Annotated in this window: 42 protein-coding genes and 1 tRNA gene; 27 read left to right on the top strand and 16 right to left on the bottom strand. The window is 69.9% G+C overall.

All coding sequences use genetic code 11. The annotated features are described in order from the left end of the window. The 3 genes from AB0J52_RS00730 to AB0J52_RS00720 form a co-directional block, all read left to right on the top strand. Positions 1–534: sensor histidine kinase (locus tag AB0J52_RS00730; RefSeq protein ID WP_500179439.1), on the top strand; the 534-nt coding region annotated here is incomplete at its 5' end. After that, positions 534–1,142, top strand: coding sequence for a response regulator (locus AB0J52_RS00725; protein ID WP_500179443.1), 609 nt, complete (start codon positions 534–536; stop codon positions 1,140–1,142). The genes AB0J52_RS00730 and AB0J52_RS00725, both read left to right, overlap by 1 nt. A gap of 419 nt (positions 1,143–1,561) precedes the next feature. Continuing rightward, on the top strand, positions 1,562–2,812 hold the full coding sequence (locus tag AB0J52_RS00720) for an NBR1-Ig-like domain-containing protein (protein ID WP_500179442.1): 1,251 nt from the start codon (positions 1,562–1,564) through the stop codon (positions 2,810–2,812). Between the two features lie 133 nt (positions 2,813–2,945). Here AB0J52_RS00720 and AB0J52_RS00715 read toward each other — a convergent pair whose 3' ends face one another. From AB0J52_RS00715 to AB0J52_RS00705, 3 genes are all read right to left on the bottom strand, one after another. Beyond that, a complete protein-coding gene (locus AB0J52_RS00715) occupies positions 2,946–3,890 on the bottom strand; it encodes a SpoIID/LytB domain-containing protein (protein WP_500179438.1) in 945 nt (314 codons plus the stop codon). A 34-nt stretch (positions 3,891–3,924) separates the two neighbouring features. Next, the gene (locus AB0J52_RS00710; RefSeq protein WP_500179437.1) at positions 3,925–4,815 is read right to left on the bottom strand and encodes a peptidase inhibitor family I36 protein; all 891 of its coding nucleotides are present in this window, start codon (positions 4,813–4,815) and stop codon (positions 3,925–3,927) included. A 75-nt stretch (positions 4,816–4,890) separates the two neighbouring features. Further along, positions 4,891–5,769 (bottom strand): peptidoglycan-binding domain-containing protein, encoded by an 879-nt coding sequence (locus AB0J52_RS00705; RefSeq protein ID WP_500179436.1) that lies wholly within the window; start codon positions 5,767–5,769, stop codon positions 4,891–4,893. Between the two features lie 775 nt (positions 5,770–6,544). Between AB0J52_RS00705 and AB0J52_RS00700 the strand changes: the two genes are divergently transcribed. Continuing rightward, complete coding sequence (locus AB0J52_RS00700) at positions 6,545–7,363, top strand: S1 family peptidase (RefSeq protein WP_500179435.1); 819 nt, start codon at positions 6,545–6,547, stop codon at positions 7,361–7,363. A gap of 186 nt (positions 7,364–7,549) precedes the next feature. Here the strand turns inward: AB0J52_RS00700 and AB0J52_RS00695 are convergent, their stop codons facing one another. Both AB0J52_RS00695 and AB0J52_RS00690 read right to left on the bottom strand, forming a co-directional pair. Next, positions 7,550–7,828 carry a hypothetical protein gene (locus AB0J52_RS00695; RefSeq protein ID WP_500179434.1) on the bottom strand — a complete coding sequence of 93 codons (279 nt, stop codon included), beginning with the start codon at positions 7,826–7,828 and terminating at the stop codon, positions 7,550–7,552. A gap of 927 nt (positions 7,829–8,755) precedes the next feature. Next, positions 8,756–8,956: a hypothetical protein gene (locus AB0J52_RS00690; RefSeq protein ID WP_500179433.1), complete on the bottom strand. Its 201-nt coding sequence runs from the start codon at positions 8,954–8,956 to the stop codon at positions 8,756–8,758. Between the two features lie 538 nt (positions 8,957–9,494). On the opposite strand from AB0J52_RS00690, the gene AB0J52_RS00685 reads away from it, so the two are divergent. Continuing rightward, entirely contained in the window at positions 9,495–9,713 is a 219-nt protein-coding gene (locus AB0J52_RS00685) for a hypothetical protein (RefSeq protein WP_500179432.1), read from the top strand. A 4-nt stretch (positions 9,714–9,717) separates the two neighbouring features. Here the strand turns inward: AB0J52_RS00685 and AB0J52_RS00680 are convergent, their stop codons facing one another. Further along, positions 9,718–10,794, bottom strand: coding sequence for a helix-turn-helix domain-containing protein (locus tag AB0J52_RS00680; RefSeq protein ID WP_500179431.1), 1,077 nt, complete (start codon positions 10,792–10,794; stop codon positions 9,718–9,720). A gap of 342 nt (positions 10,795–11,136) precedes the next feature. Here AB0J52_RS00680 and AB0J52_RS00675 point away from each other — a divergent pair, with 342 nt between their 5' ends. The 13 genes from AB0J52_RS00675 to AB0J52_RS00615 all read left to right on the top strand — a co-directional run bounded on the left by AB0J52_RS00675 (position 11,137) and on the right by AB0J52_RS00615 (position 20,721). Further along, positions 11,137–11,547: a hypothetical protein gene (locus AB0J52_RS00675; protein WP_500179430.1), complete on the top strand. Its 411-nt coding sequence runs from the start codon at positions 11,137–11,139 to the stop codon at positions 11,545–11,547. A gap of 447 nt (positions 11,548–11,994) precedes the next feature. Then, positions 11,995–12,453 (top strand): hypothetical protein, encoded by a 459-nt coding sequence (locus AB0J52_RS00670; RefSeq protein WP_500179429.1) that lies wholly within the window; start codon positions 11,995–11,997, stop codon positions 12,451–12,453. Continuing rightward, positions 12,446–13,339, top strand: a complete 894-nt coding sequence (locus tag AB0J52_RS00665) for an endonuclease/exonuclease/phosphatase family protein (protein WP_500179428.1) — start codon at positions 12,446–12,448, stop codon at positions 13,337–13,339. The genes AB0J52_RS00670 and AB0J52_RS00665 overlap by 8 nt, the downstream gene beginning before the upstream one ends. 118 nt (positions 13,340–13,457) lie before the next feature. Next, a complete protein-coding gene (locus tag AB0J52_RS00660; protein WP_500179427.1) occupies positions 13,458–14,183 on the top strand; it encodes a GntR family transcriptional regulator in 726 nt (241 codons plus the stop codon). Between the two features lie 120 nt (positions 14,184–14,303). After that, the gene (locus tag AB0J52_RS00655) at positions 14,304–14,723 is read left to right on the top strand and encodes a plasmid replication, integration and excision activator (RefSeq protein WP_500179426.1); all 420 of its coding nucleotides are present in this window, start codon (positions 14,304–14,306) and stop codon (positions 14,721–14,723) included. A 20-nt stretch (positions 14,724–14,743) separates the two neighbouring features. Continuing rightward, entirely contained in the window at positions 14,744–15,010 is a 267-nt protein-coding gene (locus AB0J52_RS00650) for a hypothetical protein (protein ID WP_500179425.1), read from the top strand. Further along, positions 15,010–15,321 (top strand): hypothetical protein, encoded by a 312-nt coding sequence (locus tag AB0J52_RS00645; RefSeq protein WP_500179424.1) that lies wholly within the window; start codon positions 15,010–15,012, stop codon positions 15,319–15,321. Before AB0J52_RS00650 ends, AB0J52_RS00645 begins: the two co-directional genes overlap by 1 nt. Beyond that, positions 15,318–15,596 (top strand): hypothetical protein, encoded by a 279-nt coding sequence (locus AB0J52_RS00640; RefSeq protein WP_500179423.1) that lies wholly within the window; start codon positions 15,318–15,320, stop codon positions 15,594–15,596. Before AB0J52_RS00645 ends, AB0J52_RS00640 begins: the two co-directional genes overlap by 4 nt. 35 nt (positions 15,597–15,631) lie before the next feature. Continuing rightward, positions 15,632–17,221 carry an FtsK/SpoIIIE domain-containing protein gene (locus AB0J52_RS00635; protein ID WP_500179422.1) on the top strand — a complete coding sequence of 530 codons (1,590 nt, stop codon included), beginning with the start codon at positions 15,632–15,634 and terminating at the stop codon, positions 17,219–17,221. Further along, positions 17,218–17,430: a hypothetical protein gene (locus tag AB0J52_RS00630; protein ID WP_500179421.1), complete on the top strand. Its 213-nt coding sequence runs from the start codon at positions 17,218–17,220 to the stop codon at positions 17,428–17,430. The genes AB0J52_RS00635 and AB0J52_RS00630 overlap by 4 nt, the downstream gene beginning before the upstream one ends. Then, a complete protein-coding gene (locus AB0J52_RS00625; protein ID WP_500179420.1) occupies positions 17,427–19,115 on the top strand; it encodes a replication initiator in 1,689 nt (562 codons plus the stop codon). The genes AB0J52_RS00630 and AB0J52_RS00625 overlap by 4 nt, the downstream gene beginning before the upstream one ends. Further along, positions 19,112–19,363 (top strand): excisionase family DNA-binding protein, encoded by a 252-nt coding sequence (locus AB0J52_RS00620; protein WP_500179419.1) that lies wholly within the window; start codon positions 19,112–19,114, stop codon positions 19,361–19,363. Before AB0J52_RS00625 ends, AB0J52_RS00620 begins: the two co-directional genes overlap by 4 nt. Further along, a complete protein-coding gene (locus tag AB0J52_RS00615; RefSeq protein ID WP_500179418.1) occupies positions 19,363–20,721 on the top strand; it encodes a tyrosine-type recombinase/integrase in 1,359 nt (452 codons plus the stop codon). Before AB0J52_RS00620 ends, AB0J52_RS00615 begins: the two co-directional genes overlap by 1 nt. 59 nt (positions 20,722–20,780) lie before the next feature. Here the strand turns inward: AB0J52_RS00615 and AB0J52_RS00610 are convergent. Continuing rightward, positions 20,781–20,853: transfer RNA gene (locus tag AB0J52_RS00610), tRNA-Ala, on the bottom strand. Between the two features lie 145 nt (positions 20,854–20,998). Then, entirely contained in the window at positions 20,999–21,118 is a 120-nt protein-coding gene (locus AB0J52_RS00605; RefSeq protein WP_211245696.1) for a DLW-39 family protein, read from the bottom strand. Positions 21,119–21,348: 230 nt separating this feature from the next. On the opposite strand from AB0J52_RS00605, the gene AB0J52_RS00600 reads away from it, so the two are divergent. Then, positions 21,349–21,564 (top strand): hypothetical protein, encoded by a 216-nt coding sequence (locus AB0J52_RS00600; protein WP_500179417.1) that lies wholly within the window; start codon positions 21,349–21,351, stop codon positions 21,562–21,564. A gap of 815 nt (positions 21,565–22,379) precedes the next feature. On the opposite strand, the gene AB0J52_RS00595 is transcribed toward AB0J52_RS00600, so the two are convergent. Then, positions 22,380–25,199 carry a transcriptional regulator gene (locus AB0J52_RS00595; protein ID WP_500179416.1) on the bottom strand — a complete coding sequence of 940 codons (2,820 nt, stop codon included), beginning with the start codon at positions 25,197–25,199 and terminating at the stop codon, positions 22,380–22,382. Positions 25,200–25,371: 172 nt separating this feature from the next. Then, positions 25,372–25,854 (bottom strand): adenylyltransferase/cytidyltransferase family protein, encoded by a 483-nt coding sequence (locus tag AB0J52_RS00590; RefSeq protein ID WP_500179415.1) that lies wholly within the window; start codon positions 25,852–25,854, stop codon positions 25,372–25,374. Positions 25,855–26,032: 178 nt separating this feature from the next. Between AB0J52_RS00590 and AB0J52_RS00585 the strand changes: the two genes are divergently transcribed. Both AB0J52_RS00585 and AB0J52_RS00580 read left to right on the top strand, forming a co-directional pair. Then, the gene (locus tag AB0J52_RS00585; RefSeq protein WP_500179441.1) at positions 26,033–27,007 is read left to right on the top strand and encodes an AurF N-oxygenase family protein; all 975 of its coding nucleotides are present in this window, start codon (positions 26,033–26,035) and stop codon (positions 27,005–27,007) included. Positions 27,008–27,350: 343 nt separating this feature from the next. Next, positions 27,351–27,947 carry a TetR/AcrR family transcriptional regulator gene (locus AB0J52_RS00580; protein WP_500179414.1) on the top strand — a complete coding sequence of 199 codons (597 nt, stop codon included), beginning with the start codon at positions 27,351–27,353 and terminating at the stop codon, positions 27,945–27,947. 298 nt (positions 27,948–28,245) lie between these two features. Here AB0J52_RS00580 and AB0J52_RS00575 read toward each other — a convergent pair whose 3' ends face one another. The 4 genes from AB0J52_RS00575 to AB0J52_RS00560 all read right to left on the bottom strand — a co-directional run bounded on the left by AB0J52_RS00575 (position 28,246) and on the right by AB0J52_RS00560 (position 30,909). After that, complete coding sequence (locus AB0J52_RS00575; protein WP_500179413.1) at positions 28,246–28,941, bottom strand: hypothetical protein; 696 nt, start codon at positions 28,939–28,941, stop codon at positions 28,246–28,248. Positions 28,942–29,075: 134 nt separating this feature from the next. Beyond that, positions 29,076–29,384 (bottom strand): winged helix-turn-helix domain-containing protein, encoded by a 309-nt coding sequence (locus tag AB0J52_RS00570; RefSeq protein WP_500179412.1) that lies wholly within the window; start codon positions 29,382–29,384, stop codon positions 29,076–29,078. Beyond that, positions 29,381–29,842: a hypothetical protein gene (locus AB0J52_RS00565; RefSeq protein ID WP_500179411.1), complete on the bottom strand. Its 462-nt coding sequence runs from the start codon at positions 29,840–29,842 to the stop codon at positions 29,381–29,383. The genes AB0J52_RS00570 and AB0J52_RS00565 overlap by 4 nt, the downstream gene beginning before the upstream one ends. A 425-nt stretch (positions 29,843–30,267) precedes the next feature. Next, complete coding sequence (locus tag AB0J52_RS00560) at positions 30,268–30,909, bottom strand: transglycosylase SLT domain-containing protein (RefSeq protein ID WP_500179410.1); 642 nt, start codon at positions 30,907–30,909, stop codon at positions 30,268–30,270. Positions 30,910–31,108: 199 nt separating this feature from the next. Between AB0J52_RS00560 and AB0J52_RS00555 the strand changes: the two genes are divergently transcribed. The 5 genes from AB0J52_RS00555 (at position 31,109) to AB0J52_RS00535 (ending at position 37,606) form a co-directional block, all read left to right on the top strand. Beyond that, positions 31,109–31,888, top strand: coding sequence for a hypothetical protein (locus tag AB0J52_RS00555; RefSeq protein WP_500179409.1), 780 nt, complete (start codon positions 31,109–31,111; stop codon positions 31,886–31,888). A gap of 139 nt (positions 31,889–32,027) precedes the next feature. Next, complete coding sequence (locus AB0J52_RS00550; RefSeq protein ID WP_500179408.1) at positions 32,028–33,341, top strand: 3-hydroxybutyrate oligomer hydrolase family protein; 1,314 nt, start codon at positions 32,028–32,030, stop codon at positions 33,339–33,341. A 79-nt stretch (positions 33,342–33,420) separates the two neighbouring features. Further along, positions 33,421–34,191, top strand: coding sequence for a 3-hydroxybutyrate dehydrogenase (locus AB0J52_RS00545; RefSeq protein ID WP_500179407.1), 771 nt, complete (start codon positions 33,421–33,423; stop codon positions 34,189–34,191). A gap of 114 nt (positions 34,192–34,305) precedes the next feature. Next, positions 34,306–35,649 (top strand): MFS transporter, encoded by a 1,344-nt coding sequence (locus tag AB0J52_RS00540; RefSeq protein ID WP_500179406.1) that lies wholly within the window; start codon positions 34,306–34,308, stop codon positions 35,647–35,649. Between the two features lie 73 nt (positions 35,650–35,722). Then, a complete protein-coding gene (locus tag AB0J52_RS00535) occupies positions 35,723–37,606 on the top strand; it encodes a helix-turn-helix domain-containing protein (protein WP_500179405.1) in 1,884 nt (627 codons plus the stop codon). Here the strand turns inward: AB0J52_RS00535 and AB0J52_RS00530 are convergent. Beyond that, complete coding sequence (locus AB0J52_RS00530; protein ID WP_500179404.1) at positions 37,588–38,040, bottom strand: ribonuclease domain-containing protein; 453 nt, start codon at positions 38,038–38,040, stop codon at positions 37,588–37,590. The two genes, AB0J52_RS00535 and AB0J52_RS00530, sit on opposite strands and share 19 nt — an antisense overlap. A 236-nt stretch (positions 38,041–38,276) precedes the next feature. On the opposite strand from AB0J52_RS00530, the gene AB0J52_RS00525 reads away from it, so the two are divergent. After that, positions 38,277–39,746: a beta-N-acetylhexosaminidase gene (locus AB0J52_RS00525; RefSeq protein WP_500179440.1), complete on the top strand. Its 1,470-nt coding sequence runs from the start codon at positions 38,277–38,279 to the stop codon at positions 39,744–39,746. On the opposite strand, the gene AB0J52_RS00520 is transcribed toward AB0J52_RS00525, so the two are convergent. Then, positions 39,743–41,092 carry a carboxypeptidase-like regulatory domain-containing protein gene (locus AB0J52_RS00520; RefSeq protein WP_500179402.1) on the bottom strand — a complete coding sequence of 450 codons (1,350 nt, stop codon included), beginning with the start codon at positions 41,090–41,092 and terminating at the stop codon, positions 39,743–39,745. The genes AB0J52_RS00525 and AB0J52_RS00520 overlap by 4 nt on opposite strands. Positions 41,093–41,497 lie beyond the last annotated feature (405 nt).

Below are 41,497 nucleotides of genomic sequence, written 5' to 3'. Positions count from 1 at the left end.
CTGGCCCTGCTCGACCTGCCGCCCGGACCCGCCGCCGACCACGTCGCGCGCGCCCACCGCGAGTCCCGCAAGGCGCTGACCGAACTGCGCGAGCTGATCCACGGCATCCACCCGCAGGTCCTGACCCAGCACGGGCTGGGCGCGGCCGTCCAGGACGCGGCCGACCGCTGTCCCGTTCCCGTCGACCTCACCTGGGACATCCCCGGCCGGCTGCCCGCCGCCCTGGAGGCCACCGGCTACTTCGTCGTCTGCGAGGCGCTGGCCAACATCGCCCGGCACAGCGGCGCGGAGCGCGCGTGGATCACCGGCGCGCACCACGGCGACGCCCTGGTGCTGGAGATCGGCGATGATGGCGCGGGCGGCGCCGACCCGGCCGCCGGCAGCGGCCTGACCGGGCTGTCCGACCGGCTCGCGGTCGTCGGCGGCGCCCTCGCGCTGACCAGCCCGTCCGGAGGCCCGACCCTGCTGAGAGTGGAGATGCCGTGTCCGAAGCCCGTTCCCTCCGCGTCGTCCTCGCCGAGGACGGGGCCCTGATGCGGGACGGCCTGACCGCCGTCCTCACCCGGTTCGGACACGAGGTCGTCGGGGCCGTCGCGGACGCGCCGTCCCTCACCGCCGCGGTCGAGGCGCACCGGCCGGACCTCGTCGTCACCGACGTCCGGATGCCGCCGACCCTGACCGACGACGGCCTGCGCGCCGCCATCGACCTGCGCGAACGCGACCCCGGACTGCCCGTGCTCGTCCTCAGCCAGTACATCGAGACGGCCTCGGCGGGCGCGCTGCTCGACTCCACCGAGGCCCGCGCGGTCGGCTACCTGCTGAAGGACCGGATCATCGACGTCACCGACTTCGCCGACGCCGTGCGCCAGGTCGCGGACGGCGGCACGGTCATCGACCCCGAGGTGGTCCGGCACCTGCTGGCCCGCCGCCGCGACCCCCTGGAGCGCCTCACCCCCCGTGAGCGCGAGGTGCTGGCCCTCATGGCGCAGGGCCGCTCCAACGCCGCGATCGCGCAGGCGCTCACGGTCTCGGCCGCCGCCGTCGGCAAGCACATCAACGGCATGCTGGCCAAGCTCGACCTGCCCCCGGACGCCGACGACCACCGCCGTGTCCTGGCCGTCCTCACCTACCTCCGCTCCTGACACCGCCTGAACACGGCACGCGGGGCCCCGCCGAACGGTGGCGGCCCGGCATGGTCGGGCGCGTGCGACGCCCATCACTCTCAGTGATGTTCGCTACGACACAAAAGGCGAGGACGAGGGCTGTCCGTTAGGCACTCCGGCTCTTCAACCGTGCCACTCCGGGACGGCGGCGGCACCGCCGTTCCGGCCACCCCGACGCGGGCCATCGCGAAGTCGAACCGCGCTGATCAGCGCATATCCGATCACCTTCGCGCCGCTGCCGCGGACCGGCCGTCCGCCGACCGGGCCGGGGTGGTGACGGCGCGAACCCGGCAGGGGACGTAGCGTCTAGGACACTTGTGTTTTGACGGGTCGTCCGCAACACGGGTTACGCCTTGAGTGATTACCAAGAGCGCTGCTAACTTCGGCCGGTGGACGAGATGCGTGCACGCGCGGAGGCGATCGAGGGCTTCGCGGAGGTCCTGCGGGAACTCCGAACCTCGGTCGGCAATCCGTCATTCCGGGAGATGTCCGGACGGTCGGGGGCGATCTCGCACACCACGCTTCACGAGGCTACGAAGGGCAACCGCCTCCCGAGCTGGGGCACCACCGCCGAATTCGTCAAGGCCTGCGGCGGGGACCCGGAGGCGTACCGCGAGCGCTGGGAACAGGCGAACCTCGTGGTCAGGGGCGCGAGCACCCCGCCCCCGCGTCCGGCCGACGAGGTCGGCGCTCCGGTCGGCGGCGCTCCGGTCGGCGACACCTCGGAAGCGCAGTCGTTCCCGGTGACCGTCGGGTCGTCCGGCGGAGATCCTGCGGCGTCCGCAACCGCGCCGCCGAGGCCGCCCGGTACCGCCTCGCCCCAGACGTCCGCGCCCGGACAGCCGCCTGCCGACGCGTCGGCGTCCATCCCTGCCGTGCCGCAGCCGTCGCATCCGGCCACGGCATCCGCGCCCGTCCCTGCGCAGTCGCCCGGCACTCCGTCGGGGACCATGCCTTCGGGAACGATGGCTCCGCTACCGCTACCGCATCCGCCTGGCGGCGGTCCGCCTCAGCAACCGCTGCCGCCGCACCCGCACGCCGGGTTCGAGGGCGGCATCCAGCAGGTCGGCGCTCCATCGCGACCGCGCAAGCGGATCCGGCCGATCCACCTGGCCGCGGCGGTCATCGCCGCCGCCGGTGTGGGAGCGGTCGTCTACGTGATGACCATGGGCGACGGCGATCCCAAGTCCCATGCTCCGGTTCAAAGCCCGTCCGACCGTTCGTCCTCGGCGGCCGTCGCGGCCGGCTGCCCGGTGAAGCCCAGCCAGCCGGCGTGGGCGCCGCCGCTGCACAAGGGAGACGCGGCGGCGTTCGTCGACGACGTCACGCTCCGCGACTGCACCGTGGTGGGCCCCGGCCAGACCGTCATCAAGGTGTGGCGCATCCGGAACACCGGCGCGCTGTACTGGCGCGGGTACTCGCTGCGCCGCCTCGACCTCCCGCAGACGGCCGACGACTGCCGCACCAAGAACCGCGTGCCCATCAAGTACACGCGCCCCGGCGACACCGTCGACATCCGGGTCGAGGTCACCACACCCAAGAAACCTGCCTTCTGCTACGTGCGCTTCAAGATGCTGGACAGTGACGGACGGGTCGCCTTCACCGGCAACCGACCGGTCAACTTCCAGCTCGTCGTCCGCGAGCACTGACCGCCCGGGCACCGAACACCGCGGGCACGTCCTTTTCTGCTCGGCGTCCGAGCCCACCGACCAACGACCAACGACCAATGGTTCCCCGCCGTGGGAGCACGGCGGGGAACCAGAGGTCAGACCATCTCCCCGACTAGGCGATGGCGATTCCGCGGTAGTAGTACTTCAGGATCCGCGTGTAGCTCCAGCCGGCGTTCGCCTTGTCACGGGAGCCGTACTGCGACATCCAGTCGCCGGTCTTCCAGGCGCCGCAGGCGGTCGTCGTGGAGCAGTACTGCGCCATGAAGATCTTGCCGCTGCGGGTCATCCGGTGACCCCACGTCGCGTCCACCGCGGCGTTGGTGCGCGCCGTGGCGGAGCCCGGGACGTACACCTGGCTGTTGGTGTTGTCGTAGACGTCGAAGCAGTGGCCGTTGATCTTGCGCGTCGAGTGCAGCGCCCACCACCAGGCGTAGCTCTTGACGGCCATGGCCCCGGCCTTGAGCGACTCCGACTTCCAGCTCGGCATCCACTCCTTGGGCAGGACGTTCTTCACGTAGTACTTGAAGTTGACCCGCTCCACCCGGCCCGTCCGCGTGCGGTACACGAGGATGGTCGAGGGCTCCTTGGTGTTCGTCCCGTCGGTCTTGCAGCCGGTGGGCGGCGGCGTGCTGGACGGGCCGATCTTGTGCGACGCGTTCTGGTTCTTCAGGCTGGAGTTCAGGTTGCCCTTGGTCCCGGCCTTGAAGTCCTGGTACTTGCCGCCGTAGTTGCTGTTGAAGTAGACCCGCACGGTCTTGCCCGTGCGGTTCCACACCGAGGCCGCGTGGTTCTTGACGCAGACGCCCTTGCCGGCGCCGGCGCTCTTGAAGTCGTAGCAGCCCGGCTGCTTCGCGCCGTAGTCGGCCACCGACCCGGTGAAGTCCGACAGCGAGCCCTTCTGGCCGCTGTTGTAGTAGAGGCAGAACTCGCCGGTGTCGCACTTGCCGTTACGGCCGGCGGCCTCCGCCACACCCGTGGTCGTCGCGAGCACCGTCCCGCCGAGCGTCATCGCCGCGGTCGCCGCGGTGACCCGCGCCACCATCTTCCGTTTGGTCACGATCGTCCTTATCGTCCGTCAGCCGTCGCGGCGATCAGCGGTAGTTGTAGCCCTGGGAGACCCAGAACGAGACCGGGTTCGGGTTGTCCAGGCGGGGGTCGCTGACGCTCTTGGCGGCCAGCTTCTGGTAGCCGAGGCGCATCTCGACGTGGGTGTGCGCACCGCCGGAGGAGGACACGCCGTGCCACGCCTCGGTCGCGATGTACTGGCCCTTGGAGATCGTCTGGCCGACGCGCAGCGAGGACGACGGGGCGGAGTGCAGGTAGATGACCGTCTTCTTCGTCGAGGCGTTGTAGACGGAGATCGTGGACAGGCCGGACCGGCCGTTGTAGCCGCGGGCGATGTAGATGACCTTGCCCGGGGTCAGCGCGTAGACCTTGGAGCCGATGCGGCGCGCGATGTCGGTGCCCTCGTGGCGTCCGGGCGTGGTGGTGTACTTGTCGAAGCCGCAGGTGATGCGGCCGCCGCTGGTCTTGTACAGCGCGTACGACATGTTCACGCGGTTGCTCGGCGAGAACTGGTGCGAGGCGTTCTGGTTCTTCAGGGTGGAGTTCAGGTTGCCCTTCGCCCCCGCCTTGAAGTCCTGGTACCGGCCGCCGTAGTTGCTGTTGAAGTAGACCCGCACGGTCTTGCTGCTGCGGTTCCAGACGGAGGCGGTGGCGTTCTTGACGCACTTGCCCTTGCCCGCGCCGGCGCTCTTGAAGTCGTAGCAGCCCGGCTGCTTCGCACCGTAGTCGGCGACCGAGCCGGTGAAGTCCGACAGGGAGCCCTTCTGGTTGCTGTTGTAATAGAGGCAGAACTCGCCGGTCTCGCACTTCCCGTTGCGCCCCGCCGCGTCAGCGGAAGAAGCAGTGGTGGCGACAACCGCACCGCCGATCGCAGCAGCGGCGGTCGCCGTCGTGAGGACCTTGGTGAGCATTCTCATGGACTGTTCTCCTTGATACTGGCGGGGGCTTGGGATGCGGACGGGTCAGCGAAGGCCGAGGGCATTCCTCCGGGGTCAGCGAGTCCGGAGGTACTCCTCCCACGTGCGGATGGTCACCTTCGGACCGTCGTCCTTGCCACGGTTGGCGAGCCCGTTCTGACCGAGGTAGTAGTCACCGATCTGGTGCTGGGCCTGAACGGAAAGGTCGGTGTCGTTAATGGCGGTCGCGTGAATGTGCCACGGCCAGTTGCCCTGGCTCGGGCTGCGGACCCAGGCGGCGAATCCGACCTGGCGCAGCGCCTTGGCGACGGCGGTGCGGGTGGCGGCGTTCATGCCCTTGACGTTGATGTCGACGACCCCGCCGCCGTCGTGGGTCCCGACGGACGTCGGGTCGCCGCCCGGGTTGTAGGAACCCTGGTCAAGGACGAGCTTGCGGTGCAGCGTCTTCTGCGCCTGCAGCAGCATCTTCTGCGTGCGGGTGTTCACGTAGTACTTGGTGCCGAACTTCACCTTCGGACCCGGCACGATGACGTGGTTCACGGTGAACCGGCCGGCGCCGAGCTTGGCGAGCGAGGACTTGCCCGGCAGGCCGTTGGCGCTGAGCCCCTTGTATCCGAGGGACTTCTGGAACTTGGTGTAGGCCGCGGTCGTCGTCGTGCCGAAGTAGCCGTCCACCCACTTCTTGTCGAGCAGGTGCTTGTCGGCGAGGGCCTTCTCGACCAGCAGCACGCTGGCCTTGGCGCCCGGGGTCAGCTTGTTGTCGGCCCGGCGCGGGTCGATCTGCGCGGCCTTGACGAGCGCTTCCATGTTCACGCCGGGGAGGGCCGAGGCGTTGGACTCCGGAGCGGCCCGGTGCGCGGTGTTCCCCTGCGCGGCCGACACCGCGGTCACCCCTGCCAGCGAGGTGAGCACGACGGCCGCCGTGGCGGCAGCGGCGTATTTAGGCAGCTTCATCGGTTCTCCTGGGGTCTGCGGCGGGGGGCGTGCTCAAGTGGTGCCAACACTTCCGGGGATGATCACGTGTCCGCAAGACGGGGGTGTTGTCAGCCTGTTCGACACGCTTCGCGGACACGCGTACGCCCTGCCTGACAGGCAGTTTCATGAACAAAAGCGACAAAACGGACTGGGGCGTGCGGGGCCGTCGTGACGGGGCCGCATCGCCGCCCGTCCACCCCTGGAGCACCAGGTCACCGGCCGCCGACCGCCCGTCCCTGCCGGACGCGTCAAGCCGTCGCCGCGGCGGTCGGCGCAGCCGTGTTCGATGGCCGCGAACGGCTGTCCCGCATCCGCCGATTCCGGTTGCGGACACCGGGAGCGGCCGTTAGGAGGCGGTTCGCGGCATTCGCCTACTCGACCCGTCCGCCCGTCGAAAGCGCCCCCGAATCAGCGACCTTTTCGCGAACGCGACCTCATGGCCAATCCGAATCCCCGGCCTTGCAACCCACACAGCAGAAATCCCGCTCCGCGGTATCGGCGGGGATCAACAAACCATCCAGCCGAAGACCCATTTCCATGATCCACTGGACGTACTCGGGACAACTGCCGCCCCGCCCCGAAAGTTCCCGCTCCGCTCGGATCCGCTCATTGTCCTTCGATATCTGCCGTCATCACGCGCGCCGCGTCTGGGGGCTGGCTACACCATGCGAACGCCTGCTGCCCGGATGTCCCGGCGCCTCTCCGACGACCAGGCTGGAGGTGTCCGGAAATCCGACCAGAAAAGGAACCTCCTGTGTTCGCTCCCCAATCCGCGCGCCGCCACGCGAAGCGCGCCGCCGTCCTCGTCCTGGCCGCCGGCGCGGCCGGTCTGACCGTGACGGCCGGCAGCGCCAACGCGATCATCAACGGCAAGGACGCCACGGAGCCGTACCCGTTCATGGCGTCGATCCCGGTGGCGGCCGACGAGATCCAGTTCAAGGGAGTCTGCGGGGGTTCCCTGATCGACCGCCAGTGGGTGCTCACCGCCGCGCACTGCGTCGTGGAGACGCGAGCGGACGGCACCGTCCGGATCGGCAGCCAGCGGTACAAGTCCGGAGGCACCGTCCGCACCATCACTCGCACGATCGTCCACCCGGGCTACAAGAGCGGTGACCCCGAGCAGAACCGACCCAACTCCAACGACGTCGCGCTGCTCCGCCTGGACCGTCCCGTCAGCGAGAAGCCCATCCGCATCGCCAACCAGCCCGGACCTCCCGGCACCCCCACCCGGCTGCTCGGCTTCGGCACGGTCGTGGAGAGCCCCGACCCCGCCAAGTGGGTCTTCGCCGAGCGGCTGCAGCAGCTCGACGCCCGCCGGGGATCGGCCGCCGAGTGCGCCCCGGGCTACGCCGACCAGACCAGGCTCTGCACGGTCAGCCGGGTGCCCCACGCCATGGCCTGCAACGGAGACTCCGGCGGCCCGCAGATCCAGCGGGCCCGGAACGGCCGCTGGGAACTCATCGGCGTGACCTCGGGCCCCGGTGCCCCGGGCCTCTCCTGCTCGCAGGGCCCGGGCCTCTACAGCAGCGCCCCCGCCTTCGCCAAGTGGATCAAGAAGACCATGCACGCCTGATCCCGTCTCACCGCGCCGCGCCGGCCAACCATCCCGTCGGCCGCCGCAGCGCCCCGCTCCCTCGCGAGACCGCCCCCGCCCGACGCCTCCGGCCGGGGGCGCTCTCCCTTCGTCACCCGGACCCGCTGCCATCCTCGACGGCTCGCGATCCTCTGGGGAGCCCGCACGTCCAGCCGAGGCACGCGACTACAGGTCTGTGGCGTACCCCTCGATGAAGTAGGACCTGTCAGGTTCGAAAGGTGGGCAGCCCAGTATCCCGACGAGGTGCGGCCAGTGTTCGGGCGTGACCGGATACGAGTACGTGAACCACTCGTCGTCGCCGTAGTCGAAGAGGCCGCGCACCCTGATGAACTGCTCCCGGCTGATGGGGCAGGTAGTGCAGCCCTGCTCGTCGCCGGTACTGAAGGAAATGAGCTGCCATCCCATGTTCTGGCCATCGGCGTAACGAGCGGGGTCTCCGGGCATGGCGAGATTCTGGCAGTGGCGCGGGCGGCGGCACGACCCCGTGGCGGCCTGTTGGCGACGGACCGGCGGACGGCGCATGATGCGCGGCCCGGCACAGGCGAGCGGGCGGCCCGAGCTACCTCCATGCGACGGATGGGCGGCACCGGGAGATCACAGACACGTTGAGCGAGATGGCCAACGCCGACCGCAAGGGCGAGAGGCGCTTCGGGCGCGCAGCGGGCACGGGCGCGCAAGAAGCGGCCCTGAAAAACGAGAGCCCAGGTCAGGAAAACAATCCTGACCTGGGCTTTCTTAGGCGTGGAGCCTAGGGGATTCGAACCCCTGACACCCGGCTTGCAAATCTGCGTGATTAACCCACATCAGCCCTCTGACCTGGGCGACCCATGGTCCACAACTGCCCTCCACTGCCCCCTGTTCACCCCTCCTAATTGCACGCTAATTGCACGCCCCTCGCCGTGCTGGCCTGCGACAACGCGGGGCCCTCGTGCAACCCAGTGCACGCCTCCGCGCCTGCCCAAGCTTCTCGCCTCGCTGCCTTGTCTGCCCGCCCCCGGCGCTGCTGGTCTAGATCACGGTGCCAAGGCTCCTTTGCCCGTTGCAGCTCCTTCCACATGCCGAACAACTTCCCTTCACCATCGCCAACCTTCGCCATCGCACCGTAATTAGTGCCCTGAACTGGCAGGACGCGTAACGTCCGTGAGGGCCTGGCCCTCGTCGCCAAACCGGCAACTCGTCGTCACAGACGCAGCGACCGGCCCAGAGTGCTCATTCGCGCGAACGGCGAGAACCCCGTGCCAGACAGAAGCGCGCGAATGAGTGCTCTGGTTCGCGGGGGTCCAGGGGGCGGCGCAGCCCCCTGGTTCGAACTCGCCCAACCCGTTCCCGGTGGCCGGAACCGCCACGACCACGGCGGCCCCGGCCGGTTCCTCACCCGGTGAGGCTGGCCCAGTAGTCCAGCACCTTCACGCGCTCGGCCTCCTCGGGGATGCGCGCTACCAGCTCGGTGACCACCTCGACCATCAGGGCGTCGTCGGTGTCACGGGAGAACTCGCGCTGCGCGGGAGGCAGCGACAGTTCGTAGACGGCCAAGGCGGCGGTGTGCGCTTCGGGGCTGAGGTTGAGGTACATGGTGGGGCTCCCTTCCGGTCCGTCGTCTGCGCCCGCAGGGCAACCGGGCGGGGAGGACGCCGGTCCAGATGGAGCGCCCCACGGACGAACGATCTGGACCGGCGTCCTCCCCGCCTGGTAGGGCTACGTCCCGCTGACGACGGACCGGAAGGGAGCCCCACCTACCCGCGACCGCCTCCAGGACGCCCCCGGCGTACGTCTACGAACTGTCGCTGCCTCCCGCACCCGGCCGTCTCCGGCGACAATGCGGGATGGGCGGCGGCGCGCCCCGGTGACTGCCGCTCGCCGGGCGGTAGGGCGCGGGCGTCGCCGATGCGCGGCCGGGCGCGCGGGGCCGGTGACCGGCGCCCACGCCGCACGCTCCGGCCGCGCTGGCGGCGGGCCGCGCCAACGGCGCGAGCGCCGCCGCCCTTGATCTCAAACGGCTAAATTCGGCAAGCCCCTGCGGGCAACTCATCACCGCGAACGCGCGCACTCGGTGTGTGGGTGGGCGTCGGTAGGCTGCGATGGCACAGGCCCGCTAGCTGTTTGGAGCATCGTGGAGAAGTGGAAGCTGTCGTACTGGGATGGCGGCACGGATGCCATGTTGGGGATGGATACCCGGCCTGATCCGTCCTTCGAGGTCGAGCTTCCGACCGATGGTCTTGCCCGGACTGGTGAGGACGAACAGAAGATCCTTGAGTTGATGCGCGAGGCGGTGCGTGAGCACGCGGGCGAACACGCCATCCTGACCGACGCGGCCATCGTCGGCGACTGAAGGTCTAGATACGGCTTCGGGCGTCCTGGTAGCGGTCCGAGTAATACGCGTGATCGCGTGGAAAGCCTTCTAGATCGCCAAGGCTCGCTGCGTACAGGGCGGCTGCATCGCTCCAGTCCCGGACCGCATAGGCCATGTCCGCCCGTTGGAGTTGGGCGCGCACTGGGTCAAGCCAGTACAACCAGCCGGGCCGTTCTCCGGGGTCGGGGACGCGTAGCGCGAGCTGGTACGCCTCATCGCTCAGTCGTCGTGCCCGGTCACGTTCGCCTGCTGCGGCGGCGGCCATTCCCTCGGTGTGCGCCGCGATTGCCTCCGCTGCGGGTGACAGCCCTCGGCCCGGTGGAGCCACGCGAGCGCCTTCCGCGATGCGGAGTGCTCGAAGGGGGTCCTTGTGGGTCAGCACGTAGTGCGATCGGACTCGGGTAACCCACGAGGTGAGGTCGTAGGCTCCTGCTTCGCTCGCCCACCCTTGCGCTAGGTCGAGCCAGCTCAAGGCAACTCCTGGCCGATTCTCTTGGGCAGCGACCCAAGAGAGCCAGTGTGCGTGTTCGGCTGCGAGCGATAGAAGCTTGTCGGCGGTTGCCCCCGAAGCATCCGGGATGAGGCGAGTCACGCTGTCGAGCTGGCTCCGCACCACCGGCCAGAGTTCGCGGCCGCCTACCTGGTCCTCGGCGCGACGGTGGCTGGCGAGAACCTCACCAATCCAATCTGCCACACGCACGTCTGCGCGGCCGGTCGAATGTGCGTGCGCGATCCGCTCGCGCAGCTCGGGCGGCGGCAACCAGTCCGAGAGATCCTGTTCCCGCGCGGGAACGCCTCCCAACTCTTCCGGCACGTTCAACCCCCGGGTTATCCGGTCGATCACCTCAGCCGAGGTGATCTTTTTGATCCCGCGCTCGACCTTGGAAATGTACGGCTGATCCATGCCAACGAGTGGTTCCAGCTCTCGCTGGCTGATCCCTGCTACTCGCCGGTACTCGCAGAAGATCGCGGCCCAATCCTGTCGAGCCCACGCGGCGCGTAGACGCGGATTGGTCCAGGGTTGGCGATCACTCACACGCCGACGATATCCCGGAGGCATGTCCCCAGGACATCGGATCTGAGGAGTCGGCCCTTCACGATGGGTCACCACATCACACGGTGATCAAACCAGCGTGGAGGCTGAGCGTTCATGACGGACAGGGTGCGCGAGTGCGCCGAGTGCCATGGGCGGGGATGGAAGTTGGTTTCCGTGCGTCGCCTGGTCCTGATCCGGAACTCGGTCCGAGGTGTAGGCCCGAAGCCTGAACGGCGGCCTTGCTCCTGGTGCTCGCCTGAGTCCTCGTCTCGGGCGGCCTGATGAGCTGCGGGGCCGGTGGCGTTGTGCGCTGGGCACACAGGGAGCGTCACCGGTCCCGCTTCCAACGGTGGAAGGGGGTAGGCGGTGGGTGAGCGTCCTTTGACTGAGGATGAGGCGTCGGTGTGGGCTCCGGCGGCGCGTGCGCTGGTGGTGGAGTTGGCGGCGCGGGGCCTGGTCGCGAAGGTGCGTGGTCATGGTGCGGTCTTCGCGCGGAACCCTGCTGGTGAGCCTGCTCCTGACGACCTGGTCGGCGCGGCTGTTTCGCCGGGCCTGAACCAAGAGGTGTGGTGTCGTCCGAACGGGCCGGACCGCGAGTTGTGGTGGTGGTGGGCCTGGTCGCTCCCGCGTCCTGTCGGTGGCGACACGGACGGCTCGGCCTTGGTGGCTCCCTCGGTGGAGCTGGAGGCGTTGTGTCCGGTGGCTGAACCGGTGCGGGCGGCTGAGGCTATCGCGCGGGTGTTGGCGGTGCCGTTCACCGATGCGTCGGTGTCGTGATGCCGGGCGAGTCCGCCCGTGAGTTCCCCCGCGATGTGCTTCGGGACTCCTGCGGCCGGGTGCTGGGTGGGGTCGCTGGTGCCCTTGGGGGGCGTGCTCCTGGTCGCGAGGCTTCGGGGGGTGAAGCCGCGGGACGACCGACCGGTTCCGGCGCTGGTCGGGTGCAGCTTCCGGAGGGCCTGGACGCCGAACCGCTCACGCGGTCGATTCGGGAGGAGTTCGGCGGGCGGGTGGAGGCGGCTTGGTATGGCACGGCGACGCGAACGTGGTGGGCGTTGGTCCGTGTGGGTGGCGGGCTTCGGCTGGTGGAAGCGATGAGTCCTCGGGAGTTGCGTGATGCGATTGTTCAGGCGGACGGCTGGCCTTGGCCGCGCAAGGGCCCACGGGCTGCGCAAGCGCAAGACACCGGAGCGCGAAGGGCTGTCCGGCGCTCGGGTTGAGGTCCAGGTGGACGAGACGACCAGCACTCGCGAGGCGTCTGCGAACGGGTCAAGTACTGCGACGTTGGCGCTGGCCGAAACGCTGGCCGAAACTATGGCGCTGCTGCGCGCGGCGCTGTCGGTGCCGCTGTCGCTGGAGGAGACCGGGGACCTGTTGGAGTGGCTGTTTGACGCCATGGACCAACTGTTGGCGGTGCTCGGGGCCGTGGGTGATGGGCTGCATTCCACCTATCAGGCCACCGTCGCGACGGGTGACCTGTGGGACGACCAGGGCGCGGGCCGGGTCCGCGCGAGGGTGTACGCCCTGGATCAGGCCATGGTGAACCTGGCCTCATGCGGCGACACCATCGGGGGCGCTCACATGCTCCTCGGCCACGCCAAAGACGCTTTGGCCCAGATTCCGCCAGACAGCGCAGTCAGCGCCCTAACCGCCCCTTCGGCCGGGAAGGGCACGCCTGATGAGTGATCCGGTGACCTTGCGCGTCAGCACCTGGAACCTGAACAACGGCGGCATTGATGGCGGCACCGACACCGGCGCTGGGGACGACTCGCGCCTTCGCGGCATCCTTGCCAAGCTCACCGCGACCGGTCCGCATGACGTGGTGTTCCTCCAGGAATGCAAGTGGGGCCGGTGGGGCTCCAAGCGGCTCCACCAGGTCGCGCGGCACCTGGACATGCCCGGCGGCCGGTACCTGGTGCCCGCGCTCCGCTACGGCTGTGACCTGGCGGTGCTGGTCCGTGAGTCCCCGAAGCTGCGCGTGGTGCAAGAGCGGCACGAAACCGGGGTCGGGCCGTGGTTTCACGCGCTGCTGCGAGTGGAGGCCGACCTGGGCGCGGGCATCGGCACACCACGCCGGGTGGACCTGTGCGGGGTGCACCTCGCCCCGTCCAGCCCCCGCGCTCGCGCGCTGGAAGCTGAGATGTTCAACCTGATGGGGAAGGTCCCGGTGATCGCGGCCGGGGACTACAACGCCCGTGCCCTGGCTGAACGGGACCTGCCGAACGTCGATGACGTCACCAGCGGACGAGTTGAACGCAAACTCGACGCCACGCCCGCTCAGATCATCGCCGATGCCGGGTTCACCGACCTGGGCGAGTTGGCCGGGGACCTGACCCCCACCGTCGGCTACAGCCTCAAACCGACCGTGGCTCACCGCGCCGACCGTATCCACACCAACATCAACGCCGTCGAAGTCCTCGAACACACCGTGATCACCGCCACCGACGGCACCCGCCGCCTGTCCGACCACGACGGGGTTACCGCCCTCATCCGCATCCCCCTCGAAGACGTACCGCTGTCAGGCATCCAGCGCGGCACGGGGCGACTGAGGCGACAGCCGCACCGACCGTGAGGAAGTGGGCGCGTTGGCTACCTCGGCGTGTTGGTGGGCGTGACCTGCGCTTGGCCTGTGGATAAGCTGCCGGTAGAGCGGTCGATCGCTCAAGTGGCAGAACCGTCAGGTGGTCAACATGTCGAGTTTGGAATTCGAGCCTCCGAAGTATGCGCGCGTGGTGCTGGAGCTGCGCCGTCGTATCGAAGATGGCGAGTACACGCCGGGGGCGGCTCTGCCGTCTGAGTCTCAGTTGGTGCGTGAGTTCGCGGTCGGCCGTACCACGGTGGTCCGGGCGCTGGAGCTGCTGAAGAAAGACGGTTGGATCACCCGTGAGCACGGGCGGGGCTCGTTCGTGCGCGGCCGTCCGGTCACACGGGAAGAATCCAGCCGTCCCGGCCTGGCGGTGCTGGAGCAGCCGGAGACGGCGCGTCCGGTCGTCGTCGGCCTGGCCGAAGTTTCACCTGGTGTGGCTGCGCTGATGGGCGTGGACCGGAGTGAGCAGATGATCCGGCGGCGCTGGGTCAACGTGGTGGATGGCATTCCCTCAGAGCTGGTGACGTGCTGGTTCCCGCCTGCGCTCACCTACGGGACGGACCTGGACTCTGACCAGCCGATCGCGGCGGGCATCCGGGAGCATCTGCGCACGGTCAAGGGCCTGCGCATTGATCACATCGTGGAACAGCTCACCGCGCGTCTTCCTCGACCTGATGAGGCCGAGTTGCTCGACCTCAAGCCCAACGATGCGGTGCTCGCACTGACTGCCTCTGTGCGAGACGCGGCCGACGCCTCCCGGTTCGGGGTTGAGGTGCTGCTACCTGGCCATCTTCACGATCTGGAGGACCGCTACAGCGTGCCGGACTAGCCCGTCCAGCGAATGTGACTCACGTCACATGCTTATTCACTTGTCCGGACGAGTGAACGGCGTATTCTCTAGGTATCAGCTTGACCGGACAAGAGGTCAAGCGGACAAGGGAGATGGCGCATGGCGGTTCTGGGACGGATCCCGGTGAACTTCGGAGAGGTGTTCCCCCACGGGGTGTTCGCCACGGCGGCGGCTGAGCCGCTGGAGAACTTCGAGACCAAGCGGCAGGAGATCGACAAGGAGAACGGTCTGCGGGTCTGGGTGGTGGACGTGTACGACGCCGACCCCGAGGCCAACCACAGGAACAGCGCGATCAGGGTGAAGATTTCCGCCGAGGTCTGCCCGGTGGTGCCCGAGCCGGTGATGGGCCCGTTCCGTCCGTGTGAGTTCGAGGGGCTGACGGTCACGCCGTATGTGGACGACTCGGGGAAGCGTCCTCGGATCGCCTACTCGTGGCGGGCGCGTGGGGTGCGGGCTCCGGCCGGTGCGCCCGGTGGCGTGAAGTCCCGTCCGGCGGCGGCGACCAAGGACGCGGCCTGATGGGGGCGGGCAAGGGGCGCATGAGCGCCATGACGCTCCCGGTGGACGCCGGGGCCACCAGTGAGTTCCGGACCTTCCGGGCCCGTACCCCGCTGTTCTCGATCATCGCGGGCCGAGTCCTGGTGACGCTCACGCTCCCGGAGCGGCTGCGGCCGGAAGACGTCGAGTTCGCCCGGACCCTGGCCGAGCAGGCACACGCCTACGCGACCGAAGTCGAGCGGGCCTACAAGGCCAGCGGGCGGAACTCCCTCACGGCGCGATCGGCGCGGAAGGGGCGGGCGGCCTGATGGGCGAGTCCTCCTACACCACGATCACGATGAAGCCGGGCAAGGCTCCCGACATCGGGATCACCCTGTACGGCGGTGAAACGCTGACGGTGCTGGACTGCACCTCGCGCGCCGCTCAGGTCTCCCTGTCGATGGAGTCGGCCCACGTCACGATCTGCCCGCCCTCGCAAGAGGCGGTCACTGACGCCGACGTGGCCACGGCGCGGGAGTTGGCCGAGGCGTTCACCGCCTACGCGGCCAAGGTCGAACAGCTCCACGCCCAGCACACCGCCGACCGGTCCGGCGCGGATGGTTCGGAGCGTGCGGCGTGAGCGGCCTGGTCCTGCTGGGCCTGGTGCTGATGGCGCTGGGCGTGATGGGTGGGTTGGCGCTGCTGGGTGAGTGGCTGGAGACGCGGCGGGCGGTGCGGTGGTGTCACAGCATGGGCCGTCACTGCGGCCGGGTCTCCTGCGAGCCGTGTGCGCTGGCTGCTCAGTCGGCCGAGTCCGCCGAGTTGGCCGCGAAGGTCGATGCCCGTCCGGTGCTGGTGGTGCCGGTGCTGCTGCGGTGGCCGTCGATCCCGGGCGAGTGGACCCGGGTCACCTGAATCCGCGATTTCGCGCGAGGTGAGGGCGGGGCGGCGTGAAGCTGCAACCTTCCCGCCGCCCCTTCCCCCTCGTCCGCTTCCTCTACCTGCGCAAAGTCCACGAAACCCGAAGGGGTGACCTCATCATGGCATGGGAGTTCCGCAAGCTCGGTCCTGGCGAGAACGTCGCGGTCGAAGCCTCCACCGACCCGTTCGCGGGCCCCAAGTGGGCGCCGCCCGTCTGGCACATGCCCGAGGGCCTGGTGCTGCTGGTCAACCTGGTCCGCTTCCTGGTCCGCCTGACCGTCTTCACCATCCGCAACGCCCTCCCGCTGTCTGTCCTCGCGGGTCTGGGGTGGCTGGCCTACCGGTACGGCTGGGCCCTGCCCGTCGTCCTGGTGCTGCTCGCCGGAGCCGGTCTCGGCGTCTGGGCGTACACCGATCGTCCCTCGTTCCTCCACTGGGTCGGTTACCCGGCGCGCGCCAAGTGGCGGTACTTCCGGATCTACCGGCGCGACTGGCAACCGGTGATCGTCACAGCGGGCCTGTCCCGAACCCACAAGGGCCGCGAGTACCTGCCGTCGATCAAGCGCGTCCGCTGCGACTCGGCGTCGGATCGCGTGCTCGTCCAGATGCTCAAAGGGCAAGCCCCCGATGCCTGGGAGAACGTCACGGCCAACCTCGCGCACGGCTTCGGCTCCTCCCTGGTGCGGGTCCGGCACGGTGGCCGACCGGGGCGCGTCTGGCTGGAGTTCGTCCGTAAAGACGTCCTGGCCACCCCGATTTCCGCGCTGCCGCTCCCCGCCGCGTCCGCCGTGGATCTGTGCGGGCTGGAGATCGGGCGGTGTGAGGACGGTTCTCCGTGGCGGCTGCGGGTCCAGGGGACTCACGTCCTGGTCGCGGGCGCGACCGGCTCGGGCAAGGGGTCGGTGATCTGGTCGGTGGTGCGGGCGCTGCTCCCGCTGATGCTCGTCGGGCTGGTCGAGGTCTGGGCCATCGATCCCAAGCGCATGGAACTGAGCTTTGGGCGGGCGCTGTTCGAGCGGTACGGCCGGTACTCCGATGACCCGAAGGGCGGGATGGTCAAGCTGCTGGAAGCGGCGGCCGAGGACATGAACGCCCGCGCGGCCGAGTTCGGCGGGGCTGTCCGATCATTCACCCCTAGCACGCGGCACCCGTTCCGGCTGATCATCGTGGATGAGCTGGCGTTCCTGACCGCCTACTGCCCAGAACGCGACCTGCGCAAGCGCGCAGAATCGGCGTTGGCGGTGCTGGCCTCACAGGGACGGTCGGTCGGCTACGGAGTGCTGGGCGCGCAGCAGGACGCACGCAAAGAGGTCAACAACCTGCGGAACCTGTTCCCCGACCGGATGGCGCTGCGCCTCGACGAATCCGACCAGGTGGACATGATCCTTGGGGACGGCGCGCGGGACCGGGGCGCGTACGCCGACCAGATCTCGACCGTCCCGGAGATCGGCGCGGGCGTCGGCTACGTCCGGCTCGAAACCGTCCCCGACCCGGTTCGCGTCCGGGCCGCCTACGTCTCCGACGACGACATCCGCGCCATGGTCGCCTACGCCCTGGCCAACGACGAACGAGACGACGACCAGGACGACGGCACGTTCGGTCCCGGAGCTGCCGCGTGAGCGCCCCTCGGCACTGGCTGGACCCGTTGCGCTGCCCCGCCTGCAACCGGCTGAACCCCTCGTGGCTGGCCTACCGGCCCGACCGGGACGGCGACCGGGTGACCTGCCAGTCCTGCAACGCCGTCGTCCTGGTGCTGCTCGCCGACGGCCGTCTGTCCGAACTCCGCCTGATCAACCAGCACGAGACGACGGGAGGTGACGCCCGATGAAGCACACACAACCCACCCTCGACGCCCCGGACGTCCCCGACGCCTCCGCCGAACCGGCCGAGCAGACCGGGCGAGTGAAGGTGCTGCCTCCGCTGGCGCGGGACCTGGTGAAGGCCGTCGCCCTCGAACACGGCGTGTGCATCCGCCCCGTGCCCATGCGGCGCGTGGACCTGCACACCGGAGCGTCCGAGGTGGTCTACGTCCCGTGCGGGCACACCCTCGCCTCGGTCTGCCCTCCGTGCGCTGAGCGCAAGCGCAAGCTCCGCGCCGTCCAGTGCTCCCAGGGCTGGCACCTGGACACCGAACCGGAGATCGTCCGCGAGGACCCGGCCGAGCAACAGCGCAACCTGATGGAACTGCGCGCCCACGCACAGGCCGAACGCGACCGGGCCGAAGCCGAAGGAACCGCACACGGGGAACCGGTCGGGTTCTGGGATGGGCTGCTGGCCGAACTCGACGTCGAGATCGAACGCGCCGGAGTCCGAGGCACCCTCAAAACCGGCGACCAACCCGCCCGACGTACCCGATCCACGCGGCGGCGTCAGGACGCCCCCGACCTTCCCCGCCGTCCCGTCGATGCCCGCACGGTCGGCAAGACCTTCACCGCACCCGGCGGGAAGACCTTCCGGCCGTCGATCTTCCTCACCCTCACCCTCGACACCTACGGGCGCGTCCACTCAGACGGGACCCCGGTCGATCCGGACGGGTACGACTACCGGCGGGCCGCACGCGATGCGATCCACTTCGGCAAGCTGATCGACCGGTTCGTTCAGAACCTCCGCCGGTTCGTCGGCTACGACGTCCAGTACTTCGCCGCCGTCGAACCCCAACGCCGACTCGCCCCCCACCTGCACATGGCCATACGCGGAACCATCTCCCGCCGCGAACTGCGTCAGGTCGTCGCGGCCACATATCACCAGGTGTGGTGGCCCTCAACTGATCGGGTCGTCTACCCCAACGACCGGCTCCCGGCCTGGGACGACGCGGCGGGCGACGACGGGCAGGGCGGATACCTCGACCCCGACACCGGCGCGGCCCTGCCCACCTGGGACGAGGCCCTGGACGCCATTGGCGAAGACGACAACGCCGAACCCCTGCACGTCGTCCGCTTCGGACGCCAGATCGACGCACAGGGCGTCCTTGCCGACACCCCCGACGCGCGGCGCTGCATCGGCTACCTGACCAAATACCTGGTCAAGAGCGTCGCCGACTGCCACGAACCCGAAACCGACCGGCAGAAAGCCCACGTCGAACGCCTCGCCGACGCCCTCCGCTACGAGCCGTGCTCCCCGACCTGTGCGAACTGGCTCCGCTACGGCGTCCAGCCCAAGAACCCCCGCTCGGGCCTGGTGCCGGGGTTCTGCAAAGGCAAAGCACACAAGCGCGAACACCTCGGCTACGGCGGACGGCGCGTCCTGGTCTCCCGCAAGTGGTCCGGCAAGACCCTCGCCGACCACAAAGCCGACCGCAAAGCCTGGGTCCTCGCCCGCCTCGCCGAGGCCGGGATTTCGGCAACCAACACCGACACCGGACCCGGCTACGCCTGGGAACGCGCCGGACCCGCAGACCCCGACGTCCGATCACTCGAACACCGCCTACTGCTGCTGATCAACGAACGCGTCAAGCGACGCGAACAGCTCGCACAGGCCACCCCAGAACTCTCGGCAACCAAGGAGGCAGCGTGACCACCAAGCACACACAAACGCCGTCGTCTCCGTCGTCTGCGGCTGGGGAACGGCTGCTCACCATCGCCGAAGCGGCCGTGGTGTTCAACACCTCCGAACGCTTCCCCCGGCGGCTCGTGGCCGAACGACGCATCCGCTTCGTCAAGCTCGGACGCTTCGTCCGCATCCCCGAATCCGCCGCACGCGAATTCATCGCGAAGGGTCTCGTCGAACCCCTCACCGTCTCGACCGTTCGGAGGGTGGCGTAATGGCGAGAGGTAACAAGAAGGGTCATCGGCGTTTCGGACTGATCCGCAAGTTGCCTTCTGGGCGCTATCAGGCGAGTTATCTCGGCCCGACCGGGAAGCGTCACTATGCCCCAGAGACGTTCGTCCGGAAGAGCGACGCCGAACAGTGGCTCACGCTGATTGAGGCGCAGATGCTCCAGGGGGATTGGATCGACCCGGAGCTGGCCAAGGTCAAGCTCGTCGCATACATCGAGACGTGGATCAATGAGCGCCCGAAGCTGCGTCCTCGCACGGTGGAGCTGTACCGGCGGCTCCTGCGGCTGCACATCGCGCCGCACTTCGGGGAGATCTCGGTGGGTGACGTGCGTAGCAGCATGATCCGAAGCTGGCGTGTCGCGCTCCTCGCTGAGGGTGTCTCGGAATCCGTTGCGGCCAAGGCGTACCGGCTGCTGCGCGCGGTGTTCATGACGGCCGTGAACGAGGACGAGATCATTCGGCGCAACCCGTGCCGGATCAAAGGAGCGGGAGACGAGAACCCCGCCGAGCGGCCGACGCTAACGCTCGGTCAGGTCTACCAGCTCTCCGATCTGGTCGGCTCTCGACCGGTCGCCAACATCCGCCAAACGCCATCCGGGGAATACCGCGTGCACTACACCGGCGTTAACGGTGCCCGGTGTGCAATGCCAAGCACCTTTCCCGACCGGGACGCGGCTGAACGCGAACTCTGGAAGCTACTTCTCGCCGGGAAAGTTCAGGATGAGCACGACGACCGGTACCGGGCGCTGATCCTGCTCGTCGCTTTCACTAGCATCCGCTGGGGAGAGGCAATCGCCCTACGGCGGTGCGACGTCGACACAACAGCCTGCACGGTGCGCATCACCCGGCAATACATCGAACTCGATAATTCGGCGTTGGAGCTTGGTCCGCCGAAGTCCCGTGCTGGCGTCCGCACCGTGTCCTTCCCCCGCGCGATCCTTCCGGCAATCCTCGATCACCTGGACCGCTTCACCGGTCCAGAACTCGATGCCCTGGTCTTCACGACCCCCAAGGGAAAGGTCTACCGGCGCGCGAACTTCCGTCGCGGCTCCCGCTGGGCACGGGCCGTCGAAGCTGTCGGCGTTCCTGAACTGCACTTCCACGACCTGCGGCACACGGGCAACACCCTCGCGGCCGGTAGCGGTGCGAGCCTGCGTGACCTCATGGCACGGATGGGGCAGGACTCACCGCGCGCGGCCATGATCTACCAGCACGAGACCGCCACGGCAGGGCAGGCCATCGCAGCGGCCATCCACGAGCGGATCAAGGCGGTTCACGCGCAGGACGCCACGGACGACGAGGACGACGACGGTCCGGCGGGGGCGCTGGTCCCGGTGGCCTAATTGCACGCTAATTGCACGAACACCCCCGACCATGATCTGGTCGGGGGTGTTTTCGCAGGTGGAGCCTAGGGGATTCGAACCCCTGACACCCGGCTTGCAAAGCCGGTGCTCTACCAACTGAGCTAAGGCCCCTCGGCGGGTCAAAGCTTACCGGGGGACGGGCATCGCACGCGCCCGGTTATCGGGGTGCCGTGCACGGCCGGGTACGCCTTGGCCCGGCGGATCGGGACGGCTGTCCGTCCCGGTCACGCCGGGGCCATGCACGGCGTATATCGGTTCAGCTGTCGGTGGACGTGGCCTCGGTCCACAGGTCCAGCTCCGCCCGGTCCTGCTGCAGACGACGCCAGACGACGAACCCGCCAAGAGCCACGACGGCCAGAACAAGCAGCTTCTTCACGGTGGGGACCCCTTCACCTCGACTATGAAGCCAACCCGAGGGACATGGGTGTCAGGAGACTCTTCCCCCAGGTTCTCCGCAGCCTAGCAACCCGGGCCGAGCGATCCGCACCCCATGTGCCGTTATCGGACGCGCCGTCCAAGGACGGTGCGGGTGCTGTGGCGGGCCCGCCACCTCGTTTCGGACGCCGATCGGCCGGATAATCCGGGCAACGACGTCAGGGAGTCCCGATGAGCGCACAGGACGACTTCGGTCTCTGGGAACGGGAACTGCGGCCTGAGGCGGCGGACGGTCCGGAGTCCTCGGGCCGGCTCGGACTGCTGCTGGTGGCGGCCGCGACGGCCGCCGGGTGCACCCTTCTGATCACCTTGGGCGCGGTGCCGCTGGGCGCGGCCGGCCTGGCCCTCTCCTCGCTGATCCTGCTCCTGTGGCGGGCCGGGTTGTGATGTCGGCGCCTTTGACGGCGGAGTGACCGAGGCGGATGTCGTGTCCGGCATCGGTCTTGCCTTTCGGCGTGTGCAGCGGGTGCGGACGCTGCTTTCGGAGCGTCCGGGTGATTTCTGACTCGCAGGGGACGGCGACGGCGGCGAGGGGGTTCATCCACAGGGCGGGGACGACGGTTTGCACAGCTTTTCGGCTGCGTGGGCAGGGGTTCCGGGGTGTTTCTCCACACGGAAATCCCCAGTTGGCCGGGGTTTCGCGCACCGAGCGGCGCCTCTGGACAACGTTGGGGACGAGCTGTGGGCGACGCTCGGCGAGTCCACCGTCTTCCACAGCCTGTGGATAACTTCGGTGCACAACCTGTGCAGAGAAGGGGATGTCCGCCGTCCACCGCGCATCCCCAGAGTCACCCCCAGGCGGCGTCCGGTTATCCACCCCGTGGATAACGTTCTGACCAGCGCTGGAAGGAGTCCCCGCCCGGGTCGTGCCGCCTTCATGCACAGCCTGTGGGCAGCGGGCCTCCACAGTCTCCCGCATCCGGTGGAAACCGTCCGCCCACCGGAAATCCCCAGCCGCATCCCCAGATCATCTTCTTGTGCATCACACTGTGCGCCGCATCCACAGGCCTCACCACCCGACACGCGGGAGCTGATCGTCGGGCGGCCGACGGGGCCCTAGGGTGGGGTGGCGGCGTGTAGGCGAGGGACTCCCGTCCGCGAGTTATCCACAATCTGTGGACGCGCTTTCACTGGGCGCACACTGCGGGAACACTGGATCTCGGGAGCGGGGCGAAGGTTCCGTCCCCAGTTCTGACAGGTGGTCAGCGGCCGAGGATCCAGCGGCCGGACCAGCCCAGGAACCGGCGCGGGTACCCGTCGTCCCCGTCCAGCCCGCCGCCGTCCAGGACGTGGTCCAGCCCCGCGAGCACCCGGTCGAGTGCGGCCGTCGGCGCGGCCGTACGGGCTGCCACCGGTCCGAACACCCGGTCGGTCTCGTCGCGGGCCCAGAGGGCGAAGGCCCGGGCCTCGGTGTCACCGGCCATGGACAGGTAGAACAACGCCTGCCGCCACGCGTACGCCGCGTCCTTGACGGCGCGTAGCGGCAGTGCCGACCGGTGCGCGGTGAGCAGCCGGTCGCACATCACGGTGAAGGCGCGGCGCGCCAGCTCGGGCCAGCCAGGCCCGGGCGACACGCCGGCCGGCCCGACGAGCACGGCGAGATTGTGCGTGGTCAGGATCTGGGACTGCTCGATGACCCGTCCGTTCGCGGCCACCCACGACCCGCCCCCTGCTCCCGCGCGCGCCTTGCACAACGCCGCGAACTCCCTCGCGGCGTCCCGTTCCGGATCGGAGGTGAGACCGGCATGCGCCTTCCGCGCCCCTGCCTTCGGCGTCCGCGGCTCGCGCTTCGGTGGCGTGTCGGACGAGGCGGCCCCGTGCGCGGTCCGCAGCGTCCACAGGTGCGCCGTGTCGATGCCGTAGTAGCGGACGTAGAGCGAGCCGTCGAGCAGCTCAGCGGCGATCTCGGCGGCCCGCACGAACTTCGGGGAGAAGTCGTCCATGAAGATGTCCGCGGCGAGTTCCTCGACGAACGGCGCGTCGAGGCCGGCCTGCCGGGCGAGTGCGGAGAGCTCGGTGACCAGCCGGTTCGGGATGATCGTCCCCGGGAACGCGGTGAGGGTGAGCTCGCCGAGCCGGGTCAGCGCCGTCCGCGCGGCCGCCCGCGCCGCGTCACCGCCGCTCCCCCGCCGCGACTCGATCGCCCGTACCCAGGGCAGTTCCTCGAACCGCACCTGGTGTTCCAGGTTCACCAGCAGCAACGAACGCCGCTTGCGGAACGCCCGGTATCCCGCCGACACCAGCGTCGCCAAACGCTCGTCGGCGTAGTCCATCGCCACGGTGGACGCCACAAGCTGCGGAACGAGCCCCGCCAGCACTTCCGCCGATGCCACGATCCGCCGCTCGACCAACGTCTCGATCGGCGCCCTCAACCCCTGCCCGACCGTCCGCAGCACCACGTCGGGCATCACGGTCCCGACAGGGACTCCCGGACGCCCCGCCCGCACGCCATTGGCCTGGTCGAGAGACTGCCCAGGAGCGTCGCCCAGATACCGCCCGTGGGCATCCCACGGCCCTTGGCTCGGGACGGCCGCCTCGGCCGACCACTGGGCCGAGGCGGCCACCTCGCCTGAGTTCTGGCTCGGGACGGCCGCCTCGCCTGAGTTCTGGGCCGGGGTGGCCGCCTCGCCTGGGCCGTAGTTCGTGGTCGCTGCCTCGCCTGGATTCTGGGTTGAGGTGGCTGCCTCGCCTGAATTCTGGATCGGGGTGGCTGCCTCGCCGGGGCCGTAGACCGAGGTCGCTGCCTCGCCTGGATTCTGGGTGGGGGTGGCCGCCTCGCCTGGGGTTTGGGGCGAGGTGGCTGCCTCGTATCCGCTGGGGGGCGGCGTGTCCTTGGCGGGGAGTTGAGGAGTGTCGCCAGGGGTGGGGGGAGGCACGCGGTCCCGGTTGTTGGTCGGGAGAGGGGCGTCCTCTCGGCTGACGGGTGTGTCGTGGAGGGAACGAGCGTGTTCGTCCTGGGTCACCGGATGGATGAAGGAGGTGGTGTCAGGGAGGCCGTCGTCCTGGGGGAGAGCCGCCAGGCGGTCGGCCGCGATCTCGGCCAGCCTGCGGTGGACAGGACGGGCGGCGTCGGCGGCCTGGCGCTCGCGGAGGGCGGAGTGCTCGGGGGAGCCAGGGGTCCCCCGGCGGGCGACCATCGAATCGACGGCGTGCTGGAGCAGGCCACGCTTCGGGGTCCGGCCGCCGAGGACGTCCTCCATGGCGGTGCGCAGGATCGCCGCGTTCTCCTTCGGGCGGCGATGCTTCGAGCACAGCCGGTGCGCGGCGGCCAGGGCGCTGTATTCGGAGAGGAGGGCAGCAGAACGCTCCGCCCAGTCCTCGGGATAGGCGGCGGCTACGCGACCGTCCACGACCGTGGTCAGCCAGTGCGTGAGGAGGCGATCGGCGAAGGGATTCCACACGTTCAGCGCTTCGTGCATCGCGTCGATCGCGGGAGGCGTGCGGCGGGCGAGAAGCGCGGCGCGCACCTCACCGACCGAGCGCCTGAAGACATGCTCCGGGTCGCGCTGTGGTCGGCCGGGGTGGCGGCGGGGGACGAACCTGAGGCGGTCCGCGAAGGGTGCGATCTCGTCCAGGACGTCGAGCGCGGCGGTCCGGTCGCCGTCGCGCAGCAGCCACGCGACCGTGAGCAGCGCGGACTCCTCCGGGACGGTGATCTCGTAGTCCCCCGCGTCCAGCATGGCGTTGAGCTCGGCGATGCCGGCGTCGGTGAGGTAGTGCGCGAAGACGTCGGCTCGGTTGGCGGCGACGGCGGACTCGTGGGGGAGTAGCGGCCCACCCGCCAGGGGAGTGCCGGTGGCGAAGCCGCCGTGGACGACCTGGAGGGTGACCCATGCCGGGAGTCCTGCCACCGGTGTGCGGCTGCCGATGGCGAGCGTCCCGTCGGCCATCCCGTCGAGCACCCGCGTCCAGGCCCGGACGCGGTTCTCCGCGCGCCGCCTGGTGGCGGGGTCCTCGTGCCGAGTGGCCGTCGTGAAGGCGCGCGCGAGGCGCCCGAGCGGGTAACCCTCTCCGATGTTCATAGCCAGCGTGGCGGGCTCCGCCCCCGCGCCCTCCGGGAAGAAGCCCGGTGCTCTGCTGCCTGAGCTACACGCTGATCAGAACCGACATTAGGAAGCGGGTGGACGGCCCGCAATCGGATTTCCCCCGCCTCCGGGACGGGCGCGGAGGGCGGTCGGCGAGCGGCGGAGTGGGTCAGCCGAGGGAGGTGATGGCCTCGAGCATGGCGCTGGTGGAGTGGGCCTCGGTGACGCCGAACTCCCAGGACTGCGCGCCCATGGCCTCAGCGCCCAGACGCTTGGCCTCGGTGTGCGGGTCCCCCGCGGTATAGGCGAGCGCCACCGGCTGCAGGGGCGCCAGGAGGTCCGCGTAGTCACGCCAGCCCGCCACCGCGGCAGGACCGGAGACCACGAAGGCGCCCACGACCGAGCGCAGCGCCGAAAGCACCTCGGCGCGCTCGGCGGCCGGGTTCACCGGGCGGCCCGGCCCCTTCCACGCGCGCACCCGCTCGTCGCTCTCGACTCCGACCACCACCGGGAATCCGCGCTCGGCCACGTCCCGGAGGAACCGGACGTGTCCGATGTGCAGGACGTCGAACACGCCCGTGACGACGACGGGCCGTCCGTCCGGACGCGGGCCCGCCCAGGTCGCCGTCAGCCGCTGACCTCCCACAGCCATCCGCCCCTCCGCAGGTCGTTTCCCTGCCACACAGTGAACACGACCGGGGGACCCGCCCGTCACGCGCCCCGGCTCCGGACGGGCGGCGCGACGCACGTCACACCCGTCCGGGCCTTGCCCTCCGAATAAAAATACTGCCTACTATTTTCACGGCCCATTCCCAGGAGGCGTGACGACCATGACGACGGCGCTGGTGCGGTGCGCGGACGGCGATCACACGGTGGAGCTCCGCGACCGGGAGCGAGTGGCGGAACGCCTCCTGAAGGCGTCGGCGAAGAAGTCCTACGACCCCGAGGTGGACGTCGACTGGACCGTCCCGTTCGATCCGGACCTCTTCTACCTCCCGCCCGAGACGCTCTCCCTCTACGAGACGCCGCTGTGGGACCGGATGACCCACCGGGAACGCGTCGAGCTGTCCAAGCACGAACTGGTCAGCATGCTGTCGTTCGGCATCTGGTCCGAGATCATGCTGATGAAGGGCCTGCTCGGCCACGTCTACCGGGGCGATCCGACCTCCCGGCACATCGCGTACGCCCTCACCGAGACGGCGGACGAATGTCGCCACTCCGCCATGTTCGGACGCTGCATCGGCAAGACCGGCCTGCGCCCGTACCGGATGGCCTGGCCCGAGTTCCAGCTCGGCAAGATCGCCGGTCTCGTCGACCCGCCGATGGCGATGTTCGCCGCCGTCCTGCTCGTCGAGGAGGTCACCGACGCCGTCCAGCGCGTGACCATGACCGACGAGCGCGTCCAGCCCCTCGTGCGGACGATCAGCCGCATCCACGTCACCGAGGAGGCCCGGCACATCTCGTACGCGCGCGAGGAACTCAAGCGCCAGGTCGTCGCGACGCCGCGTCCGTTGCGGCGCGTCCAGGCGTCCGGCATCGCCGGCGTGGCGCTCCGGATGGCCCCCCGCATCACCCGCCCCGCCGTCTACCGCGCCGTCGGCCTCGATCCGCGCGCCGCCTACCGGACCGCCAAGACCAGCCCGCACCGGCGCGCCACCCTCCGCTGGGCCTTCCGCCGCGCCACCGGCTTCCTCACCGACATCGGCATGATCGAAGGCCCCAGCGCCCGCATCTGGCACCGCACCGGCATGCTCACCACCCCGGAGAACCCCACTCCCACTCCCCCCGCCCACCTCCGCAACTGAAACCCCGCCCCGCGGCGCCCCGCACATCCGAGGCCGGGGCGTGGCGATAAAGACGCCCCGAAGCCAAGTCACCCGGGGCGAAGGCCGAGCAGTGCCAGGCTCAGGCCACGACGGCCCGGAAACCGGGATGGGCCGGAGCAGGGTCGGTCCGTCGCCACCGCCTGGACGAGAACACGGACCGAGGAGGCTGGAGCAAGGCAGAGCCAAGCGGCAGCAACGGCCGGCCCTCACGTGAGGACATCGACGTGATCGTCGCTTCGGCAGGTCGCGCCCAGGGCGTCGGGCGGACGGGCCGGAGGTTCGGCGGGCGTGGGGCTGAGGTGGGGCGCTTAGGGTGAGAGGCATGGGGAGAGTGGCCGGGCTGACGAGTGAGGAGGCGCGCGAGCGGCTGCTCGCCGCCGCCGCCGAGGTGTTCGTCGAGCGCGGTTACGCGGGGACGGCCACCGGGGAGATCGCTCGACGCGCCGGCCTCTCCACCGGTGCCATCTACTCGCGTTACGCGTCCAAGGCGGAGTTGCTCGCGGACGCCATCAAGTCGCACATGCCCGCCGAGCTGGCACGGCTGATCAGCGACGGCGCTCTGGGCGTGCCGGTGCCGGAGGTCGTCCAGCACCTCGGCGAGGAGCTTCCGCATCGGCCCCGGCAGATCAGCGCGATGCTCGTCGAGGGCGCGGCGGCGGCGCGGCGCGACCCGCGCGTGGCGGAGGTCTTCTCCGCCGAGTTGGCCGCGCACCTGGAAACCGTGGAGAGCCTGGTCGCCGCCGCGCAGCAGGAAGGCTCGGTGGACTCGTCCCTTCCGCCCAACGCGTTGGCCCGGTTCCTGCTGTCGGTCGCCCTCGGGACGCTCTTCACCAACATGATGGATCTCGCCCCCGTGGACGACGCGGACTGGGCCACCGTCATCAACCGGTTCATCACCGCCGCGTCCCCAACCGACTGAGGTCGAGCCGCCCCCCGGCGCTCAAGGCCCCGCTGCCCCACGACGAGCCCGCATGAGGATCTCCATGCGCGAGGGGCAGGAGATCAACGTTCGACCTTCGTTCTCTCCGATGTGTGAGCCGCAGGCCACGGATGCTCCTCGACTGGCCATCCTCAAGCCGGATGAGTGTTCGCCCTCGCGATGCCAGCGCCGAGGGCACCGACATACCGGCATCAAGGTGGCGGCGGCCGAGCAGTGGTCGCCTCTCGCCGGAGCCGTGTCCCAGTGGAGGCCGGCCCGTCGTGGGGTTGCTCAGCGGTTATGAGGTGAGGCGGGTGGCCAGGGCAGCGCGGCCAATCTGGATCAGGCGGTCGGGTTCGGATGGGTCGTAGTAGGCGCTGAAGGGGTGCCGGGCGAGTGCCAGCTCGGAGCGGACGAAGAGAGGGCAGAGGGCGCGTGAGAGGTTCCGGCAGGCGGTGGCACGGCTCTTCTCGGAGGAGGCGGCCTTGAACTTGTCCTCTGCCTCGGTCACGGACTCCGCGATATAGGGCGGGTTGTCCGCCAATCCTGGGTCTGCGACGACGGCACCGACGTTGTCCGCCAGCCGGAGGACGGGGAGGACGGCGCGGCGTCCCTGTTCAGGGTTGGCGCGGTCGGCGTCGTCAGCGTGCGGCGGGACGGGTGTCGAGACGTTCTCACCGTCTGCTTCCTCGCCGGTGCCCGCCGCAGAGTGGCCGCGCAGGATGCGGGCCTGGAGGGCGTGCATCGCGACGACTGGGCACCAGATGTTGTAGTCGCCCATCGACTTGGGGATCGCGTTGGTGATCGAGTCGAGGATCTCGACCGCCTCCGACTCCCGGTTCAGAGACCAGAGGTAGGTCGCCAGATCGAATTCCTGGTACAACTCCCGCATCCGGGTGTGGGACCAGCGCTTGACCAGCGACGACTTGAAGCGGAACAGGTACGGGACGGCTTCGGCGAGAGGCTGCGCCGCCGGCGGAGGACTGATCGGCATGCCGGAATCCAACCGCATCACACCGACATGGCCCCGGCTGGATCAGCCGAACCCGCCAACCATGTCCTCTTGTGCTCGGCGTGCCGGCACTCGCGCGTGCAGGTTGTGGCGGCCGGGATGACCTTCCGGTTCGGTCAGCTCGCCTCCCGGGTGGTGTCCGTCAAAGGCCGGCCGACGATCTGCTGAAGCGTCGCGACGTACTCGCGGAAGGCGGCGCGTCCCTGGTCGGTGAGCTTCAGCCAGGTGCGGGGACGCTTGCCCACGTGGCCCTTGCGGATGTGGACGTAGCCGGCGGTCTCCAGCGCCGCCGCGTGCTTGGACAGCACGGAGTCGCTGACCTCCAGGTTGTCGCGGACGAACGAGAACTCGGCCTCGGCCGCGGTGGCGAGCAGCGACACGATCTGGAGCCGCACGGGGGCGTGGATCACCGGATCGAGGTTCACTGGGTGACCTTTCCCTTCGTGTCGGCCATCATCCGGCGCTCGGCCCACCGGAGGGTCAGCACACCGTAGAGCGAGACCACGACCCAAGAGATGATCTTCGGCCAGATCGCGGAGTCGGTGACCAGCCAGACGAGCGGCGGGGTGGCCCCGAGGAGCACGAAGATGGGGAGAACCCAGACGAGCAGCCAGCCGGCGGCACGCGGCGTCCAGACCTGGAGCCTGCTCTTCACCCGCATTCGGTAGGCGAGTAGGGCGGTCATCGCCACCAGCCCCAGCCCGGCGACGATCAGCAGGACGGAGCGGACCGTGCCGTGCAGCTCCATGGCGATCGACACGATCGTGATCAGGCCTACCACGCTGGGCAGCCACCAGAGCGGGAGACGCTGCCCGGCATAGGACTTCTGCTGGGTGCGCTCGATCTCGGCCAAGGCCTCGGCGGGGCTGGGCACGGGGTTCATGGCGTCTCCTGTCTGACCCGTGAAGTACTTGCCATGTTGGAAACTACTTTCTACTTTCCGATCCGTCAAGTACTTTCCGATGCGCCGAGTCGCCGCTGATTGACGCCTGCCGTCGGCGTCACTGGGGCAGACGTTCTGCCTGGTCGGAGGCTCAGCCGTGTCCGCTCACGGGGTTCGGGGCAGCCGAGCACCCCGGCACCGCCGACGGTTGCCGGTCCACCTGGTCAGCCAGCGCAGCCGTAGGGCGTCATTGGTTCAGGAAGGGCGTCTTCTGCGGCGTGACCCGCAACGACGGCCACGAACAGCAGCGTGGCCGCGCAGCCGACCAGGCGATAAGCCCGCGTGCTCACGCCACTCCAGGACACCCAGGACGCCACTTCGCGGCGCGACGGCCTCGTCCCGGCGGCCTTTGACCTGTGTCCGCTCTAGCTTTCCAACGCCTTCTGGGCCTTGCCCCAGTTCTCGTGCAGGCGACGCAGGTAGGAGGCGGCCGTGTCGCCCGGCTTCGTCCCCTTGGCGAACAGCCGCATGTTGCCCGCGCCGGCGTTGTAGCCGAGCGCCAGAAGGTCCGACTTGCTCAAGTCGGAGGACCGCTCGGACGGCAGTTGCCGGGCGAGGTCGTGCAGGTACCAGGCGGCCGCGCGGACGGCCAGCCCCGGATCGTCGGGCAGTTCCTCCCAGCGGCGGCCCTCGAACGGACGGCCGTCCTTGGTCTCGTTGAACGCCGCCTTGTGCATGTTCGCGATGCCGAAGGCGGCATCCGGCTTGAACCGCTGCCAGGCGCGTTCCAGCTCCGGCTCGTGGGGCTTGTTGTTCTCGTTGTAGAGGATCGCCATCAGCAGCGTGGGGTCGACGCGCGCCTCACGCGCGTACTTGCGCACCTGCGAGACGTAGTGCTCTGGCGACCGCTCGTTCGCCGGTCCGTCCGCGCCGGTGCTGGACGGCCCGGACGTGGGCTTCTCCACCGCGTACGGCTTCTCGGAGTCGCCGTCCTTGACCGTGAGCAGCGCGGCGACGACGACCAGCGGCAGAACCAGCCAGATCAGGTACCCGCGCTTCTTCTTCACCCGCGCCCCCGGTATCTCAGGACTCCGATCATCACAGTGTCACATCGGACCGGGCGGGTCGGCGTACGGCCCGCCCGGACCGAAGACCGGATACCCGTCTTACTCATCCATGAACAACCCACTCGAAGGCTTTTCGTGTTCGAGTTCCGATCAGCCGGATTCGCCGGAACACCACCCGGTTCTGTAGCAAGATCCGCGTATGGCGTGGAACGGTGAGGCCCCTTCCTGGCAGGACGTCGTCCAAGCCCTGCGGGAGGCGGCGGACGGCGGGTACGCGGCACTGGACGAGGCGCTCGGCGACGAGGTCATGGACGCGTGGGGCGTCCCCGTCCCGGACAAGATCAGGCGGCTCTACCGGCACGTCGGGATGTTCTGGCTTAACCGCGGCGAGGAGTTCGGGCCGGTCAGGGACGACTGCGACGACCGTTGCGGCGAGCCCGGCTCGTACCTGCGCGTCCACTCGAACCCGGCCGCCGAGACCTACTACGTGGACATCGACCGCGAAACCGGCGCCTGGGGACCGGTGTTCATGTTCTGGGAGAACCACGGCGCGCGGATGGTCGCGCCCTCGCTGCAGCACTGGCTGGTGACGGTCGCGTCGTACGTGCGCCACGCCGAGCGGGACGCCGAGGCCTTCGACGACGACTTCCACACCGCCTTCATGGCCTGGTTCTTCGGCGACTTCAGCGAGGCGGACGACGGCTACTCGACTGACACGCCCGAAGCGGCGGCGCGCCTGGCGGACGACGCGGTCGCGGAGATCCTCGACGTCGAGCGGGCGCGGAACTCCGGCGATCCGGTGCTCGCGGACGTGGCCGCGCGGCTGCCGGACGACGCGCTCCTCGCCGATCTGTGTCAGGCCGACCGTCCGACCGGGCTGCCCTTCGAGGAGCACCCGTCGTGGTCGTCGCCGGACGAGGCGATGTACCAGCGCTTCTGCGGCGGACGCGTCATCGTCGCGACACCCCTCGTCCTTTAGCCATGGCACCACTCGTCTCCCCGCTGTGGCGGCGGGCGACACCGGCCGGGGACTGACAGTGGTGGGCGCGGACATGTCGCGTCGCGGCGGGGCGATCTAGCGTCCGCGGCATCCGTCCCTTCTCCACGGAGGTCCCCCGATGCCGCTCAAATCGTCACTGACCACGCTGCTCGTCGCGGCAGGCGTGGTCGTCGCACCCACTCCCGTGTACGCGTCCACGCCCGCATTCACGCCTGCGCGAGCCGAGTCCTGTCCGGCCGGGATCACGGTTCCGGGAGCCCAGTATCAGCAGGTCGCGTGCCTTTCCGAGCTGACGACGGCGGGCACGGTGGCGTCCGGGCACACCGTTCCGGCGGACTGGTCGGGACTGACGCCGAAGGACCTGCCGGTGCCGACCGGTGTGCCCGGTGTGCAGATCGACGGGTACTTCCCCGACTCGTCCACGACCAACACCGACCACGGCTGGAACCACGACGCGCAGTTCGTCATCCGGCTTCCGGAGCACTGGAACGGCGGGCTGGTCGTGTCCGGCACGCCCGGCGTGCGCGGGCAGTACGCCAACGACCGCGCCATAGGCGACTGGGTGCTCGCGCGCGGATACGCGTTCGCGGCCACGGACAAGGGCAACACCGGAGCCGACTTCTACAAGGACGGCCGCCGGCCGGGCGATGCCATGGCCGAATGGAACTTCCGCCTGACGCAGCTGACGCGGGCGGCCAAGAAGGTCGTCCAGCAGAGGTACCGCGAGAAGCCGCGCCGAACGCTCGTGACGGGCATGTCCAACGGCGGCTACCTCGTGCGTTGGCAGTTGGAGAACCATCCCGAGCTGTACGACGGGGGAGTCGACTGGGAGGGCACGCTCTGGCGCACGAACGGCCCGAACCTGTTCACCTTCCTGCCTCCGGCACTGCGCGCCTACCCGCAGGACAAGAACGCTGTGGTGAAGGCCGGTTTCCCGGCCGAATCCGAGTTCCTGTGGCCGTTCTACAGCCAGTACTACTGGGCACTCACCCAGCGCATCTACCGCGCCGAGTTCGACCCGAGCTACACGGGCGCGGACGAGGACTACGACTATGCGAGCCGCCCGGCGAGCGTGCACAGGGCGGTGGCCAAGGTGGCGCTGACCGGACGCATCGGCAAGCCGCTCATCACCATCCACGGCACCCTGGACGGCCTGCTTCCCATCAGCCAGGACTCCGACGAGTACGCCCGGCTCGTGCGCGCGCAGGGGCGCGGCGCGATGTTCCGCTACTACCGCGTCGAGGACGGGACGCACGTGGACTCGTTGTTCGACGCCTTCCCGGACCGGCTGCGGCCGCTCGTCCCGTGCCACCGGTCGGCGTTCACCGCGCTCGAACGCTGGCTCGGACGCGGCGAGGCCCCGCCGGCGAGCCGGACGATCCCGCGTCCCGCCGGGGACGCCGCGAGCCTCCTCACGTCCTGCACTCTGTGATGAACCCCCACTCGTAACGGACAGAGTGTGTGGGCGGACACCATGGGCAGCGCGTGTGACCCACCTTACAGTTCGGGCCATGACGAACTCTTGGCCTGCGGGAACACCACCGCTCGACGGCCGGACCGCGCTGGTGACCGGCGGCGGCAGCGGCATCGGCCGGGCGTGCGCGCTCGCCCTCGCCGCCGCCGGGGCCGACGTGCACGTGGTGGACCTGGACGGCGAGGCGGCGAAGGCGGTCGCGGAGCTGGTCGGCGGCCGGGCGCACGTCGCGGACCTCGCCGATCCGGCCGCCGTGGACACGCTGCCCGCCGCGGCGGACGTCCTCGTCAACAGCGCCGGGCTGCAGCACGTCGCGCCCATCCCCGAGTTCCCCGTCGAGCGGTTCGTCCGCATCCAGCAGGTGATGGTGACCGCGCCGTTCCTGCTGATGCGGCGGACGCTCCCCCACATGTACGAGCAGGGCTGGGGACGCGTCGTCAACATCTCCAGCGTCCACGGCCTGCGCGCCAGCGCCTACAAGTCCGCCTACGTCGCGGCCAAGCACGGGCTGGAAGGCCTGAGCAAGGTCGCCGCGCTGGAGGGCGCGCCGCACGGCGTCACGAGCAACTGCGTCGATCCCGGCTACGTCCGGACGCCGCTCGTGGAGGGCCAGATCCGCGACCAGGCGGCCGTGCACGGCGTTCCGCCGGACGAGGTCGTGGACGACGTCCTCCTCGCCCGCACCCCCGTGAAGCGCCTGATCGAGCCGGAGGAGGTCGCCGCCGCCGTGCTCTGGCTCTGCGGCCCGGACACGGGCTTCGTCACCGGCACGTCCCTCACCATGGACGGCGGCTGGACCGCCCAATGACCTCCGCCCAATGACCTCCGCCGAACAGCTTCGGCGCCCCACCTCCCCATAGGCATCCGCAGTCCCCCATCCTCAGCCCAGGACGGAGCCCCCATGTCCCACCCCGATACAGCCATGCCCGAAAACGGGAAAGAGCGCTCGAAGGGCATCGCGCGGATCGTCAGCGCGAGCCTCATCGGCACCACGATCGAGTGGTACGACTTCTTCCTCTACGGCAGCGCCGCCGCGCTCGTCTTCAACAAGCTGTTCTTCCCCAAGGCGGACCCGCTCACCGGGACGCTCATCGCGTTCCTCACCTACGCGATCGGGTTCGCGGCGCGCCCGCTCGGCGGCGTCGTGTTCGGCCACTTCGGCGACCGGGTGGGGCGCAAGAAGCTGCTGGTCCTCAGCCTGCTGATGATGGGCGGCGCGACGTTCGCGATGGGCCTGCTGCCGACCTACGCGACGCTCGGGGTCGGGGCGCCGCTGCTGCTGACCGCGCTCCGGCTCGTCCAGGGGTTCGCGCTCGGCGGCGAGTGGGGCGGCGCGGTGCTGATCGTGTCCGAGCACGGCGGGGACCGCAAGCGCGGGTTCTGGGCGTCGTGGCCGCAGTCCGGCGCGCCGGGCGGGAACCTGCTGGCGACCGGCGTGCTGGCGCTGCTCGCGGCCGTCCAGTCGGACGAGACGTTCCGCTCGTGGGGGTGGCGCGTGCCGTTCCTGCTGTCCGGGGTGCTCGTCGTGATCGGCCTGTGGATCCGGGTGTCGGTGAGCGAGTCGCCGCTGTTCCTGGAGGCGAAGAAGCAGGAGCGCGCGGACGAGCGCATGCCGGTCGTGGACGTGTTCCGGACGGGCTGGCGGCAGGTCCTCGTCGCGATCGGCGCGCGGTTCGGCGAGAACATCTCGTACTACATCATCACCTCGTTCCTGCTGGTGTACGTGACCCAGCACCTGAAGCTGCCGAAGAGCACCGCGCTGAACGCCGTGCTGATCGGGTCGGCGGTCCACTTCCTGGTGATCCCGGCCTGGGGCGCGCTGTCGGACCGGATCGGACGGCGTCCGGTCATGCTGATCGGCTCGGGCGGGATGGCGCTCTGGACGGTCGTGTTCTTCACCCTGCTCGACACGAGGTCGTTCGCGACGATCACGGTCGCGGTGACGGTCGGGCTCGTCCTGCACGGCGCGATGTACGGGCCGCAGGCCGCGTACGTGTCGGAGCTGTTCGACACGCGGGTCCGCTACTCGGGCGCGTCGATGGGGTCGCAGCTCTCGTCCATCCTGGCCGGCGCGCTCGCGCCGATCATCGCGGTCGAGCTGCTGAAGGAGTACGACTCGGCCGTGCCGATCGCGGTCTACATGGGGCTGGCCGCCGTCGTCACCGCGCTCACCGTGGCCGTCGCTCGGGAGACCCGCGGCCGCGACCTCGCGCGGTCCGAGTCGGGTGCGGAGAGCCCGGCCGCGGTGACGGTCCGCGCGTCCTGATCCCGGGCCCGTGCCGCCGGGGCCGTCCGTTAAAGCGGACGGCCCCGGCCGGAAGGCTGCGACGATGACCCGCATGGACCATCCCGCCCTGGCGGCGCTGGCGGCGACCCGCGCGCTGCTCGGCATGCTCGCGGACGGCGCGCCCGCCGAGGACTTCGCGCGCCCCGCCGCCGAGGCGCGCGCCGCCGGCGTCGGCCCCGAGGAGCAGGCGCTCGTGGACGAGGCGACCCGCACGGCCCTCGACATCCGCCGCACGCTGGAGAAGCACCGGCGGCGCGAACGGGAGCTGGCGGCCCTGTTCGACAGCGCGGGCGACCTCGCGGCGCTCCGCGACCTGGACGCCGTGCTGCGCGCCATCGTGCACCGCGCGCGGACGCTGCTCGGCACCGACACCGCGTACCTGACGATCAACGATCCGGTCGCCGGGGACACCTACATGCGCGTGACCGACGGCTCGGTCTCCGCGAAGTTCCATCAGCTCCGGCTCGGCATGGGCGAGGGGCTCGGCGGTCTCGTCGCGCAGACCGCGCTCCCCTACGCCAGCCGCGACTACCGCACCGACACGCGCTTCAACCACACCACCACGATCGACGACGCGGTCGGGGAGGAGGGGCTGCGCGGCATCCTCGGCGTCCCGATGCGGGTCGGGACGCGCGTGATCGGCGTGCTGTACGCGGCGGACCGGCGGCCCCGCGAGTTCGACCCGGACGCGGTGACGCTGCTGTCCTCGCTCGCCGACCACGCCGCCGTCGCGATCGACAACGCGCGGCTGCTGGAGGAGACGCGCGCGACGCTCACCGAGCTGAACGCGGCGACCGAGACGGCCCGCGCGCGCAGCGCGGACATGCGCCGCGCGGCCGCGATCCACGACCGGCTGACCGAGCTGGTGCTGCGCGGCGGGGACGCGACGGACGTGGCGCGGGAGATCGTCGCGCTGCTCGGCGGCGGGCTCGTCGTACACGACGCGGACGGCGCGGAGGTCGCGCGGGTCGCCGCCGAGCCGTTCGTCCCGCCGGCCGAGGGCGTGGCGGCGTCGGGCGCGAGCGTGCAGGCCGTCCCGGTGGACGGCACGTGGATCTACGCGGTGCTCGCGGGCGCGGAGCCGCTCGGCACGATGGCGCTGCTCGGACGGCCGGACCTGACCGACGGCGACCGGCGGCTGTTCGAGCGCGCGGGCCTGGTCACGGCGCTGCTGTTGCTGCTGCGCCGGTCCGTCGCGGAGGCCGAGGACCGCGTCCGGGGCGACCTCCTGGGAGACCTTCTGACCGGAGGCAGCGCCGACAGCCTGACGCTTCGCGCGCGCAAGCTCGGTGTGGTCTTCACTCGTGCGCACGCGGTGTTCGTCCTGCACTGCGACGCCTCCAGGCGGGACAGGCTGCTGACCGAGGTCTCGCGTCGTGCGCGCGCGTTGGGAGGGCTCGCGGGGACGCACAACGGGAACGTCGTCCTCCTGGCGCCGACGGACGCGTCCGGTGCGCTGGCGCAGACGTTGTCGGGGGAGTTGGGCGAGGCGTTGGGCGGTGTCCCGGTGACGACCGGCGCGTCCGATCCGGTGACGGGACCGGCGCGGCTTCCGGCCGCGTACGAGGAGGCGCTGCGGTGCGTCCGCGCGCTCCACACGCTCGGCCGGGCGGGCGACGGCGCGGACCCGTCCGGGCTCGGCTTCCTCGGCGTCCTGCTCGGCGACCGCGCGGACGTCCAGGGGTACGTGCGCGACGTCCTCGGGCCGGTGATCGACTACGACCGGCGGCGCGGGACGGAGCTGGTCCGGACGCTGGACGCCTACTACCGCAGCGGCGCGAGCCTGACCGAGGCCAGGCGGGCGCTGCACGTCCACGTCAACACGGTCGTGCAGCGGCTCGACCGCGTGCGGCAGCTCCTCGGCGACGACTGGAACAGCCCGTCCCGCGCGCTGGAACTCCAGCTAGCGCTCAGGCTTCACTTGCTGAGCAGGTAGAAGTTCGCGTAGTGGTCGGGCGAGTAGTACACCTTGCCGGTGCTGCTGTGGACGATCCGGTACGCGTCCCGCTGGGCGCCCTTGGCCCGCGAGTAGACGTCGTACTCGTGGTAGGACACGCCGCTCGGCAACTGGCCCTCGCGGTTCTGGAACACGCCGCCGGTGTAGTTGTAGCGGCCGTCCGGCCACGCGTACCAGCCGCTGCTGGACGGCCAGCCCTTCGACGCCCAGACCGACGCCGCCGCGCTGCCGTCCGCGCAACTGGACATGGTGCACGTCGGGTAGACCGAGGCGTTCGCGGCCGGGACGTCGACCGCGGCGCCGGCCACGGACGCCGCGGCGACGGCGGTGATGACGGCGCGCCTGGTCCACGACGGCCGGGATGGCAGAGACGACCGGGACGACCGGGCGCCCTTCTTCGTGAGCTGCTTCACGGGGCCTCCTTGGCGAGGGGACGAACCCGTTCATGGTCACCAACCTGGCGCGTCCGAAATATGGCAAGAGTGGCCAAAATCCCGCGCGCCGCGTCCCGTCCATCGGCTCGCCCTTCGCTGGACACCCCAGCGACGCCGCGCCACGTCGGCAAGCACTGAGTCCCGGTTTGGGGCAATACAGGCCCGGACAGGACCTCATCGTGACGATCGCGAACCTGGTGCCCCGCCCCGTCCGAATCACTTCCCCTATCGGCAACGGCACCGTGCCGTTCGCCGGAACGGTCCGAGCCCGCGTCGACGCAGGGCTGCCGCCTGAGGGATACCGCCTGACGGTCGAGGCGGACGGGACCGTGGAGATCGTCGGCGGGGACGAGGCCGGGGTGTGCTGGGGCCGCCAGACCCTCCGCCAGCTTCTCGGCCCGGACGCGTTCCGGCAGGCCGGACGGCCGGAACCGCGCGAGCTGCCACGGGTCGTCATCGAGGACGCCCCGCGCTTCGGATGGCGCGGGTTCATGCTGGACATCGCGCGGCACTTCACGCCCAAGAGCGGCGTCCTGCGGTACATCGACCTGATCGCCGCGCACAAGCTGAACGTCCTGCATCTGCACCTGACCGACGACCAGGGCTGGCGCGTCGAGATCAAGCGCTACCCGAGGCTGACCGAGGTGGGGTCGTCCCGGCCGAGGACGAGGATCGGCCGGCACGGCCCCGAGCTGTGGGACGACCGTCCGCACGGCGGGTTCCTCACCCAGGACGACCTCCGCGAGATCGTGGCGTACGCGGCGGAGCGGCACATCACGGTCGTTCCCGAGATCGACCTTCCCGGGCACATGCAGGCCGCGATCGCCGCCTACCCGGAGCTGGGCAACACCGACGTCATCGACACCGCCGAGCTCGGCGTGAAGACGGACTGGGGCATCAACCCGCACGTCCTCAACGCGAACGAGGAGACGCTGCGGTTCCTGGAGGGCGTCCTGGAGGAAGTGCTCGACATCTTCCCCGGCCGCTTCGTGCACATCGGCGGCGACGAGTGCCCGAAGGACGAGTGGAAGGCGTCGCCGTCGGCGCAGAAGCGGATCCGGGAACTCGGAGTCGGCGACGAGGACGGCCTGCAGTCCTGGATCATCCGCCACTTCGACCGCTGGCTGGCCGAGCGCGGACGCCGCCTGGTCGGCTGGGACGAGATCCTCGAAGGCGGACTCGCCGAGGGGGCGACCGTGATGAGCTGGCGCGGACGTGAGGGAGGCGTCACCGCGGCGCTGTCGGGCAACGACGTCGTCATGTGCCCGAAGCAGGAGGTCTACTTCGACCACCGGCAGAGCGACCATCCGGACGAGCCGGTCGCGTTCGGCACGGTGAAAACGCTGCGGGACGTGTACGCGTTCGAGCCCGTCCCACCGGAACTGGCCGGAACCGAGCACGAGCACCGTGTCCTCGGCGCCCAGGCGAACATGTGGACCGAGCACACCGAGAACCAGCAGCGCATCGACTACATGGTCTTCCCGCGCCTCGCCGCGTTCGCCGAGGCGGTCTGGTCACCGTCCGAGGGGCGCGATCCCGACGACTTCGAGCGCCGCATGCGCGAGGAGCACTACGCCCGGCTGGACGCCATGGGCGTGGACTACAGGAGGCCGGGTGGGCCGCTGCCACATCAGCGACGACCCGGCGTCCCCGGCCTCCCGTTCAGTTCACTTCGGAACGACTAGCCCCGCCACGGCCGGACGTCGATGACCGGCGCCGGACCCGACCGCTGCCCCGGCGACGGGACGGCGTAGGTGTTGACGTACCGGTCGTTCGGCGTGCCCGCGGCCCACGTGTCGCCGGTCCCCGCGAAGACCGCCGCGAAGTAGCCGTCGCCGTAGGCGCGGACCTTCGCGCTGTAGTGGCCCTTGCGGTCCGTCTTCACCCACTTGACGTGGTACCAGGTCTTCTTGCCCTTGAAGCGGAAGATGATCCGGACGCTCTGCCCGCCGAACGCGCCGTAGCCGTTCCTGGCGGTGTTCCAGCGGTACAGGTAGCCCGAGACGGTGATGTACTTGTTCTTCTTGACCGACGTCTTGGACGCGCCGAGCTTCGACATCTTCGTCGACCAGCGCCACAGCTTCCTGGTGGGCGAGACCACCGGCGCGTGGTTGGCGTCACCGGCGAACCGCGAGCGCCAGTAGCCCGAGTAGTAGACGTTCACCGAGGCCTTGTAGCCCGCGTTGTACGTCGAGAAGGTCTTCATCGTCTTCCAGCCGGTCGTGCCGTTGCTGGAGTACTCGAGGACGACCTTGCGCTTGTTGGACGTCCCGCCGTTGGACGGCGAGGTCATGGTCGTCCAGGCCGTGACCTGGCCGTAGGCGTCCATGGTGGCGGAGAAGGCGAGCTTCCCGGCGTACCGGACGGTGGTGTGGCCGAGCGTGTACCGCCCGCCCTTGTAGAGGCCGTCCGGGGTGGTGTCGACGTAGAACACCCCGCCGCAGGACGGCTTGACCGACGTGCTGAACTTGCCGTCCGCGCCGACCGTGAGCAGCTGCGGAGCCATCGGGGGCGCGGTGCAGTCGGCGTCGCGGGTCTGGCCGATGACGGCCTTGCCGCCCGGGACGGCCGCGCCCTTGTAGGTGACGCTGCCGGTCAGGGTGAGCGGCTGGCCCTCGTCCAGGGTGGTCCGGCTGGCCGTCATCGCCGTCACGGTCTCGCCGCGGTTGATCTGGACGGTCACGGGCTCGGAGCTGATGCTGAGCGACGGGACGTTCGCCTTGACGACGACCGAGTCGGACGCGCCGTTGGGCGCGACGGTCGCGGTGTAGTTGCCGTCCGCGTCCGTCCTACCGCCTGTGACGGTGCCCTGGTCGGAGGGGGCGATCAGCTCGACGTCCGTCTCGGCGACGGGCGCGCCGTCGGCGTCGGTGACCTTGCCGGTGATGGTGGCCTGCGGGTGCTCGGGGTCGACCGCACCGGGCGTGGCGGCGATCGTGACCGCCGGCGTCCCGTCGGCGAACGCCGGGACGGCGGTCAGGGTGCCGAGCAGCAGCGCGCTCGTCACACCGACGGTGGTGATGCGAAGCAAGGGTGTTCCCTCCGCGTCTGATGTGAGGAAAGGGAAGGGGTGAAGGAGGCGGGTCACAAGACGACGCGCGGTCGGACGGCGCGGTTGACCGACGACGCGAAACCGTGACCTATCGGTCGAATCACCCTTCGCTACCGCGCGTGACCACCGCCCGCGACCGGATGCTCCGCCTGGCTTCGGACAGACGAAAATCCCAGGTCACGCCCCATCTCCGACCCGTGTCGCGAAACCAGTGAAGCGTGGGGCCAGGGGCCTGCCTTCGAGGCGGTCAGTCCAGCGGGCGCGGCGGGGTGAGTTCGCCGGCGAGGACCCGGGCGACGACCGCACCGACCTCGGCGGCCGTCTCGTGGGACGGCGCGGGCCCGCCAGATGCGCGCCGACCGCCAGCGCGTGCGCCAGCTTCCC

Origin of the sequence: Spirillospora sp. NPDC049652 (assembly GCF_040675125.1) — a bacterium.
Lineage (GTDB): Bacteria > Actinomycetota > Actinomycetes > Streptosporangiales > Streptosporangiaceae > Spirillospora.
Note: the sequence above shows the minus strand (reverse complement) of the source record. Positions and strands in the feature narration are given on the sequence as shown.

Bases quoted from the DNA above. Each gene is read 5' to 3' on its own strand.
- AB0J52_RS00725 (WP_500179443.1), top strand. From the start codon at position 534: ATGCGGGACGGCCTGACCGCCGTCCTCACCCGGTTCGGACACGAGGTC.
- AB0J52_RS00720 (WP_500179442.1), top strand. From the start codon at position 1,562: ATGCGTGCACGCGCGGAGGCGATCGAGGGCTTCGCGGAGGTCCTGCGG.
- AB0J52_RS00710 (WP_500179437.1), bottom strand. From the start codon at position 4,815: ATGAGAATGCTCACCAAGGTCCTCACGACGGCGACCGCCGCTGCTGCG.
- AB0J52_RS00705 (WP_500179436.1), bottom strand. From the start codon at position 5,769: ATGAAGCTGCCTAAATACGCCGCTGCCGCCACGGCGGCCGTCGTGCTC.
- AB0J52_RS00695 (WP_500179434.1), bottom strand. From the start codon at position 7,828: ATGCCCGGAGACCCCGCTCGTTACGCCGATGGCCAGAACATGGGATGG.
- AB0J52_RS00690 (WP_500179433.1), bottom strand. From the start codon at position 8,956: ATGTACCTCAACCTCAGCCCCGAAGCGCACACCGCCGCCTTGGCCGTC.
- AB0J52_RS00680 (WP_500179431.1), bottom strand. From the start codon at position 10,794: ATGCCTCCGGGATATCGTCGGCGTGTGAGTGATCGCCAACCCTGGACC.
- AB0J52_RS00665 (WP_500179428.1), top strand. From the start codon at position 12,446: ATGAGTGATCCGGTGACCTTGCGCGTCAGCACCTGGAACCTGAACAAC.
- AB0J52_RS00660 (WP_500179427.1), top strand. From the start codon at position 13,458: ATGTCGAGTTTGGAATTCGAGCCTCCGAAGTATGCGCGCGTGGTGCTG.
- AB0J52_RS00655 (WP_500179426.1), top strand. From the start codon at position 14,304: ATGGCGGTTCTGGGACGGATCCCGGTGAACTTCGGAGAGGTGTTCCCC.
- AB0J52_RS00650 (WP_500179425.1), top strand. From the start codon at position 14,744: ATGAGCGCCATGACGCTCCCGGTGGACGCCGGGGCCACCAGTGAGTTC.
- AB0J52_RS00645 (WP_500179424.1), top strand. From the start codon at position 15,010: ATGGGCGAGTCCTCCTACACCACGATCACGATGAAGCCGGGCAAGGCT.
- AB0J52_RS00625 (WP_500179420.1), top strand. From the start codon at position 17,427: ATGAAGCACACACAACCCACCCTCGACGCCCCGGACGTCCCCGACGCC.
- AB0J52_RS00615 (WP_500179418.1), top strand. From the start codon at position 19,363: ATGGCGAGAGGTAACAAGAAGGGTCATCGGCGTTTCGGACTGATCCGC.
- AB0J52_RS00600 (WP_500179417.1), top strand. From the start codon at position 21,349: ATGAGCGCACAGGACGACTTCGGTCTCTGGGAACGGGAACTGCGGCCT.
- AB0J52_RS00595 (WP_500179416.1), bottom strand. From the start codon at position 25,199: ATGAACATCGGAGAGGGTTACCCGCTCGGGCGCCTCGCGCGCGCCTTC.
- AB0J52_RS00590 (WP_500179415.1), bottom strand. From the start codon at position 25,854: ATGGCTGTGGGAGGTCAGCGGCTGACGGCGACCTGGGCGGGCCCGCGT.
- AB0J52_RS00585 (WP_500179441.1), top strand. From the start codon at position 26,033: ATGACGACGGCGCTGGTGCGGTGCGCGGACGGCGATCACACGGTGGAG.
- AB0J52_RS00580 (WP_500179414.1), top strand. From the start codon at position 27,351: ATGGGGAGAGTGGCCGGGCTGACGAGTGAGGAGGCGCGCGAGCGGCTG.
- AB0J52_RS00575 (WP_500179413.1), bottom strand. From the start codon at position 28,941: ATGCCGATCAGTCCTCCGCCGGCGGCGCAGCCTCTCGCCGAAGCCGTC.
- AB0J52_RS00565 (WP_500179411.1), bottom strand. From the start codon at position 29,842: ATGAACCCCGTGCCCAGCCCCGCCGAGGCCTTGGCCGAGATCGAGCGC.
- AB0J52_RS00555 (WP_500179409.1), top strand. From the start codon at position 31,109: ATGGCGTGGAACGGTGAGGCCCCTTCCTGGCAGGACGTCGTCCAAGCC.
- AB0J52_RS00550 (WP_500179408.1), top strand. From the start codon at position 32,028: ATGCCGCTCAAATCGTCACTGACCACGCTGCTCGTCGCGGCAGGCGTG.
- AB0J52_RS00545 (WP_500179407.1), top strand. From the start codon at position 33,421: ATGACGAACTCTTGGCCTGCGGGAACACCACCGCTCGACGGCCGGACC.
- AB0J52_RS00540 (WP_500179406.1), top strand. From the start codon at position 34,306: ATGCCCGAAAACGGGAAAGAGCGCTCGAAGGGCATCGCGCGGATCGTC.
- AB0J52_RS00535 (WP_500179405.1), top strand. From the start codon at position 35,723: ATGGACCATCCCGCCCTGGCGGCGCTGGCGGCGACCCGCGCGCTGCTC.